This is a genomic window from Arsukibacterium sp. UBA3155 (genome assembly GCA_002364615.1).
Lineage (GTDB): Bacteria > Pseudomonadota > Gammaproteobacteria > Enterobacterales > Alteromonadaceae > Alishewanella.
Genome location: DEYP01000023.1, coordinates 1 through 57,671 on the forward strand (window position 1 = coordinate 1; position 57,671 = coordinate 57,671).

At 49.9% G+C, this 57,671-nt stretch carries 50 protein-coding genes (1 of these 50 running past the window's edge); 22 read left to right on the top strand and 28 right to left on the bottom strand.

The features are described 5' to 3' along the window. Positions 1-324: 324 nt before the first annotated feature. From B2X65_RS10590 to uvrD, 3 genes are all read right to left on the bottom strand, one after another. Positions 325-1,086 carry a hypothetical protein gene (locus B2X65_RS10590; protein ID WP_290612496.1) on the bottom strand — a complete coding sequence of 254 codons (762 nt, stop codon included), beginning with the start codon at positions 1,084-1,086 and terminating at the stop codon, positions 325-327. A 131-nt stretch (positions 1,087-1,217) separates the two neighbouring features. Then, the gene (locus B2X65_RS10595) at positions 1,218-3,281 is read right to left on the bottom strand and encodes a GNAT family N-acetyltransferase (RefSeq protein WP_290612497.1); all 2,064 of its coding nucleotides are present in this window, start codon (positions 3,279-3,281) and stop codon (positions 1,218-1,220) included. Between the two features lies 1 nt (position 3,282). After that, positions 3,283-5,454, bottom strand: a complete 2,172-nt coding sequence (uvrD, locus tag B2X65_RS10600; RefSeq protein WP_290612498.1) for a DNA helicase II — start codon at positions 5,452-5,454, stop codon at positions 3,283-3,285. Positions 5,455-5,643: 189 nt separating this feature from the next. On the opposite strand from uvrD, the gene B2X65_RS10605 reads away from it, so the two are divergent. Both B2X65_RS10605 and B2X65_RS10610 read left to right on the top strand, forming a co-directional pair. Continuing rightward, positions 5,644-6,393 (top strand): hypothetical protein, encoded by a 750-nt coding sequence (locus tag B2X65_RS10605; RefSeq protein WP_290612499.1) that lies wholly within the window; start codon positions 5,644-5,646, stop codon positions 6,391-6,393. Between the two features lie 301 nt (positions 6,394-6,694). After that, positions 6,695-7,609, top strand: a complete 915-nt coding sequence (locus B2X65_RS10610) for a hypothetical protein (protein WP_290612500.1) — start codon at positions 6,695-6,697, stop codon at positions 7,607-7,609. 100 nt (positions 7,610-7,709) lie between these two features. On the opposite strand, the gene B2X65_RS10615 is transcribed toward B2X65_RS10610, so the two are convergent. The 7 genes from B2X65_RS10615 to lptM are packed head-to-tail and all read right to left on the bottom strand — an operon-like array spanning position 7,710 to position 14,335. Further along, positions 7,710-8,414, bottom strand: a complete 705-nt coding sequence (locus B2X65_RS10615) for an HAD-IA family hydrolase (RefSeq protein ID WP_290612501.1) — start codon at positions 8,412-8,414, stop codon at positions 7,710-7,712. After that, the gene (locus B2X65_RS10620) at positions 8,401-10,449 is read right to left on the bottom strand and encodes a M14 family zinc carboxypeptidase (RefSeq protein ID WP_290612502.1); all 2,049 of its coding nucleotides are present in this window, start codon (positions 10,447-10,449) and stop codon (positions 8,401-8,403) included. Before B2X65_RS10620 ends, B2X65_RS10615 begins: the two co-directional genes overlap by 14 nt. After that, positions 10,449-11,405 carry a tyrosine recombinase XerC gene (locus B2X65_RS10625; protein ID WP_290612503.1) on the bottom strand — a complete coding sequence of 319 codons (957 nt, stop codon included), beginning with the start codon at positions 11,403-11,405 and terminating at the stop codon, positions 10,449-10,451. The genes B2X65_RS10620 and B2X65_RS10625 overlap by 1 nt, the downstream gene beginning before the upstream one ends. Beyond that, positions 11,392-12,048 carry a DUF484 family protein gene (locus B2X65_RS10630; protein ID WP_290612504.1) on the bottom strand — a complete coding sequence of 219 codons (657 nt, stop codon included), beginning with the start codon at positions 12,046-12,048 and terminating at the stop codon, positions 11,392-11,394. Before B2X65_RS10630 ends, B2X65_RS10625 begins: the two co-directional genes overlap by 14 nt. After that, positions 12,045-12,875, bottom strand: coding sequence for a diaminopimelate epimerase (gene dapF / locus B2X65_RS10635; RefSeq protein ID WP_349678708.1), 831 nt, complete (start codon positions 12,873-12,875; stop codon positions 12,045-12,047). Before dapF ends, B2X65_RS10630 begins: the two co-directional genes overlap by 4 nt. A gap of 10 nt (positions 12,876-12,885) precedes the next feature. Further along, a complete protein-coding gene (gene lysA / locus B2X65_RS10640; RefSeq protein WP_290612505.1) occupies positions 12,886-14,145 on the bottom strand; it encodes a diaminopimelate decarboxylase in 1,260 nt (419 codons plus the stop codon). Beyond that, positions 14,132-14,335: an LPS translocon maturation chaperone LptM gene (gene lptM / locus B2X65_RS10645; protein ID WP_290612506.1), complete on the bottom strand. Its 204-nt coding sequence runs from the start codon at positions 14,333-14,335 to the stop codon at positions 14,132-14,134. The genes lysA and lptM overlap by 14 nt, the downstream gene beginning before the upstream one ends. A 72-nt stretch (positions 14,336-14,407) precedes the next feature. Here lptM and cyaY point away from each other — a divergent pair, with 72 nt between their 5' ends. The 11 genes from cyaY to B2X65_RS10700 all read left to right on the top strand — a co-directional run bounded on the left by cyaY (position 14,408) and on the right by B2X65_RS10700 (position 24,948). Then, the gene (cyaY, locus tag B2X65_RS10650; protein WP_290612507.1) at positions 14,408-14,743 is read left to right on the top strand and encodes an iron donor protein CyaY; all 336 of its coding nucleotides are present in this window, start codon (positions 14,408-14,410) and stop codon (positions 14,741-14,743) included. Next, a complete protein-coding gene (locus B2X65_RS10655; RefSeq protein WP_290612508.1) occupies positions 14,743-15,423 on the top strand; it encodes an alpha/beta hydrolase in 681 nt (226 codons plus the stop codon). The genes cyaY and B2X65_RS10655 overlap by 1 nt, the downstream gene beginning before the upstream one ends. A gap of 1 nt (position 15,424) precedes the next feature. Then, positions 15,425-16,357, top strand: coding sequence for a hydroxymethylbilane synthase (gene hemC, locus B2X65_RS10660; protein ID WP_290612509.1), 933 nt, complete (start codon positions 15,425-15,427; stop codon positions 16,355-16,357). Further along, positions 16,354-17,106, top strand: coding sequence for a uroporphyrinogen-III synthase (locus B2X65_RS10665; RefSeq protein WP_290612510.1), 753 nt, complete (start codon positions 16,354-16,356; stop codon positions 17,104-17,106). Before hemC ends, B2X65_RS10665 begins: the two co-directional genes overlap by 4 nt. Then, positions 17,103-18,233: a uroporphyrinogen-III C-methyltransferase gene (locus tag B2X65_RS10670; protein ID WP_290612511.1), complete on the top strand. Its 1,131-nt coding sequence runs from the start codon at positions 17,103-17,105 to the stop codon at positions 18,231-18,233. The genes B2X65_RS10665 and B2X65_RS10670 overlap by 4 nt, the downstream gene beginning before the upstream one ends. Next, positions 18,230-19,309, top strand: coding sequence for a heme biosynthesis HemY N-terminal domain-containing protein (locus tag B2X65_RS10675; RefSeq protein WP_290612512.1), 1,080 nt, complete (start codon positions 18,230-18,232; stop codon positions 19,307-19,309). Before B2X65_RS10670 ends, B2X65_RS10675 begins: the two co-directional genes overlap by 4 nt. Next, entirely contained in the window at positions 19,309-19,812 is a 504-nt protein-coding gene (locus B2X65_RS10680; RefSeq protein ID WP_290612513.1) for a DNA-deoxyinosine glycosylase, read from the top strand. Before B2X65_RS10675 ends, B2X65_RS10680 begins: the two co-directional genes overlap by 1 nt. 364 nt (positions 19,813-20,176) lie before the next feature. Next, positions 20,177-21,571, top strand: a complete 1,395-nt coding sequence (locus B2X65_RS10685) for a Type 1 glutamine amidotransferase-like domain-containing protein (protein WP_290612514.1) — start codon at positions 20,177-20,179, stop codon at positions 21,569-21,571. Between the two features lie 68 nt (positions 21,572-21,639). Then, positions 21,640-22,698, top strand: a complete 1,059-nt coding sequence (locus B2X65_RS10690; protein ID WP_290612515.1) for a cyanophycinase — start codon at positions 21,640-21,642, stop codon at positions 22,696-22,698. A gap of 99 nt (positions 22,699-22,797) precedes the next feature. After that, on the top strand, positions 22,798-23,526 hold the full coding sequence (locus B2X65_RS10695) for a cell envelope integrity protein TolA (RefSeq protein WP_290612516.1): 729 nt from the start codon (positions 22,798-22,800) through the stop codon (positions 23,524-23,526). 132 nt (positions 23,527-23,658) lie between these two features. Then, entirely contained in the window at positions 23,659-24,948 is a 1,290-nt protein-coding gene (locus B2X65_RS10700) for a TonB family protein (RefSeq protein WP_290612517.1), read from the top strand. A gap of 37 nt (positions 24,949-24,985) precedes the next feature. Here B2X65_RS10700 and B2X65_RS10705 read toward each other — a convergent pair whose 3' ends face one another. From B2X65_RS10705 to ubiD, 4 genes are all read right to left on the bottom strand, one after another. After that, on the bottom strand, positions 24,986-25,393 hold the full coding sequence (locus B2X65_RS10705; protein WP_349678709.1) for an acyl-CoA thioesterase: 408 nt from the start codon (positions 25,391-25,393) through the stop codon (positions 24,986-24,988). Positions 25,394-25,456: 63 nt separating this feature from the next. Further along, the gene (fre, locus tag B2X65_RS10710) at positions 25,457-26,182 is read right to left on the bottom strand and encodes an NAD(P)H-flavin reductase (protein WP_290612519.1); all 726 of its coding nucleotides are present in this window, start codon (positions 26,180-26,182) and stop codon (positions 25,457-25,459) included. A gap of 39 nt (positions 26,183-26,221) precedes the next feature. After that, a complete protein-coding gene (locus B2X65_RS10715; RefSeq protein WP_290612520.1) occupies positions 26,222-26,500 on the bottom strand; it encodes a 2Fe-2S iron-sulfur cluster-binding protein in 279 nt (92 codons plus the stop codon). Further along, on the bottom strand, positions 26,497-27,987 hold the full coding sequence (gene ubiD, locus B2X65_RS10720) for a 4-hydroxy-3-polyprenylbenzoate decarboxylase (RefSeq protein WP_290612521.1): 1,491 nt from the start codon (positions 27,985-27,987) through the stop codon (positions 26,497-26,499). The genes B2X65_RS10715 and ubiD overlap by 4 nt, the downstream gene beginning before the upstream one ends. Before the next feature lie 425 nt (positions 27,988-28,412). Between ubiD and B2X65_RS10725 the strand changes: the two genes are divergently transcribed. Next, positions 28,413-29,183: an EAL domain-containing protein gene (locus B2X65_RS10725; protein ID WP_290612522.1), complete on the top strand. Its 771-nt coding sequence runs from the start codon at positions 28,413-28,415 to the stop codon at positions 29,181-29,183. Between the two features lie 41 nt (positions 29,184-29,224). On the opposite strand, the gene B2X65_RS10730 is transcribed toward B2X65_RS10725, so the two are convergent. Further along, a complete protein-coding gene (locus B2X65_RS10730) occupies positions 29,225-31,726 on the bottom strand; it encodes a TonB-dependent receptor plug domain-containing protein (RefSeq protein ID WP_290612523.1) in 2,502 nt (833 codons plus the stop codon). Between the two features lie 214 nt (positions 31,727-31,940). On the opposite strand from B2X65_RS10730, the gene B2X65_RS10735 reads away from it, so the two are divergent. Beyond that, entirely contained in the window at positions 31,941-33,119 is a 1,179-nt protein-coding gene (locus B2X65_RS10735) for a cystathionine beta-lyase (RefSeq protein ID WP_290612524.1), read from the top strand. Between the two features lie 40 nt (positions 33,120-33,159). Here B2X65_RS10735 and B2X65_RS10740 read toward each other — a convergent pair whose 3' ends face one another. The 4 genes from B2X65_RS10740 to B2X65_RS10755 form a co-directional block, all read right to left on the bottom strand. Next, positions 33,160-33,600: a hypothetical protein gene (locus tag B2X65_RS10740; RefSeq protein WP_290612525.1), complete on the bottom strand. Its 441-nt coding sequence runs from the start codon at positions 33,598-33,600 to the stop codon at positions 33,160-33,162. A 1-nt stretch (position 33,601) separates the two neighbouring features. Beyond that, positions 33,602-34,501: a lipid kinase gene (locus B2X65_RS10745; protein ID WP_290612526.1), complete on the bottom strand. Its 900-nt coding sequence runs from the start codon at positions 34,499-34,501 to the stop codon at positions 33,602-33,604. A 62-nt stretch (positions 34,502-34,563) separates the two neighbouring features. Further along, a complete protein-coding gene (locus B2X65_RS10750; RefSeq protein WP_290612527.1) occupies positions 34,564-35,349 on the bottom strand; it encodes a DUF1206 domain-containing protein in 786 nt (261 codons plus the stop codon). A gap of 42 nt (positions 35,350-35,391) precedes the next feature. Further along, positions 35,392-36,090 (bottom strand): phosphatase PAP2 family protein, encoded by a 699-nt coding sequence (locus B2X65_RS10755; protein WP_290612528.1) that lies wholly within the window; start codon positions 36,088-36,090, stop codon positions 35,392-35,394. A gap of 191 nt (positions 36,091-36,281) precedes the next feature. On the opposite strand from B2X65_RS10755, the gene B2X65_RS10760 reads away from it, so the two are divergent. Further along, complete coding sequence (locus B2X65_RS10760) at positions 36,282-37,124, top strand: ion transporter (RefSeq protein ID WP_290612529.1); 843 nt, start codon at positions 36,282-36,284, stop codon at positions 37,122-37,124. Here the strand turns inward: B2X65_RS10760 and B2X65_RS10765 are convergent. Beyond that, positions 37,111-37,827 (bottom strand): VC0807 family protein, encoded by a 717-nt coding sequence (locus tag B2X65_RS10765; protein WP_290612530.1) that lies wholly within the window; start codon positions 37,825-37,827, stop codon positions 37,111-37,113. The genes B2X65_RS10760 and B2X65_RS10765 overlap by 14 nt on opposite strands. A gap of 164 nt (positions 37,828-37,991) precedes the next feature. Here B2X65_RS10765 and B2X65_RS10770 point away from each other — a divergent pair, with 164 nt between their 5' ends. Then, positions 37,992-39,419, top strand: a complete 1,428-nt coding sequence (locus tag B2X65_RS10770) for a diguanylate cyclase (RefSeq protein ID WP_290612531.1) — start codon at positions 37,992-37,994, stop codon at positions 39,417-39,419. A gap of 30 nt (positions 39,420-39,449) precedes the next feature. Here the strand turns inward: B2X65_RS10770 and B2X65_RS10775 are convergent, their stop codons facing one another. The 3 genes from B2X65_RS10775 to B2X65_RS10785 are packed head-to-tail and all read right to left on the bottom strand — an operon-like array spanning position 39,450 to position 41,155. Further along, positions 39,450-39,941 (bottom strand): CC0125/CC1285 family lipoprotein, encoded by a 492-nt coding sequence (locus tag B2X65_RS10775; protein ID WP_290612532.1) that lies wholly within the window; start codon positions 39,939-39,941, stop codon positions 39,450-39,452. A 15-nt stretch (positions 39,942-39,956) separates the two neighbouring features. Beyond that, positions 39,957-40,673, bottom strand: coding sequence for a hypothetical protein (locus B2X65_RS10780; RefSeq protein ID WP_290612533.1), 717 nt, complete (start codon positions 40,671-40,673; stop codon positions 39,957-39,959). Next, positions 40,670-41,155: an RNA polymerase sigma factor gene (locus B2X65_RS10785; RefSeq protein ID WP_290612534.1), complete on the bottom strand. Its 486-nt coding sequence runs from the start codon at positions 41,153-41,155 to the stop codon at positions 40,670-40,672. The genes B2X65_RS10780 and B2X65_RS10785 overlap by 4 nt, the downstream gene beginning before the upstream one ends. Positions 41,156-41,279: 124 nt before the next feature. Here B2X65_RS10785 and B2X65_RS10790 point away from each other — a divergent pair, with 124 nt between their 5' ends. Next, the gene (locus B2X65_RS10790) at positions 41,280-42,671 is read left to right on the top strand and encodes a S8 family serine peptidase (RefSeq protein WP_290612535.1); all 1,392 of its coding nucleotides are present in this window, start codon (positions 41,280-41,282) and stop codon (positions 42,669-42,671) included. Here the strand turns inward: B2X65_RS10790 and B2X65_RS10795 are convergent. After that, positions 42,654-43,553: a surface lipoprotein assembly modifier gene (locus B2X65_RS10795; protein WP_290612536.1), complete on the bottom strand. Its 900-nt coding sequence runs from the start codon at positions 43,551-43,553 to the stop codon at positions 42,654-42,656. The genes B2X65_RS10790 and B2X65_RS10795 overlap by 18 nt on opposite strands. A gap of 52 nt (positions 43,554-43,605) precedes the next feature. Continuing rightward, the gene (locus tag B2X65_RS10800; RefSeq protein ID WP_290612537.1) at positions 43,606-44,346 is read right to left on the bottom strand and encodes a hypothetical protein; all 741 of its coding nucleotides are present in this window, start codon (positions 44,344-44,346) and stop codon (positions 43,606-43,608) included. Between the two features lie 206 nt (positions 44,347-44,552). Between B2X65_RS10800 and ppc the strand changes: the two genes are divergently transcribed. Together ppc and B2X65_RS10810 are read left to right on the top strand one after the other, a co-directional pair. Next, the gene (gene ppc, locus B2X65_RS10805; RefSeq protein ID WP_290612538.1) at positions 44,553-47,183 is read left to right on the top strand and encodes a phosphoenolpyruvate carboxylase; all 2,631 of its coding nucleotides are present in this window, start codon (positions 44,553-44,555) and stop codon (positions 47,181-47,183) included. Positions 47,184-47,247: 64 nt separating this feature from the next. Beyond that, positions 47,248-48,618 (top strand): mechanosensitive ion channel family protein, encoded by a 1,371-nt coding sequence (locus tag B2X65_RS10810; protein WP_290612539.1) that lies wholly within the window; start codon positions 47,248-47,250, stop codon positions 48,616-48,618. On the opposite strand, the gene msrA is transcribed toward B2X65_RS10810, so the two are convergent. Further along, positions 48,615-49,907 carry a peptide-methionine (S)-S-oxide reductase MsrA gene (gene msrA / locus B2X65_RS10815; RefSeq protein WP_290612540.1) on the bottom strand — a complete coding sequence of 431 codons (1,293 nt, stop codon included), beginning with the start codon at positions 49,905-49,907 and terminating at the stop codon, positions 48,615-48,617. The two genes, B2X65_RS10810 and msrA, sit on opposite strands and share 4 nt — an antisense overlap. A gap of 279 nt (positions 49,908-50,186) precedes the next feature. Here msrA and B2X65_RS10820 point away from each other — a divergent pair, with 279 nt between their 5' ends. Next, on the top strand, positions 50,187-51,911 hold the full coding sequence (locus B2X65_RS10820) for an Ig-like domain-containing protein (protein ID WP_290612541.1): 1,725 nt from the start codon (positions 50,187-50,189) through the stop codon (positions 51,909-51,911). Here the strand turns inward: B2X65_RS10820 and ltaE are convergent. Both ltaE and B2X65_RS10830 read right to left on the bottom strand, forming a co-directional pair. Next, the gene (ltaE, locus tag B2X65_RS10825) at positions 51,908-52,984 is read right to left on the bottom strand and encodes a low-specificity L-threonine aldolase (RefSeq protein WP_290612542.1); all 1,077 of its coding nucleotides are present in this window, start codon (positions 52,982-52,984) and stop codon (positions 51,908-51,910) included. The genes B2X65_RS10820 and ltaE overlap by 4 nt on opposite strands. Positions 52,985-53,160: 176 nt before the next feature. Continuing rightward, a complete protein-coding gene (locus tag B2X65_RS10830; protein ID WP_290612543.1) occupies positions 53,161-55,410 on the bottom strand; it encodes a TonB-dependent receptor in 2,250 nt (749 codons plus the stop codon). Positions 55,411-55,606: 196 nt separating this feature from the next. On the opposite strand from B2X65_RS10830, the gene B2X65_RS10835 reads away from it, so the two are divergent. Further along, positions 55,607-57,671: the 5' portion of a protein-disulfide reductase DsbD family protein gene (locus B2X65_RS10835; RefSeq protein ID WP_290612544.1), read on the top strand. Its footprint extends 44 nt past the window's final position; only the first 2,065 of its 2,109 coding nucleotides appear in the window; its start codon is at positions 55,607-55,609; its stop codon lies beyond the right edge, outside the window.

A 57,671-nucleotide genomic window follows, 5' to 3' on the forward strand; every position in this document is an offset into this window, starting at 1 on the left:
TGGCATTGCGAAACACTTCCCTGTGTTTCGCCCTTCGGGCCGTCGCTATGCAACGTCCAAAACTGCTCCCGGCAGTTTTGTCGCCATGCGAGAGTAGTACAGTGATGCCGAGGCAAGCTTAGGAATCTTCAGCTGGTCCCGCACGGGCGAGGCTCAGGAAGCGTCGAGCAATGTAGTATACCGCTGGGAGGCCAGCCCCGTGGTAGGCCAGCCCTCTTGCAAGCGAGCCCCGCCTGCCCCTAATAAAGCAAAAAAGCCCACTCGCAGAGTGGGCTTTTCAATAGCTAAGCATAGGTTTGATGAAACGCAGGAGATTTACAAAATTTATCTGCGCTGCAAATTGCCCTGAATATCAAAATGCCATTCCGGTTTGCCGAGCAAATTCAGATAAGTTTTAGCGTTGGCTTCACTAAATACCTGAATAAACTGGTTATGCTGGTCGAGCAATAACAACCAGTTTTTAGGACTTGCTGCAAACTGCTGGTCTGTCAGATAGCTTTGCATTCCCATATATCTTGATGGAATGTTACGCCAACCCTGATCGACCTTATAAATGTAACGCCCCTTATACTCCGGGTGTAAAAAATTGGCTTGTTCCAGCGTACTTAGACTATTACGATCAACAATGCTGACCATTGCAACTGCCTTGCTGCGCTCAAGCAGCTCAGCCGCCTGTTTAACTTTAAGTTGCTGGTTCTGTTTACGCTGGCTTTCAGGGCTCTGTTTGCTGACTTTAACAGGAGTGGCAATTTCTAACGCGAATAACTCCAGTTCATACCTATCTAATATTCGCTGGTAACCGGCATGATTCGTACAGTCAGTCAGCGTGATATCATCTGGTACGCGCTGCTGAAATTTAGGGTTAGCGTTGACATAACTGATAAATTGCTCGACATCGAGCTGTAGCTGAAGCTGCAACAAGCTATGAAGACGCGTGTTATCAGGCTGCTTGACCATGTATTGCTCAGGGTCCTGCTCATTACACTGGCGGTAAAATTGCTCAAGAGATGTGCTGTAAGCATAACTGTTTACCGCATACTGCAACGTACGCAATTCTGTCTGGCTGTAACCTGCTGTGCTGCTCATAGCCAGGCTTAATAATAAAGGTGCAATCATCGTCATAGAAGGGTTGAACTATCAGCATTAAATGAAAAAATCGCCGAACATTAGCACTTTTCTCAGCGTTAAAACAGTGTTAGTGGCAGGACCAGTTTCAACTAATCGCAAATACCCTGGCGCATAACATTAATACATGCTGCTTTACCTGCCAGGTTAAACCGCTGGCTGATCTGCTGCCAGCTTTGCTTTTGCCATAAGCGTGCTGCCAAAACGCTGGCCGAAGCAACATCGGTTCGCTGAAAATTAAGATTAAACCAGTTTAATAACACACCAGCGACCAGCTCGTAAGGGCGCTGGCCAGCAGTAAATAGTTGCAGCTGGGTCATCTCGGTTTCGCTCATTGCGCGGCCAGCTGGTTTAATTAATTTACGCAGTACTTTGAAATCCAGCGTTGCAGGATACTCTGGCAGGCAATGGTACAGCTGCTCTCCAAACGCGTCGGATAACATTTCAGCAATGTCCTTATTCGCTAAAAGAGGTTGTATCATCAGCAGTGACGGTTCACTGCTGGCGTTGTCGGCAAAATGGCTAAGCCTGATCGGAATATAGTGTGCCTGCTGCCAGAATGCCAACAGCGTCGGGCTTACCCCATAGCTGGTACCCAGCCAGTTAACACCTTGATGTTTCAAGCTGCTGGCCAGCTCCGCTAACAATAGACTGCCAAGTCCCTGGCGTTGCAGGCTTTGCTCAACGGTAATTCGCATTACCCGAACCAAGCGCTCAGTGGCAAGATGTGGTTGTGCTAAATGAAACGCCAGGCTTTGTGCCAGTAAATGACCCTGTACCCGTCGTTTTCCCTGATAAATTTGCTGGCAAAGTTCTGGCTCCAACTCGCCCTCATGGCTGAGTAAAGCGCAGGCTAACAGCTGCTCATGTTGATAGATCGCAAACACACTAAGCTTAGGGTTATCAAGCAATGCGGCCAGATCTTTTATCTGAGTCTGGTAATGGGCCTGGCTAAGCAGGTGAAATACTGCCGCCAGTTGCACAGGTGCTGCCAGCCAGTCTTCGGCCTGAAACTGTCGCAATTGCACCGGCTCATCTGGCTGATAGCGTGGCGCTATTAAAGGCTGTCGCAGCAAGAAGCTTTGAAAAATAAGCTGCTCCAGCGGATCATGCTGCTGATAACGAACCGGCTCTGTCAGCTGTAACCGTTTCCACCCGGGTTGGGTTTGTTCAAGATAGTGTTGAAAACGCAACTGAAAGCCACGCCCGGTGCCTTCATAACCATGTTCGGTAGTGGCAAACACAACTCTGCTGTAGTTGTCGGCAAGTTGTTTTAAAACGGTGGTGGGCAGGGCAGCAGCTTCATCTACAAGCAGTAGATCTAAATCTGGTTTTTCTGACAATAACTGGTCAACCGGAATAAAGTACAAGCCCGGCGTATCTGACACTTGCTGCTGATAATGGTTGATTGCGGTATTGGCAGCATGTGGACTGGCGGCGGTGATGGCCAGTCGTTTTTTTCCTTGCTTTACCAGTAACGCTGCAGCCAGCCCCAGCGCAGCAGACTTACCGCGGCCCCGGTCTGCAACCAGCACCAGTGGCCGCTTACGATGGCCGGACACCACTTTTACTATTGCCGCTACGGCGTGCTGTTGCCCGTTGCTGGCATAAGGTGCTGCAACAGCGCTCGGCGCGATATAATCGGGTAAGGTGAGCTGCCTGCGGGTATCGAGCTTATTATCGTGCAGAATAAGGTTTAACAAGGGGCCGTTTGCCAGTTGCGCTAACCAGAAGCGGGTAAATTGACCCTGATAATGTTGCGGGTTTAATGGATAAGGCAATAATGCACTGTGGCCCGGGTTTGGCTGCTGGCACCACTGTGTATCGGGTGGCGCCAATAATAGCCACAAGCCACCTGCTTTTAAGCAACCGGCGCTGGCAGCAATAAGATCGGCATTAAATCCATTAAAGGCGTTAATGATCAGCATATCGCATTCGCTGCCAAGTAGCTGATAATTATGGCCGGCTTGCAAAGCCGTGCTGTTAACCGGGGCGTGGTCGCCCAGCCAATACAGTTTTTCTGGCTGTAATTGCGCCACTAAGGCCAGAACCTGCTGCAACAGTGGCCCCGCATCGCCTTGCAGCAATACCGGCAACCGACAATGTCGAGTTGCTGCTTGCGTCAGTAGCGGCTGCAAATAGTCAGCTAACGGCATTTTAGCCAACAGCCTGCAGTCTGGCATAGGCTGTCATCAGCCATTTACTACCAAGCTGATCAAAATTAACCTGAATGCGCGATTGCGGGCCAACCCCCTCATAATTAAGAACTGTGCCTTCACCAAACTTTTCATGCAGCACCCGCTGGCCTAAATTAAAACCGGTATTTTCAAATGCGACATGGCTGGCGGCGCTACCAAAACGGTTAGACTGCGCAGGCCGGCTAACCTGGGTGGTTAAACGAATTTCTTCCAGGTATTCCGCCGGGATCTCCCGGATAAACCGTGACGCTTTATGGTATTGCTCCTGACCATATAAACGGCGACTTTCAGCATGGCATAAATACAGCTTTTGCATGGCGCGCGTCATACCGACATAACATAGCCGGCGTTCCTCCTCAAGCCTCGTCGGGTCATCACCACTTTGCTGGCTGGGGAACATGCCTTCTTCTAAACCACAAATAAACACCAGCGGGAACTCGAGGCCTTTGGCACTGTGCAAGGTCATCAGTTGCACCGCGTCTGAGTGCTCTTCCGCCTGATAATCGCCCGCTTCCAGCGCAGCCTGGGATAAAAACGCGGCCAGCGGCGTCATATCCTCAACGGTATTGCTGTTAAAGTTCTGGCAGGCGGTTACTAACTCGTTTAAGTTTTCTATCCGGGTTTGCGCTTTCTCGCCCTTTTCAGCCTGATACATGGCATACAAACCGGATTGTTTAATAATATGCTCGGCCTGTTCAAACAGGGGTAAGTCGGTCAGCTCCTGTTCCAGGCGGTCAACTAATTGCATAAACTGCTCTATGGCATTAGCCGCGCGGCCACTAAGTTGCTTTTGTTGTAACATCTGCTGCAATGCTTGCCACAGGGTTTGCTGTTCACTGCGGGCATGCAGCCGAACTTTGTTCATGGTGGTATCACCAATGCCACGGGCCGGAGTGTTAATAATCCGCTCCATCGCCGCATCGTCCTGGCGGTTGCTGATCAGCCGTAAGTAAGCCAGCGCATCTTTAATTTCCTGGCGCTCATAGAAGCGAAGTCCACCATAGATGCGATAGTGCAGGCCTTCCTGAATTAAGGCTTCTTCTAATACCCGTGACTGGGCATTATTCCGGTATAAAATCGCGCTCTCGGTTAAGCTGCCGCCCTGGTTATGCCAGCTGCGAATGCGGCTGACAATAAAGCGCGCTTCGTCCAGTTCGTTAAAGGCGGTATACAGTGAAATGGCTTCGCCTTCGCTATCTTCCGTCCATAAGTCTTTACCCAGCCGGCCGCTGTTATTGGCGATAACCGCATTAGCGGCTTTTAAAATAGTGGCAGTTGAGCGGTAGTTTTGTTCCAGCCGAATGGTTTCAGCACCATCGAAATCACGTAAAAATTGCTGAATATTTTCTACCCTTGCCCCACGCCAGCCATAAATAGATTGATCATCATCGCCAACTATCATTACCTTGGCCGCCGTACCAGCCAGCAAGCGCAACCAGTTATACTGAATAGCATTGGTATCCTGAAACTCGTCTACCAGAATATGGCGGAACCGTTGCTGATAATGACCCCGCACATCGGCGTGGTTTTTCAGTAGCTCAAAGCTGCGTAGCAGTATTTCGGCGAAGTCCACAAGGCCTGCGCGATCACACATTTCCTGATACGCCGCATAAATTTTAACCATTTGCTGCAGGCTGAAATCGCCGCCGGCGTCAATCATACCCGGGCGCTGACCATCGTCTTTGCGGCCATTAATAAACCATTGTATTTGTTTAGCCGGCCAGTGTTTCTCATCCAGGTTTAACGCTTTTAATACCCGCTTCACCAGGCGGTACTGATCGTCTGAGTCGATGATCTGAAAACCCTGCGGCAAACCAGCCTGTTGATAATGCGCCCGTAACATGCGGTGCGACAAGCCATGAAAGGTACCCATCCACAGGTTATTCAAGCTTACGCCAATAGTGCTTTCTATCCGGCCGCGCATTTCCTGTGCCGCTTTATTGGTAAACGTCACCGCCAATAAGCTGTAGGGTGCGACGGTCTCCACCTGCATTAACCAGGCTAAACGATGCACCAGAACCCGGGTTTTACCACTACCGGCACCGGCTAAAATCAGCATATGCTGCGCCGGAGCCGCCACCGCGTCACGTTGTTTATCGTTTAAACCATCCAGCAGGTTGGATACATCCATCAGCACATCTCAGTAAACCATTTGCGGCCATTATAACAGCCCTGCGGTAAGCGCCAAGTAAAGCGATAGAATTAGTGGATAAATAACCAGTATCTTGGCTAGTTATTTCATTGTCTCTGAACAAAAAGCTGGTATTTATTTCAGGGACTGGTTATCTTTTGCTTAAAAAATAAGCGCAAAGACGACAGCATGCCGTATAAATTAATTTTTAGTCTTGCAGGTATGGTGGCTTTAGCGGTGGTTTTGCTGTCGCTGGCGATCGGCGGTGAAAACCAACCGGTAACCGGTACGGCGCACAAACAAATTAGCGTTGAACTACCGCTTGATATGACACTTAACCGGTTTGCCGATACAGTGCCTGCCAGTTGCCGGCAAAGTAGTGAGTTATTGGCTATCGAGCATACTTTCGATACCACCAGACTGAGTCAATTAAATGTGGCAATGCAAACATTGCATAACAAAACTGCCGATTCTTTCTGGCAACCGCTGGCTGATGTATTTAAACCTAAGTCGATTTGGCTTAACCCTGCCGATTTCACGGTTGGCTACTCTGGGCATGCAGTTGAGGTGAATCGACAGGTTAAACGTATTGTTGTGAACTACCCTGAGCGGGATAACAACAGCAGCGTTTATTTGAGTTATGACCTGCTGATATCAGCTGCGGGCAAGGTAGACGTTATTGCCAATAAATTAGCTGAAAAACACAGTCTGACTATTCCGGTTGAGCTAATTAAAGATAAAACCTTCATTGGTGTAACTAAGCCACTCCATGGCGGTCGAGTTTCGGATTGCGCAGTAACACTACTACCATTTTTGTTGCCGGAACTTAGCTGGCGCACTGCGCTAGTGCCTGATAAGTCTTATTGCCTGCTCCATGGTTTGCACGATACTAAGGCCGTTATCGATTTTTATATCAACTGTCCTCAGTTACCAGGGTAATTAACTGCTGCACATCAGTCAGCCGGATATGCGGCAATACGTTTACCGGTTGCTGATCTCTGTTCTGGGCAGGCTCTAAAACTACGTTTTGAGATTTCAGAACTCACAAGCATTTTCTAAAACCCATATAACTAATAAATAGTTGACCTAAGAAAATGGGGGGGGGTATTATTATTTATCAATAATTACTTTTAATTAACATTCTGCTCGATTTTAAGTGTCAGTAGTCCATGTTTGGTTATAAGAAAGGATTTAATCTACAAATATCTATTAATCAGAAATACGTCAAGGAACGAAGAAAATGAATTATTTGAGACAATATTTAATTGCTTTAATTTTATTCGGTATTACAGCGATTAGTCAGGATGCTAAGGCTGCAACCGACCCGTGTTTTTACTCAAAAAATCAGTCTGCCAGTAATTGTCGGCATTATGCCTATGATAGCCTCGAGGTGTACTTCCGCGATGCTGATAATCTGGAGCAAAAAGTCATTGCTAAAAGAGTAAAGTCAAAAAGCACTCAGCAGTTGCTTCATGTCAACTATGATTTTCAAGCTGTTTGTAATGGCACCTGTATTGATCAGAACACATTGGCTGGTGAAATATTATGGGCATTTCGCAATGCAATAGTTGAAAACAGACTATATGTTAAAGAAATAATAGATATACACTGCGACCCGACAATGGAAGTGTGCTGTGATGATACTGGTTGTAATCAAATCTATGGTGTAAATGACACGCAAGACAAAAGCCATACATCAAAGCCGAAAGCTGGTGTTAAATCAGAGCCTATAACCCTGGCAGGAAAGAAGAGTAAGAAGGTTGACCGGGCCATTCAAAACACCGAAGCAATAACAAACATTATGGATAATGTAGTCCGCAATAGCAGAAACCCGGCTGATTTTACAGAAAAATGTACGACGGAAGTGTTTGTTGATATGCCAGCTTTCAGTTACTCACCTTTGGGTACCGGTAATTATAAGGTCTGTAAATTAGAAACTAGCGGCTATTGTGAACCGATTGAAGGTTATTTAACAGAGTATGAAAACAGTGGATTTGCAGAGTTTAAACATACCCAAGGGCAAATATTCAACGAGCAATTACGCTCTTTTGTGAGTGAGTTTTTCATGCAGCAGCGTGGAATGTTTTGTAATCAAAACATGTCTTGCGATGCGATAGGTAATTGTACTGTCAGAATGACCTGTCAAAGATATTGAAGGAAATGTTATCCTTTTTCATAAATAATTAGCCAAAAATAGTCAGGGTTAATTGGTGTTATAAAGGAGTACTATTTGATAGGTAAATTTAAAAAACTCACTAATGTGGAAGGAAGTTAATTAACTGCTGCACATCAGTCAGCCGGATATGCGGCAAGGTGCTTACCGCTTGCTGATGGTGATCGAGCCAGGCAGCCTGGCAGCCGGCGGCTAAGGCGCCCATTACATCGGCGCGGTGACTATCACCAATATGCAGAATTTGCGAAGGAGCCAGCTTCAGTCGCTGTGCTGCCGCCTGAAACATATCCGGATAGGGTTTCATTTTTCCGGCGGGCCCGGCCTGCAGGCTGAATTCAAATAGCTCGCCTAAGCCCATTTTATTAATACAGGCATTGCCATTAGTAATAGCAATTAGCCGGTACTGTGTCGAAAGGGCAGTGAGTAAATCATTCACCTCGGCAGTTAAACTGATTTTAGTGCGGGCATCTAAAAAAGCATCATAGCCTTGCTGAGCAACCACTTTGGCTTCATCAGTGGCGATACCCAGTTCCAGCAAACCGGCTTCAATGCCAAGCAGGCGCCAGCGGCCGATATCGTGCCGAAGTTCCGGTTCAATTTTCGCCAGCTTTAAGCGATGTTGCCACCAGAAATCACTATCTTTACCCTTACTCGCCGGTGCATGTTTAAGCAACGCGTCAAGCATCGCCTGCTCTGCTGCAGCGATCACCGGTTTGTTGTCATATAAGGTGTCATCTAAATCAAAAGATAGCGCTTTAATAGGGCTGAGCGCTTTATAAATATGCATTGGACTTCTCACAAACTCTGCGGATAAACAGCAACAATAACAGGCTGAAAAAGCCGCTGATACTGCCGCTACTACTGCCTTCTAAGGTATTGGCTGACGGGGGAGTCGGCTGTGGCGGAGCGCTGACTGTAATTGTTTTACTGATGCTGGCGCTTAACGTATTGCTGTCGGTGATGGTTAACCTAACCTGATAACTGCCGGCACTGGCAAACTGATGGGTTGTTGCCGCGCCGCTTAAGGTGCTGCCATCGGAAAGTTGCCACTGATAACCGGTTATTTCTGAATCAGTGCTGCTGGCACTACCATCAAAACTGCAGCTAAGGGCACTACACTGACTGCTAAAATCGGCCACGGGACTGCGCAGCTCACCTACTGTGATAAATACCGCACTTACTGCACCGAGATTACCTGCGCTGTCCTCTGCTTGCACATATAACAGCTGTTCACCGGCCGGCCAGTCGTTAGTCAGTAGCTGGGCCTGCATATTTTTAACAGAGCCGTTATCGTTACTATTAATGGTTTCCGCTGTGGCTAACTCAACACTGGCGCTGTGCCAGGGCGGTGCATGCCGGTAGACCCGGGCGGCAACAACGGCCTGGCTTTGCTCACTGCCATTGCTTTGATTAAAGAGTTGATCGTCGGCGTTAAAGTTCAGGGTCAGGATGTCACCCGCCTGAATATAGGCATGGCTGGCACCGTTAGCATTAAGCCCGGCAATGTCGGGCCCGGACGGCAGCTGATAAGGCGCCTTGCTAACTTTTGCAGCATACTGCAGCAGCGGTAAATTGGCCGGCAGCAATGAATTGGTAAAAAAGCCGCAGCCTTGAAAAAAGCCGGTGCCAAGCTCCAAAGTTATGGCTGCAACGCCACGCTCACCATAACTGACGCTGTCACTGGTGCCATCGGTCGGGTATAAGCCAATGCTCTGGCTGGGGAAGTAATTATTAAACCAAGCCAGCTTGCGGCCGAGAGTGCGCAGCTGGCTGGCATTAGGTGCAGGATTGTTAGTGTGTCCCCAGGGCCAGAGGATCAACTCGCCAGCACTGTGTAAGTCGAGGTGCAGCCCCATGGTGTCTGCTGGCGCCGGGTCCTGAAAGCTGCTGCCACGACGATCGCTATACAGCTGGCGAATATAGTTCTCTACTGCCTGAGTTTCCGGCTCAGAGCCTGCTTCTGGCCCGCGGTAAATGGTAGAGCAGGCCTCGCCACTGGAGCCATTGCTGCTGATATTCCAGCTGTAGCTGAAATTGCGGTTTAAATCGACACCGGGCTCATCCTGCGGGCAGTGAGTAAGATTAGCATTTTTGCGCCACAACTGGCCCTGTTCGGCGTATTTGCGACCATCCGGGTTCATCTGAAACAGTAAATGAATCTCGGTGAAATTCAGCAGCCAATGGGCATCAGCCTGCTGCTGATAATTCTGCAGCAGCTGTCTGGCAAAGTGCAGGTTAAGCTCCGCCGTAACATATTCGCGGGCATGCATGGCACTTTGCACAAATAAGATTGGTTTGGTATCAGCCGGGTTAGCAACCGGTTCGCGCCGACCCAGCCGCAATACCATCAATGGGTAGCCGCCGTCGCCCTGAGTATGCTGCCACGAGCTGCCAATACTGAACCACTGGGCAATTTCAGGGTAGTCAGCGGCCAGTTGGGCGGCTTGCTGGTAGGTGCCTTCAACGGTGTGGTAGCAAGGATAGCCGGCAATAGTATCGCTACTTACACTGCTGGTTGCAGTAGTTTGACTAGCTGCGCTGAGCTCCGGATAAGCATCGGCTGGCAGGGGTTGCCAGCTCAGGCCGTAGTTTCTCAGTGCTGCCAGTTCTGTTCCAGGCAGCCGCACATCTAAAGTTAGCGCTGCGCGGTCAGTTGCCAGAATATAAGGGTGTAGGCTGATACTTGCCTGCGCATACTGCGCCATGTCGCTGACGTGCAAGCGAACATGCTGGTATGTCGGGTCTGTTGTTGCCGTATGGCTACTGGCCAGCAATGGCCATAGCAGTACAACAAATAAAGCGAAACCATACAATTTGCTCATTACGGCTTTTTCCGGGCTCTCGGGTGGGCGTTATCATACACCGCTGCCAAATGCTGAAAATCAAGATGGGTGTATACCTGAGTAGTACTAAGATTAGCATGACCCAGTAAGTCCTGCACCGCACGCAAATCACCGCTTGATTGCAGCACATGACTGGCAAACGAGTGGCGCAGCATATGCGGGTGTAATTGCTGGCCAAGGCCTTGTTGTTTGGCCCAGTGATTTACCCGCTGCCTGACCTGACGGGCCGACATACGTAGCTGCTGTTTACTTAAAAACAGCGCATTGTGATCAGCCTCTGGTGTAGCGGCACCCAGTAACAGATGGCGCTGGCTTAGCCAGTGTTGTAAGGCCGTTATGGCCAGCGAGCCAATGGGAATTTGCCGCTCTTTACTGCCCTTGCCACGCACCCGGATTAACTTCTCGCGCCAGTCGATATCGTTAATATTACTGCCAACGAGTTCTGCCAGTCGCAGGCCGGAAGAATAAAACAATTCGAGCATGGCCTTATCACGACAGGCAAGCACGTCACTGCTGCTATCGAAACTAAGTAAATGCTGTAGCGCGTCTATATCAAGGTTTTTCGGTAGTTTTGGCTTTGGCTTGGGCACGGTCAGGTATTGCGCCGGGTTGTCCGACACGAGCTGTTGTTGCTGCAGGTAACGATAAAGACCGCGCAGCGCTGCAACAACCAGCGCCAGGCTGCGGGCACTTAAGCCGCGACGCCGGCCATTTGCCAGATAGGTTTGCAGGCTGCTTTCAGTTTGGCTGTACCAGCTAAACGCTGTGGGGTCATCGGTTATGGTCTGGCTGGCAACTTCAGCCTGGCTGTTTGCCACCAGGCTTAGCTGTTGCTGGTAGGTTTGTAGGGTACGGCTGGCATAACCGCGCTCAAAGCGCAGGTAGCTAAGGTAGGCGTCAATATCGGTTTGCCACCGCGGCTCAGCTTTGGTCATTACCGGGTAACACCTGTACCAGCAGTTTGGCCAGGTGCCGGATAAACAACCGGTCCATTGCCGGCTGAAAATGGTCGTCCTGTTCACTGCCAAAAGCCAGCAGCGCCAACCCGGGGCCACTGCCAATTTGTACCAACGCTACTGAATGAATGGCGTCGCCAAACAATGGCTGCTGCTCTTCTTTGTTTAAACGGCCCAGATATACATTGTCGCTGCTTAAACGGCGCGACAACAGCAACTGATACTTGCTAATGGCGCTGCTGTCGGGTTGCAGACACACCAGACGACACGCGTGAACCTGCGGCATGCTCTTGGCAAACTGCTGCAGTGCCTGTTCTGCCGCTTCCAGCGAAGGTTTATGCAATAAGCTTAAGTGCAGGGTGTTCAGCGCATGAAAAATATGTTCATTCTGACGGGCAACGGACATTAAGCGGGTAATGTCATCTTCCAGGGCGGCAATTTTGCTTCGTTGCATTTCCAGCTGACGTTCTACCAGCGACACGCTACCGCGTTGCTGATGCGGTAAACGCATCTGTTGTAACAACTGCGGATGGTGCTGAAAAAACGTGGGATGATCCTGTAAGTAGTCAAGCACCACACTGGCGGCGATTGCCTCTTTATCCTTTGCAAGGGTGTCGTTCATAACGAAAGTTGTCCATCGAATACGTGTTCAGCCGGGCCGGTCATTTTAACCATCTGGCCCGGGCCATTCCAGCGAATGTGTAAGCTACCACCGGGCAAGTCGACCTGCACCTGTGGCCCGAGTTTCTTCTGCAGCTGGCCAACTACCACTGCCGCGCAGGCACCGGTGCCGCAGGCCAGTGTTTCACCGGTACCGCGCTCCCATACCCGCAATTTAATGTGCGAGGGCGAAATTACCTGCATAAAGCCGATATTGGCTTTTTGTGGAAAACGTTCGTGTACTTCCAATAGCGGCCCTAACTCTGCCACGTTGGCACTGGCAATATCGTCTACCTCAAGCACGGCGTGCGGGTTGCCCATTGACGCCACACCGCAAAGTACCGTGTGTTCGTCGGCCCGCATAATATAGGTGGCTTCCTGTTTCTGGGCTTTGAACGGCACCATTGCCGGGTCGAGCTGTGGAATACCCATGTTCACCGTTACCTGGCCGTCCTGTTCAACATACAGGGTAATTCTGGCCGATTTGGTACTTACCTGAATTTTACTTTTATTGGTCAGGCCGCGGTGGCGCACAAACTTAGCAAAACAGCGGGCACCATTGCCGCATTGCTCTACTTCACTGCCATCGGCATTGAAAATACGGTAATGAAAATCCAGTTCCGGATCATAAGGCGGCTCTACCATCAGTAACTGGTCGAAGCCGATACCAAAATTACGATCGGCCAGTTGGCGGATTTGCTCTTTGGTCAGAAAAATGTTCTGGCTGACGCTGTCGACCATCATAAAGTCGTTGCCCAGGCCCTGCATTTTCGAGAAATTAATGATCATTGGCGCCTTATTACTGTTCAGTTAGCAGCTGCTCGCCGCGCCATAAATCCTGCCATTGTTCGCGGGCCCGGATAAGGTGGCTGCGATTGCCCACCACCATAACTTCGGCCACCCGCGGCCGGCTGTTGTAGTTCGAACTCATGGTAAAGCCATAAGCACCGGCGGAGCGCACGGCCAGCAAATCACCCTGGGCAATGGCCAGCATTCGATCTTTACCCAGAAAATCGCCGGTTTCACATACCGGGCCTACCACATCGTACAAATGTGGCGTGGCAGCACTTTTCGGGTTTACCGGCACAATATTCTGCCAGGCGCTGTACAGTGCCGGCCGGATTAAATCGTTCATGGCGGCATCAACGATGGCAAAGTTCTTTTCCTGACCTGGCTTTAAGTATTCTACCCGTGTTAATAAGATACCCGCATTGGCCATAATGGCCCGGCCGGGTTCCATGATCAGTTCCAGCTCAGGGTACTGTTGTAACCGTTCCACCACTTTGCTGATGTAGGCATAGGGTTCAGGTGGGGTCTCTTTATCGTAGGTGACACCAAGACCACCACCGATATCGATATGGCTAAGCACAATGCCATCTTGTTTAAGCGCATCAATTAAACTCAGTAGTTTTTCCAGCGCTTCTAAAAACGGTTGGGTTTCAGTAAGCTGCGAGCCGATATGGCAATCTACCCCTACCAGCTTAACGTGGCTCATCTGGCTGGCTGACCGGTATATTGCCGGTGCAGTTAAAATATCAATACCAAATTTATTGGCTTTTAAACCGGTTGAAATATAAGGGTGGGTTTTGGCATCAATATCCGGGTTAACCCTTAGCGACACCGGGGCCTTAACATTTAAACTGCTGGCGACCTGTTGCAGGCGCTCAAGCTCAGCCTCAGACTCAACATTAAAACACTTTATTCCCAGTTGCAGCGCAAATCGCATGTCGTCAACGGTTTTTGCAACGCCGGAAAACACCACTTTCGCCGGGTCGCCGCCGGCGGTAATAACCCGGCGCAGTTCGCCACCGGAGACGATATCAAAACCACTACCCAGTTTACTCAGTACATTTAACACCGCCAGATTGCTGTTAGCTTTAACCGCATAACATACCAGGCTGTGCGGATGCGCCGATGCAGCACTGGCAAAGGCCTGATAATGGCGCTCGATAGTCGCTTTTGAATAGACATAGCAAGGGGTGCCAAACTCGGTTGCCAGCGCATTTAAATCGACCTGTTCGGCATACAGGCAATCGTGCTGGTAATTAAAATGGTCCACGGATCTGCTCCTCGCTGGAAGGTTCACTCGGATTGGGCTGACCAGGCTTTTCTGGCGCTGGCTCTGCCACTTCGGGTGCAGCTTGTGGTAAGGTAAGAGGCCCTTTTTGACCACAGGCAGTAAGCATAATGCTGCCCAGCATTAAGCAGGCAGGCAAAAGAAACTGGGATAAAGTGCGCTTCGTTTGCATGGTTTCTATTTCTTTAACGGCTTGACGCTCTATAATCGCATCCTTAGCGATAAAAGCAAACAGGTGACGCAGATGAATGACTTAGAATATGAAGAACTAACCGATAATACCCTGTTAGCGGTAGAAGAGGCGATTGAGCAACTCGATCTTGATTTAGACTATGAATCAAACGGCGGGCTGTTATCAGTAACCTTTCCTGATCAAAGCAAAATTATTATTAACAAACAACCGCCATTGCAGCAGCTGTGGGTGGCGACAAAATTTAATGGCCATCATTTCGAATGGAAAAACGGCCAGTGGATTGATAACCGCACCGGCAGTGAGTTCTGGCAACTGTTATCCGATGCAGCCTCTAAGCAGGCTGGCACTGCGGTGGTGCTAACGGCACAACAACCTGGAACTGAATAATGGCGTTACTTTCTTTTGTTGATGTAAAACCAACCGGCCCGGTTAAGGCTGCAGTAATTTGGTTGCATGGCCTGGGCGATTCGGGCCACGGTTTTGCGCCGATAGTGCCAGAACTGCGCTTGCCCGCCGATGCTGGCATCCGGTTTTTATTCCCACATGCGCCCGAGCAGCCGGTAACGATAAATGGCGGCATGCGGATGCGGTCCTGGTACGATATTAAAACCATGGATTTAGCCCATCGGGCTGATGAAGACGGTGTGCGGCAGTCTGCCGCAGCTGTGCAAAAACTACTGGATAAACTGATTGCTGATGGTTTAAGCAGCGAGCAAATTGTACTGGCTGGCTTTAGTCAGGGCGGGGTAATTGCATTGCACTTACTGGCCCGCCTGCCCTATAAGCTGGCCGGTGTAATGGCATTATCAACCTACATGTGTGCTGTAGAAAAACTCGGGTCAGAGGCATTAACCATTAACAAGGCTACGCCGGTGTTTTTTGGTCATGGTAGCCAGGACCCCATGGTACCAATGGCAGCAGGGCAACAGGCATTTCACGCCTTAAAAAGTGCCGGCTTTAGCGTAAGCTGGCACGATTACCGGATGGAGCACAGCGTCTGTGCCCAGGAAGTTGCTGATATCAGCAGCTTTTTGCAACGCCGTTTAATGCAGGCAAAGGACGATTAACATGAGCCAGGTTGTACGTATAGCCACCCGTAAAAGCGCGCTGGCGCTGTGGCAGGCCGAATTTGTTAAAGCAGAGCTTATCCGCCATCATCCGGCACTGCAGGTAGAGTTGGTGCCGATGTCGACCCAGGGCGATAAAATTCTCGACACCCCGCTGGCGAAAATTGGCGGTAAAGGGTTGTTTGTTAAAGAGCTGGAAACCGCCATTCTGGATGGCCGGGCCGATATTGCCGTACACAGCATTAAAGATGTGCCGGTGGCTTTTCCTGACGGCCTGGTGCTGCAAACCATTTGTCAGCGTGAGGACCCGCGCGATGCGTTTGTATCAAACCAGTTTCAGCAGCTAGAGCAGTTACCTCATGGTGCGGTAGTGGGCACCTCTAGTTTGCGTCGACAATGCCAGTTAAAAGCGTTGCGGCCCGATTTAACCGTGCGCGATTTGCGGGGCAATGTTAACACCCGGCTGGCCAAACTGGATAACGGCGAGTTTGCCGCTATTATTCTGGCTGCCGCGGGTTTAATCAGGCTCGGTTTCGCCGATCGGATTGCCAGCTATATTGAACCAGAGCAAAGTTTACCGGCGAATGGCCAGGGTGCGGTCGGTATTGAATGCCGTAGTAGCGATAACGCGATCCAGCAACTGTTAGCGCCGCTGGAGCACCAGGCTACGCGCTATTGTGTGCTGGCCGAGCGGGCAATGAACCGCCGTTTGCAGGGGGGGTGTCAGGTACCCATCGGCGCCTTTGCTACCCTTAATGGTGAGCAGTTGCATTTACGCGGCCTGGTCGGTTCACTGGATGGCGGTCAGATTATCCGGGCTGAAACAACGGGTGACGCGGCACAAGCAGAGCAGCTGGGCCTGGCTGTGGCGGAGCAGCTACTGGCCCAGGGGGCGGGGGTTATTTTACAGCAGGTGTATCAGGCAAACGCATGATGATCGCCACGCCTTTTTTGATCACCCGGCCAGCAGGTAAGGCCGATAACTTGCTGGCTAGTCTGGACGAGAGAGGCATTGCTTATAGTTATCAGCCACTCATTACAACCCAGCAAGTGGTATTAAAAGCCAAAGACCATGCATTACTGGAACACGCAGAGCTGCTTATTTTTGTCAGTGTCAGTGCGGTACACGCGCTGGAGCAGCAAATCCAGCCGGAGCAACTAAGTGGCCATTTGTTTGCTGTTGGTAGCACCACAGCCAGCGTGTTGCAGCGCTGGAGTGGGCGTGAAGTAATAGTCCCGCACGATCAGCGTAGTGAAGGATTGCTGGCGCTACCACAGTTACAGCAAGTCAAGGGCAGACAAATTGTGGTGGTGCGTGGCAACAGTGGCCGGGAGCTGATTAAGCAGCAATTAATAGCCCGGGGTGCTACCGTTAAGTATGTGCAAAGTTATAACCGGCTACCACTTCCGCTGGACGGGGCCCAGCTGTGGCAGGTGTGGCAGCAACAGCAAGTACGTTGTATTGTAGCCACCAGTAACGAAATTTTGCAGCAGTTGTTTGCCATTATTCCAGAGGGCGGTGTCGCCTGGCTGCAGCAACGGCACTGGTTGCTGGTAAGCCCGCGAATGCAGGAGCAGGCACTGGCTCTGGGTATCAATCCCCAGCAGATAAGCTTGGCAGAAAATGCTAATGATCAGGCGTTGCTGCAGCAAATTATTCAGCTTAAGAAGGAAATATTATGAGTGAACAGGCAGAGTTAACCCCGGCTGAAGAATCAGATGCACCGCTGGAGCAACTAAAACAGCAGCTTGCTGAACAAGAGCAGCGGCCGCCTCGTGGCGGTCGCGCGTTGGCGGCGTTGGCATTGCTATGCTCGTTGTTGATGGCAGCAGCCCTGGTGTGGGCTGTATATTGGTTATGGCCACAGTGGCAACAACTGCAAAGTCAGCAACAGCAGCTGCAACAAGCGCAGCAGGAGATTAGCAGGAACAGTGCTGAACTGCTAAGCAATAACGAGAGCCAGTTACAGCAAAGCCTGAGTCGTCAGCAGCAGAGCGTGAGCGAGTTGACGCAGCAAATAACGGCACAGCAACAACGCCAGCAACAGCAATTGCAGCAGCAAATGCAAGGCGTACGTGAACTGGTGCAGCAAAGCGACGGTGCGCCACCAAGGCACTGGGCACTGGCTGAAATTCAGTTTTTGTTAAAACGGGCGGATTACAGTCTTTGGTTAAATCGGGATATTAACACTGCCAGGCTGTTGCTGCAGCGTGCCAGGCAGCAGCTTGCTGAACTGGATGATGCGTCGCTGATTAATGTGCGTCAAGCCATCGCCGATGATTTAGCGGCGCTGGCCACCATACAAACCCCCGATCTGAGTGCCGTGCATGTCGAGCTGGCGCAAATGCGTAAAACCAGTATGCATTTACCGTTAAAGCAGCAGCATACTGAGCTCAGTGTTACCGTCGCCGAGCCAGAGGGGGAGCTGAAAAACTGGCGCAGCACCTTAAGCTATTACTGGCACAGCAGCTTGCAAAAGTTATTTTCCGCCCGGCTGGCCACACCAGAAGATTATTTCAGCTTAACGGCAGAGCAACAGCTGATGGTAAGGGTTGCTCTGAACCAGCAATTGCTGCTGGCACAACTGGCGGTATTGCAGGGAGAGCCCGCGGTGTATCGCAGCGCATTGCAACAAGCCAGCGATCAGTTGCAGCGTCATTTTCAGGCAGCCGAACCGGCCGTGCAACAACTGAGTGAACAATTGCTGGCGCTGGCGGCCATGCATATCAGCGAGCAACAACTGCCAACACTGCAAAGTAGTGCTCAGCTGCAGGACTACCTGCAAAGCCTGGCGGAGACCGACCTATGATCAAAGCCATTATACTGATCGTTGTGCTGGCGCTGGCCATGTTTTTAGGGCCGGTGGTAACCAATAACCCGGGTTATCTGAAACTGGTGCTGGCCGGCTATGTTATTGAAATGACCGCACTGGGCTTTGTAATCGTGTTAACGGTTACTCTGCTGGCAATTATGCTGGTAGTAAAGTTGTTAAAGTACCTGTTGCGGATCCAGCACGGCTCATTTAATTTTTTCCGCTCACGGCGGCAGAAAAAAGCGCAGCAGGCCTTTGCTAATGGCTTACATGCTTACGCGAGGCGCCAATGGCCAAAGGCTGCCAGCGAGCTTCAGCTAGCGCTGCAAGCGGGAGGCTTTAGCGATGAAAAGCGTTTCCTGGCAGCTTATGCGGCGTTTTATGCCGGTGATTACCAACAAGCTAACACACTGCTAGCCGAACTGGCTGCAGATGACCCAAACCGCCAATACCTTGAGGCCGATATGTTATTGCACCAGGGTCAGACTCGTCAGGCAGTGGTGATCCTCGAGGCCTTGTTGCAGCAGCCGCCGGTTGATGCAGCGCTCGGCCAGTTATACTTGCGCGCACTACAGCAGGCGGGCCTCTGGCAACCGTTGCTGAGCGCTGCAGGGCGTGCTGCTACAGAGCATTGGTTTGATAAACACAGCTGGCAACTACAACGTTTTGCTATTTACCCTCAAGCCGTTCGGCATTTAGCAGGCGAGGCTGGCTTTGACCAACAGCAGGATTACTGGCAAGCCTTACCTGCAAAAGAGCGCAAGTCGGCAGCCGCGGCTGTTGGCTTAGCCTGGGCTGAAGCGAATGCCGGGCACCCTGACGCAGCAGAAAAGCGCCTGGTGGCGGCGTTGTCGCTGACCGATGTGGCACCGGCATGGCCACATTTACGGCAGATAACGCTTGGCCGTTCGGTGTTAAGATTACGCAAGCAGGTTCAGCACTGGCTGCGCGATAACCCCAGCAATGGCTATCTGTATGCTGTTTTGGCGTATCTGGCCGAGCAGGAAGGTGAACCGCAACAGGCGCAGCAAGCCTGGCAAAAAGCCCGGCAGTACCAGCCCGAACTGCGTTAATGGCAGAGGGGATATCCTGCCTGGCGGCGGTGGCGCGACCCGATGCCAGATTGTTAATTCTGGGTAGCATGCCAGGCGAAAAGTCGCTGCAACAGCAGCAATATTATGCCCATCCCCGCAACGCGTTCTGGCCAGTGATGTCCAGCTTACTTGAGCTTGAATCCGGGCTAAGTTATGCCGCGCGGCTGCAGGCTTTGCTGAACCGGCAGATAGCACTATGGGATGTGCTTGGTTATTGCCAGCGCAAGGGTAGTCTGGATAGTGCCATCAGTGCCGAGCAGCCAAACGACTTTGCTGAATTTATGCAGCGACATAGCAAGGTGACTGCTATCGCTTTTAACGGTGCTAAAGCCTGGCAAAGTTTCCGGCGTTATGTTCTCAAAACTCAGCACTTACCTGAAACACTACAGCTTATTCCGCTGCCCTCCACCAGCCCGGCCCACGCCAGTCTTAGCTTTGCCGGTAAGTTACAACAGTGGCAGCAACTTACTCCCTATCTATAAACGCAAATACCTGTGCCAGCTATCTCTCTGGTTTTTTACATCAATCCAAATGTTTTCTTGACAGATCTGTAAATCAGCACAATATTGAATAGTAATTAAACCGTCATCATGCTGTGTTATGAACCCACGCTTATGAAAAAACTATTATGCAGAGCCAGTAAATTACTGAGGTCGGTTGCCAAACCGACTAATCTGCATAGCAATTTGCATGAGTGCTCCACCGACTATCACCTGTCTGAGTGGTTCGACGAATAGACCCCACCCTCTGAGTAAGCTCCAAAATCTTTTGCAAGGCGTTTTGCCGTGCGAAGAAACCTGGCCTGTTGGCCATTTCCTATAACAAAACTACATGCAGGAAGTAAAAATGAAAGCACTAAGTCTGTTAGGCGTCGTTGCGCTATTGCTTTGTGGCAATGCGCAGGCCTGTTTAATCCAGGAAAGCGAAAATAATAATAATGAAAGTGCTGCCGATGGCCCGCTGTGCAGTGATGTCGCCGTGCAGGGCGCCATTGGCAGCCGCACCGATCAGGACTGGTTTTACTTTGACACCAGTTCTGCCGGTAATATTTCGGTAAGCCTTAGCCATGCCAATAATGACGATTTTGATTGGTTCTTATACCGCGCCAGTGGCAGTTACATTGCCTCTGGCCAAAGCAGTGCTAATCCGGAAACAGGTACCTATGTTGACTCTCCAGCCGGCGCCCATTTTATTAAAGTGAGCCGCTACAGCGGTACCGGTAGTTACCAGTTAACCGTTAATTTTAGCGGAGCGGGTGGTGGAACCACGGATCCTGAGCCAGAGCCTGAACCGGAAAATTGCAATTACGGCAGTCGTCCGGCAAAGCCCGGTGGCTTATCAGCAACCTTGCTGGGCAGTAGTACCGATGTTTGTATCAGTTTATTCAACCCGGCATTGTTATTGATGGGCGGAGGTGCTGATGTGGATGCGGCCTTCGTCAACCGGATTAAACCCCATATAAACGGCGGCAATGTGGTGGTACTGCGTACCTCTGGTACGGCAGCTTATAACGACTATTTACAGGGTTTAACTGACGCGGCTTCAGTAGAAACCTTAATTATAAATACCCGGACCAAAGCCAACAGTGACTATGTCGACTGGGCAATTCGCAGTGCCGAGTTTGTCTTTATTGCCGGTGGTGACCAAGCTGATTATCTGAACCAGTGGCAGGGTACCAGGGTGCAGAATGCGCTAATGCACGTTTATAACAAAGGTGGTGCTTTGGGTGGTACGTCGGCGGGTAACCATGTATTGGGCGAGTTTATCTATGATCCGGATGGGGTTCTGGGTGCAATAAGCTCTGAAGCTGTTACCGATTTTTGCCATGAAACGGTTAATATCAGCAGCAACTTTCTTGGTTTGCCGCTCTTGGATGGCATTATTACCGATACCCATTTTAAACAGCGTGATCGGATGGGCCGCTCGGCAGTATTTCAGGCCAAATTGGGAAGTTCAAGCCGGGTAGTGGCGGTATCAGAGGCAACTTCGCTGTTTGTCACGGCAGACGGTAACAGTGTGGTTGATGGTAGCCACGAGGTATACGTTTTGCGCGCCGACAGTCAGACCCAGTATCAGCAAGCCAGTTGTGGCCAGCCTGTAATTATTAACAACTTACTGCGTTATAAGCTGTTACCCGGTCAGAGCTACAACCTGCTGAACAATAGCAGCAGTGTCAGCCCAACGCGGCTGAGCATCGATGGTCGTAGTGGTAGTTTCTACAATCCGGCTAATCCTTATTAAGCCAGCTTTAGTAGAGAAATACAGCTTGCTATCCTGAGGTGGCAAGCTGATTAAAAGGTTAAGCAAAGATGAAATATTATATGATGTCACTACTGTTATTGTTAGCCGGTTGCAGCCAGCAAGGTTCAGGCACAGACGCTGTCCCAGCGCTGGGCGCATTAGCGAATGCAGAACAATGTGGCTTTGGGCCGCGGCCAGCAAAACCGGGAGTATTGCAGCGATATGCCGTTGGCTACAACGAAGATGTTTGTGTGCCGCTGGTACCCGCTGATGCTGGTATTATTCTGATGGGCGGCAGTACTGACGTAGACAGCATTTTTAGCGACAAAGTACGCCCTTATATCCAGGGTGGCAACGTACTGGTGTTACGCACTCAGGGCGCTGCCGGCTATAACGATTATTTCTTACACTTACTGCAGGCCGCTTCGGTGGAAACGTTGCTGGTTGATAGCAGAGATAAAGCCAATAGCGACTATGTGCGATGGGCAGTACAAAGTGCCGAGTTTATCTGGTTTGCTGGAGGGGATCAGTCTACTTATATTTCAAATTGGCAAAATACTGCGTTGCAACAGGCACTGCATGCTGCTTATCAGCGCGGCGCCATTATTGGTGGCACTTCGGCGGGCAATACCATTCTCAGTAGTATTATTTATAATCCTGATGGCGTTGGCAGTGCGGTGTCACAAGAGGTGGTACAAGATTTTTGTGATACCAATATTGCGTTCAGCCCCGATTTTTTAAACGCGCCAATGCTGGGTAATACCCTTGCCGATACCCATTTTAAACAACGCGACAGAATGGGCCGGCTTATGGTGTTTCTTGGTCACCACCAGCAACATCTGCTAACGGGTATTGGCGTGTCAGAGCGCACAGCGTTATGGGTAGAACGTAATGGCCATACTGAAGTTTTCGGCGAACATGAGGTCTACATAGTACGCTCTGATCAACAAACGATGTTCCGGCAAACGGAATGTGCAAAACCGGTAATTATTGATGATATGTTGTACTACACATTGCGCGCCGGCAACCATTATCACCTGTTTAACCATACCAGCTCGGTGCCGCCGAGCAGGCTGAGTATTAATGGCAATAACAGTGTCTTTTATAGCCCGGCTAATCCTTATTAACTAATAGAAAACTGTCGCTAAGTTAATACCGCAACGAAACTAATTGCTGCCATCAGGGTCTGAGACTGACCTAACAGTTTCACCCCTGGGCAGCAATTTTTGGCAGCTGTTACACACCCTTTACAGCGCTTGATCAGTGAATATGGCAACGCGGTTTTGCTGGCCGTTTTACTGCATATCGTCATTCTGGCGTTGCTGCTAACATCAAAATTCAGCGAGCCTGCTGCGTCGCCGGTCGCTGAGCCCATAATATCTTTCCTGTATCAGCCGCAGCCCGCTGCAAAACAGTCCCCTGAAGCCACTCTGCCGGACAATCCATTGACGGATGAGCAAAGAATAGCCGATGAATTGATCGAGCAGACTATTGTCAGAGATGGTAGCGCAGGAAGCTCGCGGCCAGAATTAAATCCGCCCACGATAACGCCAGATGTCGCTGGCCACATTACCCGTTCAGCTGATGACCAAACGTTAGTTCAAGGAAAAGGCCTGGCGCAACGAGCACTGAACCAAGTCGCAAAACCAGACTACGCAGCAATCGATCGCGCTGCATCGGCCAGCTATCAGCAGTTTTTACAAAGACAACAACCGCGGCTAACGGTGGATAAAAAGCACTGGCCGGTTAGTGAGAACCCGGCACAACAGGTAATTGCCCAGCTGGATGACGGTCGGCAGATTGTTCGTATCAGAAAAGGGGTTTGCGTTGTGGGCGACCCAATGCTGGATGGTTTTGAAGCGCTGATGGCGGCAAAAAAAATGCCATGCGGCGATGAAATAAAAACCAGTGAACTGCTAAAGCAGGCATTAGACAAACATATCAAAAAGCTGTGAACACCTGCTAGCCAGCATTGATGAATGTCTTTGTAATCGGTCCTGACATCACTTATATTGCTTGTAAACGGGCGGTAAATTGTCTTGGAGCAAAAAATGGTAAGAGTATGGTTGGCTATTGTTGGCGTTTTGATGACTAGCCCACTGCGGGCAGACTGGTTACAGGCAGTGAAAGCTCACCAAACTCAGAATTACGCGTTGGCGAAAGTACAATTCACCCAATTAATCCCATATGGAAATAAAGATGCCGCCTTTAATCTCGCTACGATGCATTTGTACGGCGAGGGTATCGCTGTTGACTACAGTATGGCATTAGCTTACTTCAAACTTGGCGCGGCACTGGGACATACAAATACAGTAGAAGTCATAGCACAATTGCAGCAAAACCTGGACGATACACAGTTAGCCAGAGCAGATCAGGAATTAGTAAAGTTACAACACGTTGCCAGGTGGTGGCTATTGCCACATAGCAGCAATATTGATGCAGTTTTATCACCGTCGCCCATTAAACGAGAAGCACCGCTTTACCCTTTAAATGCCTACCGCACTGGTGCAATTGGCTACGTTACACTGCGTTTTCTCGTCGATGAGCAAGGCGTCGTGAAAACTGCGAAGGTTATGGATGCATTCCCGGAAAAGACGTTTGACCAAAGTGCGTTGCGTGCATTAAAAACCTGGCGGTATGAGGCAACGGGTGCAAAGCAAATACTCACCACTCGACTTGACTATTCGCTTAACGAGGAGTTGAACATTGATGCGGTAGAGTTACTCATAGAACAGCATCAACTTTGGCGTGGCGCGTTATTGGGATCGGCCCAGCATCAGTTTTTACTTGGAAGTTTGTTGCAACTGTTAGATACCCAAAAAGTAAAGCTAAGCGTTATCGATAATGACATGCCGGTCAGCGCCAAGCTTGATTTGTCAGCATTCAGGACAATGAGCCAGGTAACAGCGGATTTTTCCGGTTTTGTCGGCAATGCAGAAGTGCGGGTTGCAGAAGATGGCACCATCATTGAGCTGCTAAGAACTGACTTTTCAGATGAAAATAAGCTGCAAACGCTGATTGGCTTAAAGTTAACGGGAACATTGGAGTCGGATGTTTATCGTCTCAACAGGTCAGCTGAACGGCAGACAGAGTCTGTACTTGTTATGCCAATAATGACAATACCACCCAGTTTAACCGCTCGGTTCTGGTGGGACAAAGCTGCCAGAAACGGCAGTAAGGCTGCGCAACGGATTGTGGCGCCTCACGACCAACGCTGGGAACATATTTTGGTTGAGGAGCAAGATGCTGAAGCGATGGCATGGGCAGGCAGTAGGATGCTACTTGAAGGCGATCGCGAGGCGGGACTCGCGTTACTTGAAGCGGCAATTGCTAAACAATACACACCTGCGCTGGAGCTAAAAAGACTGCTTATGTAACATCGCTTAAAATAGCGGCACGCAGCCGCTATTTTAGTTATTCCTGCAGATGTTGCTCCAGCCGCTGTTTTAATTCGCCGTCAATAACCACCGGCTTACCGGTTTTTTGATCCAGGCAAACAATGGTCACCTGGGCATCAGCGGCAATGGCATCTTTGCCGGCAATCCGCACTTCCTGTGTAACCACGGCGCTTTTGCCACCAATTTTGCTAAAGCGAGTAAATACTTGCAAGGTGTCGCCCATAGTGGCCGCTACCCGGTAATTAATATTAATGTTAACAATTATCCACGCCAGGTTATGTCTGGCAAACCACTCGATATCGCCACTGTCTTCCAGATAGCCCCAACGAGCTTCTTCCAGAAATTCCAGATAACGCGCATTGTTTACATGCTGATAAATGTCTAAATGATAACCGCGTACTTTTATTAAGGTTTGGTGAGTCATATCCGGGCTCTGTCTGTGTTTCGGGTGCAATTATTGTGGCATATCGCCACTGGCCAAACCAGTCTAAATATAAGCAAAAGCATCAGCAAACATATACTCGCGATGAGCGCCTTGTTCTGTGAAGGCATCGCGGGCTATTCCGGCCATGGCAAAAGGGCCGGCAATATAAATATCGTAGGCCTCCAATGACACAAAGTCTGCTAGTACGGCTTCATGTACCAGACCGGTGCGGCCCTGCCAGTCAGCAGAGGGTTGCTGTACTACCGGGATAAAGCGGAACTGTTTACTGCTACTGGCCCACTGCTGCAGCTGTTGCTGGTAATATAAAGCGTCTTCTGAGCGAACACCCCAGTACAAATATACCGGCTGGCTGGTGTTGGCTGCACGTAACGCCTGGGCAATGGCATAAACGTAGGAAAAACCAGTGCCTCCTGCCAGTAATATCACCGGTCGTTTGCTATTTTCACGAAGCTGCGCCTGGCCCAGACCAATTTCTGCCATTACCGGTAAGCCCGCCTGAAATTGCTGCTCAATATGGGTCAGGGCTGCGCTTGACCAGGTATCACCTGCCGGTGTGCCAATATGCAATTCCAGCAGGTTGCTGCTGGCAATGCTGGCAATCGAAAAAGGGCGTTTATCGGCAGCACTTAACACCAGTTGCAAATAGTGGCCGGCACGGTAATCAACCGCCTGCTCAGGGCTTAACACGACTTTGCTGATACCTGAGGTCAGCGCTGCTACCGAATGTATCTTGCAGGCAATAGCAGAGGTGTTGGCAGTGTTGGTCATAAAACTCTCATGTTCTGGTGGCGTATTGGTTAACGGTAATTAGCCACTGATAAAAGGGTGGTGCAATACTACATCGCTTACCGGGTATGCCAGGCAACAATAAGTAAACTGCTGTTGTTTGTCTACTTCAGTCAGTGGTTGTGGCTCGTTGTAGCGCACTTTACCGCTTTTTAACTTGCAGACGCAGCTGGTGCAAACGCCCTGGCGACAGCGGTTTGGAAAATCTATACCACTGCGTAGTGCCGCGCCAAGAATGGTTTCGCCGTCCTGTACGGCAAAGCTAAGCTTTGCAGGAACCACTGTTACGGTAAAACTCACAGCGTAGTGTCCTTTGAGGGCAACACAATGCCCAGGCTGTCCCAGATGGAATCTACCCGTTGTTTAGTCTGCGAGTCCATAACAATGGGTTCGCCCCATTCGCGCGTGGTTTCGCCCGGCCATTTGTTGGTGGCATCCATCCCCATTTTTGATCCAAGGCCGGACACTGGCGAGGCAAAATCCAAATAGTCAATCGGCGTATTTTCTATCAGGGTGGTGTCTCGGGCCGGGTCCATCCGTGTGGTAATGGCCCAGATAACATCCTGCCAGTCGCGGGCGTTAATATCGTCATCGCAGACAATCACAAACTTGGTATACATAAACTGGCGTAAATAAGACCAGACGCCCATCATTACCCGTTTGGCATGGCCAGGGTACTGCTTTTTCATGGTAACTACTGCCAACCGGTATGAGCAACCCTCAGGGGGCAGGTAAAAGTCGGTTATTTCCGGAAACTGTTTTTGCAGTATCGGCACAAACACTTCATTTAATGCCACGCCCAGAATAGCCGGTTCATCTGGCGGCCGGCCAGTATAAGTGCTGTGATAAATCGGGTCTTTTCGCATGGTAATGTGGGTCACGGTAAATACCGGAAAGCTGTCTACTTCGTTGTAATAACCGGTATGGTCACCATAAGGGCCTTCTGGTGCCATTTCACCCGGTGCAATATAGCCTTCCAGTACTATTTCGGCACTGGCCGGCACCTGCAAATCGTTGCTGATACATTTAACCACTTCGGTATTATCACCGCGCAGCAAGCCGGCGAAACCGTATTCTGACAAGGTATCCGGTACGGGCGTCACAGCGCCAAGAATAGTCGCCGGATCGGCACCTAATGCGACAGACACCGGATAGTTTTCTCCCGGATTGGCTTTTTGAAACTCATAGAAATCCAGTGCACCACCGCGATGCGATAACCAGCGCATAATCAGTTTGTTTTTGGCCAGCACTTGCTGGCGGTAGATGCCTAAATTTTGCCGCGCTTTGTGCGGCCCTTTAGTGACGGTTAAGCCCCAGGTAATTAAGGGTGCCGCATCGCCCGGCCAACAGGTCATTACCGGCAGCTGGCTTAAATCAACCTGATCACCACTTAGCACTATTTGCTGGCAGGGCGCTTTTTTTACCTGTTTCGGTGACATATTCAGCACTTGTTTGAATAACGGCAGCTTACTAAACGCGTCTTTCAGGCCTTTTGGTGGCTCGGGCTCTTTTAAAAAAGCCAGCAGCTTTCCCACTTCCCGAAGTGCAGAGACATTTTCCTGGCCCATACCCAGTGCCACCCGTTGCGGCGTGCCAAACAGGTTGGCCAGTACCGGCATACTGTAGCCTTTGGGGTTTTCAAATAAAATAGCCGGGCCGCCTGCTCGCAGGGTGCGATCGGCAATTTCGGTCATTTCCAGTACCGGGTCTACTTCTGCGGTTACCCGCACCAGTTCACCGCGCTGTTCTAACTGACTGATAAAATCACGTAGGTCTTTATATTTCATACTTGGCATCAGGCCCTGTAGGGTATTGCCGGCTATTATACAGCTCTGGCTTGCGCTTGCCAGTTTTGGCCTGCTATGCGGCTGGTTTGGCAAAGTAGCGGGCTTATCATAGCGGCAGGTTAGTCAACGCAGAGTGATACGATGGCCCAGCAGAAAGGGGTTATAAAATTTCAATTTAATTATGCAGCAACAGCGCATTTTTGCTATGCCAGGCCATGAAAATGGCGTCGTAGCTTTTAGGCCTTCAGCAGAGCAAGCCGCTCAGTGTTCAATTTGAGTTTATGCTTTGGCTCTTGGTCTTGGTCTTGGTCTTGGTCTTGGTCTTGATGTTGCGGCAGATTGACGTTTTTACCGATCTTTAGTTGGTAATAACGCTGAAAAATCGCTAAAGTTTATCTGGGTTTTTTTAAGATTTAAGGTTGTTGATGGATTTTCCTGCTCAAATTAAACAACAAACCTGCAGCGACTGTTTAAGTGGTCAGTCGTTAGGTTTTCAGATCCGCATGGCATTTCAGCCGATAATCGATTGGAAGTATCAGGTTATCTGTGGCTATGAAGCCTTGGTGCGAGGCCCACAAGGTCAGGGGGCTGGCTGGGTGTTTGAGCACATTAACGACGATAACAAGTATTATTTTGACCAGGCTTGCCGGGTAAAAGCAATTGAAACGGCCGCTAAGTTAGGCTGCAGCACTTATTTGAATATCAATTTTTTACCCAATGCGGTCTACAATCCGGAAACCTGTATTAAAGCGACCATTGAAGCGGCAGATTTATACGGGTTCGATTTAACCAAATTGGTATTTGAAGTGACTGAAGGTGAACAAATTCCGGATAAAGATCATTTAAACCGGATTTTCCGCAGTTATGCAAAGCGTGGTTTTAAAACCGCCATTGATGACTACGGTGCGGGTTACGCCACGCTCGACTGGCTGGTTGAGCTTAAGCCTCATATCTTAAAACTGGATATGGAACTGATCCGCAATATTCAGAGCAACCCGGCTAAACAGTTTATTATTGAACAAACCATTGCCCAGTGTGAGTTACAAGGCACCCTGGTACTGGCCGAAGGGGTAGAAACCAAGGTGGAGCTGGATTGCTTATTGGGCCTGGGTATTCGTTATTATCAGGGCTACTATTTTGCAAGGCCGGAACTGGAACGGCTAATTACCACCGCTGAGCTTAACGGTCTGAAATAACCAAGGCGCAAAGCGCCTTGGTTTTTGCTTAAACCCCCTCGTTAAAAATCGTAACTTACCCGTCCATACACCAGCCGGCCAGAGCGGCCATAGGGTGAATAGTTAGAAAACGGCGTGTTGCCGGTACCGTTTAAATTAATGGGAAAGGCATCCGGGTATTCGTCTAACAGGTTATCGGCGCCAAATGCCAATTTCATATTATCGGTTAGCTGATAGCGTGCTTCCACATCAATTAAGGTTGCTGCATCCAGGGTAAAATCATTGGCGGGGTTGGCGTTAGGCGTTAACACCTCACCGTAGCGGGTTGCCCGGAAAGTGGCACCAAAGCGGTCTAAACTCCAGTTAACATGCGCACCTAACTTGTTTTTTGGGTTACCTTTTTCAAAGGTCAGCACATTCACCCTGCCAAACAGTTCCGGCGCCGGATCAAGCGCCGACAACTCGGCTGTTTCTGGTGTGCTGGTAACATCAGTACTGTTAACGTTTGCCACCAAAGTTAAGTCAAAGCGGCCCATATCTGCAGTAAAAACCGGATAATTGGCAACAATATCAATGCCCTGCGTTTCGGTATCGACGCCATTGATAAAGAAGCGACCGCCACCAATACCAATTAACCCCAGTGACTCCAGATAGGCACGCACGTTAGGCTGGGTCAGGTTTTCTGATAACACTATTCTGTCGTCAATATTAATCTGATAGCCATCAATGGTTAAGGTTAAATCTCCAAGCCGGAATACCGCACCGAGCGAAAGATTAATGGACTCTTCAGCATCCAGCGGGCTTGAACCTAACGCTATAGCCGCCGGATCGTTAACCGGGAAGGTCGTAATATCGAACGGGATACCACCAATAAAGTTTGTCGACGTACTGGTAAAATATTGTTGTTGCAATGATGGTGCCCTGAATCCGTTCTGGACGCTGCCACGCAAACCAACGCTGTCACTGACATCGTAACGCAGTGCCAGTTTGCCGGTAACATTGTTACCAAAATCAGAATAGTCCTCTGCCCTCAAGGCTACCGAACCCAGCAGGTTATCTGTAACGTTGGCTTCTAAGTCAACATATACGCCGATTGCCCGCCGGCTCTCGTCAACGGCATTGGCAGGCCTGAAACCCGGAAATACCTGAGCGCCAGACTGGGTTGGATTGCCGTTAGGCAACAACACGCCGCCATTACGATAGGAGTCAGGTTCACCGGCGAAGATAGAGTAGCCTTCGCGCCGAATTTCAATACCAGTGGCCAGGTTAACTGGCGATGCAAAACTGGCAACATCAAAAGAGGTTACACCCGATAGGTTAAACACCCACTGGTCGTAATCAAAACCACCGGCATCAAACTCGGTTTTGCTGCTGGGGCCAATGGAGCGGTTTACGGTGTTTTCGATGGTAAAGGCCATTTCATTCATGCCGTAAACCACAGAGGCATCCATACTCCACTCGGCCAGCTCCCATTCATAACCAACGGCAAAACTGGTGTCGGTTACCTCAGGTGCAATAATGGGTAAAAAGCCGTCCGGGTGAACTTCAATCACATTGCGGTCATCCTGGGCCCGCCGGTAAAAGCCGCCAGAGCGGGCTGAGCGATCCTGAAAGCTGGCCCAGCCATAAAGTTTGCCATCGTCTAACATCATGCCGGCGTTGGTAAACAAGGTAAATTGCTGCAGTTCCGGCTCGCCGTACCAGGCGTTAAAACGTTCAATTGTTTGCTCGCGGGGATCATACTCGCCGTCAATTAATGGGTATTGCTGGCGGTAATCGTAACCGCCGCGCTCGGTGCGCTCTGCATCTTTAATTTCTGCAGCCAGGGTAAGGTAACCATTGTTCGGCAGGGCAAAGCCTTTCCAGCCTGATAGATTGAGAGTTTCACCATCATTGACACTGCGTTTTATCTCGCCAGGTGCACTCCAGGTGGCGTTGGCTGGTGGCGGGGTAGTGGGCACTGTATATTCTGAATCCCGATAACCATAAGACAAACTAACACTGCCGCCTTCGCTGGCGTCACGCAGCCTAACGTTAATTACCCCGGCAATAGCATCCGAGCCGTATTGAGCTGAAGCGCCATCGCGAAGAACTTCAACACTGCGAATGGCAGCGGTAGGTATGGTATTCAAATCGACTGCCGAGCTGCCGCGGCCCACGGTGCCGTTAACATTTACCAGTGAAGCGGCATGGCGCCTTTTGGAATTAACCAGCACCAGCGATTGGTCCGGGCCAAGGCCACGTAAGGTGGCGGGACGAATGGTATCAGTACCATCTGCCAGGCCAGGGCGTGGAAAATTAAACGATGGCAACGCCACAGATAATACCTGATTCAGCTCGGTAGAACCGGAACGCTCCAGTGTTTCCACGCTAACAATATCAATCGGTACTGCAGTATCATCCACCGAGCGTCCGGCTACCCGGGTGCCGGTAACCACAATTTGTTCAATTTTTTGTTCGTCAGCGTTTGGGTTGCTGTTTTCCTGCGCCTGCGCCAGCATGGCGGGGCTAAGTAAAGCAGTACTGATCGCCAGTACCAGAGGGTGTAGTGCAGCACTGCGCATAGTTAACTCCTTGTTGTTATCTTTAAACCGTAGGTGGCGGCAGAACGCTTGTCAAACTTCTGCAAACTTTGTTTTTATGATGCAATACTGTTGTTAACAGCGAAGCGATCAGCAGGCTGTGTTTTAGTATCGTGATCTTTTAGTAAAAACAGGTTAGCATGCTACAGACATCCAGATGTCTTATCTATCCAACTAAGGTCGCAGTGGGGTAAAAATGCATAAAAACACTAAACTTATCGATGCCGGCCGGGCAAAAAAATATACCGGCTATGCGGTAAATCCGCCGGTTGTGCGGGCGTCTACTATTGTTTTCGATACCTTCAGCGAACTGAAACAAGCCACCTTGCAACGCGGCAACCGGGTGCCTTTTTATGGCCGGCGTGGCACCGATACCCATTTTGCCTTGCAAGAGGCGATTTGCGAGCTCGAAGGCGGGGCAGGTTGTGCGTTGTACCCTTGTGGTGCCGCCGCGGTAAGCGGTGCCTTGCTGGCTTTTTTAAAAAGCGGGGATCATCTGCTGATGGTCGATAGCGTATACGAACCCACCCGGGCATTGTGTGATAAGTTGCTCAAAGGCTACGGTATCGAAACCAGCTATTATGATCCGCAAATTGGCAGTGCTATCGAAGGTTTAATTAAAGCCAACACCAAAGTTATTTTTCTGGAGTCTCCAGGCTCTCTTACTTTTGACATACAGGACATACCGGCCATTTGCGCGGTGGCGCAGCAGCGCGATTTAGTCACTATTTTAGACAATACCTGGGCGTCGCCCATTTTATGCCAGCCGTTTCAGTTGGGAGTAGATATCTCCATTCAGGCAGCCACTAAGTATATAGTGGGTCATTCCGATGTCATGCTGGGAACTGCCAGTGCGAATGAAAAACATTGGCCTCAGTTGCGTGAACACAGTTATTTAATGGGTTATTGCGCCTCAGCCGATGATGCCTACACCGCACTGCGCGGGTTGCGCACCTTAGCGGTACGCCTGCAGCAGCACGAGCAAAGCGCCCTGACTATTGCTAACTGGCTTACACAACGGCCAGAGGTTGAGGCGGTTTTACATCCGGCACTGCCCAGCCATCCGGGCCATGCTATTTTTCAGCGTGATTTCTGCGGCAGCAATGGCTTGTTTTCCTTTGTGTTAAAACAGGGCAATCAACAGCAGGTAGCGGCATTTATTGAGGGCATGCAGCATTTCAAAATGGGCTTTTCATGGGGCGGCTATGAAAGCTTAGTAACGGCGACCATGGCGTTGCAAAAGCTACGTACGGCCAGCACCTGGCCATACCAGGGGCCGCTTATCAGATTACATATCGGGCTGGAGCATGTCGATGATTTATTGGCAGATTTAACAGCTGCGTTTGTCAGGTTTAACGAAGCGGCATTAGCTTAGCAGCAAACTAGACCGAGGTTAGCGTGCCAGCAGTGGTGCATTAACTTTTTAACGCATGAAGTTGTTTTTTTGTGTTTTGGACATGCTTAGCCAAGGCGTTGAGCAATGATTTGAAGTCTGCCGACTGTTCTGCCAAAGAGCTTTGGTTCAATACCTCAGCAAGTTCTTGTTCTTTATCCAGGCATCTGTCCAAAATCGAATTTGTTGAGTCACTTGAAAATAATTTCGTAATTTCTCCACCAAGTTGCTGCATAAATTCTTTATCGGGATCGGGTTTGGCCGGTAATTCACCTAATTGTCTTACGACATTTTCAAATGGTTCGATGTAGGTTGCTCGTTCGTTGGCAATTTCATCAAGGCTGTTTTGCAGATTTTGCTCAGCTAACAACTCCGCCATTGCACGATAATAATCTCGTGTTTCGATAACGAGTTTCAGCATTTTCAGGCTGTCAGCCTGATTGTCAGAACGTATTATTGACATATTAAACCTTGTTTGTGTTTGGCATGGGAATATCACCTGCAATAACTTCAATGGCCTGAGGCAACACTACCAGGGTTGCAGGTGTTTTTGTTTTAAACTCACCATCAGCTTCAACGTGTATCGGTTTGGAGGTTCGGATCCTGAATTCCTTTGCTGTTCTGCAAACAACCCGCTCTGCCTTTTTTAGTTTGCCAGTTCGAAGGCTTGGGCCCAACAGTAATAATTGCCACCAGGGTTGTGCTTTAATGCAAAATAAATTTAACTGCTCATCCAGTAACGTCGACTCGTTATCAACGATATTGCCGCCACCATAGTAGCGACTGCTCCCTACAGCCAGATGAATCGCCTTGGCAGAGTAGCTCCAGCCTTCAGTTTCAATATTTACGCTGAAACTTCTGTTACGTTTTATCGCTCTGAATAATGCGCCCAGATAAGCAAACACGCCAAAATATTTTTTCTTATCAGGAGTCAGCTCATGGGTTACATCTACACCTAATCCGATATGCGCCACATTAATAAAAAGTTTGTCGTTCACTTTTGCCAGATTAATGCGCTCTCGCTTTGCATTAATAATAACCTGTGCTGCACCTGCAAGCTCCTGCGGTACGCCAAGCGAACGTGCCAAGTCGTTGGCGGTTCCCAACGGTAAAATAGCCAGTGTGCGCTGATTCGAGTAAATAGAGTGTAGCGCGGAGCTAATGGTTCCATCTCCTCCGGCAATAATAACGATACCATTTTGTTGCTGGTAATCGGCAATTTTTGCAAGCATCTGAGATTCACTCTCAGAGATATAAACCGTTAATTCAATGCCTGAGGCCCGGAGTAATTCGATGGCTACTTCCAGTTCCTTAGCCTGGCCGTTACGGCTGTGCGGGTTAACAATTAACAATGCGTGCTGCAACGATATATTCCTTCTTTAATGAAGCGGCACCAAAAAATCAGTTGTGCTTTAAGTGTCTTAAGTTAGGTATCAATTCGACGGTACAGAGACTCGATAAAGCTGTAGATACCAAATGCAAACAAGCCTATTGAAACAATAAGAATTAACCAGCTGCCGTAAGGCGCAGTACTAAGCCACTCAAACGCTTCGCTAATACCTTTGTCCTCATTGCTGCCTGCAACGAAAGTTGAACGCAGAATAATCCAGCCAATAATGCACCACACGATGCCTCTGGAAATCAGGCCGAAGCGACAGATTGGAACGAGCCAATTTTTTTTATCGGCTGGGAACTCAATGTATTTTTTAAAGCCGGATTTGAAGCCTTTAACGAGATGAGCAATACCTACAATGATGACTACGATGCCAATTATTGCAAACAGTACGGTAACTATATCTGAGCTAAGGTATTCAGAAGCTGTCGCTGAAGCAGATTGTCCTGACGAGTCGTCAGTCTCGTGAAGTAACAGCTTAACAACCCAAAACGCTAAAACGCTATGAGATATTGCACTGCTAACAAGACCACTTCTTATAGCCAGCCCTTTAGCAGAGTGGCCATGATTGTCAGTATCGGTTATGCCCTGTAAAAAGCGCCAGACAATATAACCAAACAAGCCAATAACCAAAATGAGCAATAAAAACTCACCAAAAGGTTGTTCTTTAATGTTTAAAATAGCACCTTTGCTACCGGTTTTTTCTCCCTGCCAGCCCATGGCAGAAAGAAAAGCCAGCAGACCAATTGTCAGATAAATTAGGCCCCGGGCGGCATAGCCCATCTTGGCCCAGGGTTTGGGGTGTGTAAGTTTAAACATTTTAGCGTCCTTTATTAGTAAGCTATTTATATTCGTTAACCATTAGTGTGGGTCAGCCTCCAAAGGTAGCCTGGTTATGTGGCGCGCCAGAAAAGAGCAGGCTACTGCCCATACCGAGCCTGCAGCCCAGCCTGCAACAACGTCAGTTGGCCAGTGTACGCCCAGGTAAACCCGGCTGAACCCAATTAACAGCGTTAGAAAAACTGAGCTGATAATGATAAGGGCTTTAACTCTTTTTCTTGGTTGCGATTGGGCCAGTAGCGCGCCCATGGTGAGATACGCACTTGCTGCTAACATAGAATGCCCACTTGGGAAGCTTGAGGTATAAACCAGTGTTGCGTGCGCTACCAGATCAGGTCGGGGTCGATCAAAGCCACTTTTTAATAGCAGGCTAGCCACTAAAGCGCCGCCTGTTGCCAGCAACACCACCAGGGCTAATTTACCTTTATGGGTGAGCAATAAAAAAAACATTACCCAGATACTGATGAGTGATAACACGGCATTGCCACCCAGTGCGGTTATGTCCTGGCCTATCTGTTCCAGCCAGGGAGGGCCAAGGGTATCTTCAAGGTTGTCAGCGTCTCGCATCAGCAGCAGTATGGTTTCATCCAGAGTATAACCGTCACCCGCTGTGACTTCAGTGGCAATAGTCATAAAAAGCCAGAGTGACACTGTTACCAGAGCCAGCAACATCCAAAATGATTTTTCCCGCTTTCCCAACCAGGCTAAATTATCTCTCACCGCAAATACCCCTCTGAATTATTTTGCTCCAACAATTGTAGGTTAATGGCTTTCGCCGATTGCGATTTTCTGGTTAAGCTTATGTAACCTTTTCCAGTGCGGCAAGTTTTGTACCCTCTGCAAACAATGAATTTTTTGGCAACGCTTACGCACTCACATACAATAGCGCCAGTTTAATTTTGAGGTGCGGTATGAGTAGTAACAGTTTGCCCGGAGTAAGCCCTTTTCGGCATAAAGTAGGCCATTTTTTGCAGCGTAGCAGTGTGCAGCGCAGTTTGCTGGCGCTAATTTTACTGAATGCTGTATTACTTGGGCTGGAAACCTCTAACGCCATTATGCAGGCGGTCGGTCCGGCGCTGTTGTTGTTTGATAAAATAATTCTGGCCGTTTTTGTATTGGAAATTGGCCTGCGTATTTATGTACACCGGTTAGCATTTTTTAAAGATGGCTGGAGTATCTTCGACTTTATTGTAGTGGGTATTGCCTTAGTGCCGGCCAGTGGCCCTTTTGCGGTGTTACGGGCGCTGCGGGTGCTTCGGGTATTGCGAGTGCTGACCTTCGTGCCCTCTATGCGCAAAATAGTTGGCGCGTTAATTAAATCACTCAACGGCATGTTGTCGATTGCCATGGTGCTGGCGCTGATTTACTACGTAGCGGCGGTTATGGTAACCAAGTTATTTGGTGAAGCCTTTCCAGAGTGGTTCGGCAGCCTTGGAGCGTCTTTATATACCCTGTTTCAGATTATGACGCTGGAAAGCTGGTCGATGGGTATCGCCCGGCCTGTTATTGCAGAGTTTCCTTATGCCTGGGCATTCTTTGTGCCTTTTATACTTATCGCTACCTTCACCATGCTAAACCTGTTTATCGCGGTTATTGTTAATGCCGTGCAAAGCATGCATGACGAAGAGCATAAAGAAGAGCATGATGCCGATCAGGCCACGCAGCAGCAACTCCTGCTGCAGATGCAACTGTTGCAGCAGGAATTAGCGGCGCTCAGATCTGATATAAAGGCAACTAAACCTACTGCAGAATAAAGTCTTCTAACGATTGTCTGGTCAGTTTACCAATCTGGCTGAACATATAAATAATGGCGCCCATCAGCATTACCATGACCGGCAGTACGATAACCGGATAGCTGAGCCAGGTCATCCGGCCCAGCTCTTCGGCATACGCCGTAGTGCCGGGCTGGCTTACTACGATGGCTTTTGCCAGCACATAATTGAGGGTGGCCGACACAAAAAAGGCCGCGGCAACAATATAGCCAGCGCGTGCTACCCGTTGCTCAAACAATTCGCGGTTACTCTGCTTAGCTAACGCCTGATAAAGCTTTTCGGTATCAAGTAACTCGGGGTTAATCAGCAACTTTTTTACCAGCGGGAAAGGTGTGTACTGGCTAACCAGCACCACAATACCGATAATAGCCGGGATCATTGCCTCTTTTATTGCAATATAAGAAGGGTCCAGTTGCAACAGGCTGATGCCACCGGTAAGCATGACGCTGATAATGCCCAGGATCGAATAAAAGTTTACCTTGCCCAGTTTAACCAGCTCCCACAGGCCAAACAGTAGCGGAAAAGCCAATGCGATGACCACACCCCATACCGGCCCCAGCGTGTCTTCACTGCTAAAGCGGCTGAGAATAACAGCCGGTACCACAATATTAAAAATCATGTTACTTAAAAAACCGGATTTTTTCTGCTTAACCGGGCGGGGTGAGCTACTTGCTGGTGTGGTCATGAAACGGATTCCGGATAGTTGGCTGGCCGCAGTAAGGTATACAGCACTACTGCAGTGTGCGCTTAGGTTAGCGAAAAGATAACATTGGTTCCGAGCTGACAGCCAGAGTTTTTTGTACTACACCTTAAGTCTAGTCAGTTGCATGACGCCGCCAGGTTGCAACAGTGGATCATTTAAAGCATAACCACACAGAGTTAACCAACATTGATTTTGCCCGGCTGATAGATACAGCAGGGATCGGCGTTATTGTGCATCAGTGGGACACTACTGTGGTGTATGCCAATCCAACCGCGTTAACCATGCTTAATTTAAGCTACGAGCAGTTAATTGGGTCAGTGGCGGTAGATCCACAGTGGCATCTTATCGATGAGCATCATAAACAATTACATGTATCAGAATTTCCGGTTAATAAGGTAAAAGCCTCAGAGTCTTCATTGTATGGCGAAGTGGTAGGCGTGCTTGATTTTAAACATGACGACACCAACTGGTTTAAAGTGAATGCGGTAATAGAGAAGTCGTCTGAATCGGGCATGGCATTTATTGTTGTCACCTTGTACGCCCTGGAAAATATCGGTAGCTTATTTTCGTTTGAACAGATTGTACAAAGTGCTGACGATATTATTATCGTTACGGAGGCGGATGATATTGAAGAACCATCAGGCCCCAAAATTGTTTATGTGAATAATGCGTTTGAACGTCTTACCGGTTACAGCGCAAAAGAAGTGATTGGCGATACACCAAGGTTATTGCAGGGAAAGTTTACCGACAAAGCAGCCAGGGAACGAATTAAAACCTCGCTGGACAAAAAACAGGCTGTGCGTGAAACATTATTGAATTATACGAAAAGCGGTCAGCCGTACTTTATCGATATGAATATTATTCCGTTGAAAAACCGCAATGGTGACATTACCCATTTTGCTGCGATTGAGCGTGACGTCACGGAGCAGACTTTTTACGCGGAACAGCTGGAAAAACGTAATCGCGATTTAAAACAGTTAAAAGAGAATCTGCAAGATGTTGTCCGGCAGCGCACCGTTGACTTGATTGCCGCAAACAGAAAGTTGCAACGTCATGCTTATTACGACGTGTTAACGGATGTGCCTAATCGTCGTTATTTTCTGGAAATGAGTAATTCTTTCTTAAGCCTGACCCGCCGAAAAGGGCAAAGCCTGGCGGTAGCTATGATTGATGTTGATGATTTTAAAAGCATTAATGATAAATTTGGCCATGCCGCAGGTGATGCGTCACTGCACCTTCTGGCCTGCTGTATGAAAGAGTTTTTTCGGGCAGAAGATATTATTGGCCGTTTGGGGGGCGAGGAGTTTGGTTTAACCATGCTGTTTGATAACCCTGCTAAGGTGGTTAACACCCTGCAACGATTCCAGCAAAAACTGGCGGAGCAATTTCGGCAGGAAAAACAATCTGCAGATAGTGTTACGTTGCAGCCTTTTACCGTAAGCATAGGAGTATGTGTTATTGAGGCTGAGCAAACCGGTGAATTAGATACGTTATTAAAGTGCGCTGATGAGGCGCTTTATCAGGTAAAGCATCAGGGGAAAAATGCCGTCATCTTGTATGACGGCACGCAATAGCGCCACGACTGCCCTGCGACAATATTTTATTTACCTTGCCGGGTAGCTGTTGCCGCCGTCTGGCATTACCCCTTTGCCCATGCGGATTTCCAGCACGGCTTCAACCTGTTCTTTGCCGCCGGCCGCTATGCCTACTTCATAATTTGGCTGTTGCACCGTGCGACTACTACACCCGAGCAGGCCGCAATCCCGGACAGTGGTGGTTTGATAACCGGCACCCAGCCGGTTAGCGCTATCCTGTTGACGCTCAGTCATGGTTTCTTTGTCGACAACAATAAACCAGTCATAACCTTGCGCTGCCGTCAGCTCGGTAGCCCGGCGCATCGCATAGGCTTTGGCTTCATCGCTGTTATCACCACGGGCTTTGTAGCTTACCCGGTAGAAATTAGCGCTGATTTGCTGCTCTTTGTAACCAAAACCGTTGCCGTTAGCTGGCCGGTAATCTGGTTGGCTGCTACACGCCGTTAACAGCAGCGCCGTTAACAGCATAAAAAAGCTGATGAGTTTATTAAGTTGCTTCATGTTTCACCTCAGTAATTAATAAGCGTTATTCTTGGTTAAATAGTCCTGCTCCGCGGCCAAACTTAGTGGTGGGCTGGCCATTAGCTCATCTAAAATGCTGTCTAACGCCTGCGGGCCTGATGCGGTTTGATAATTACCGGCATCGGCTTGACGGGCAGTAGCTAAGCTTGCCTGCAGCGCCCATTCCCCTTGTTGCCGACAAGCAATATTTTCAGTATTCAGCGCCTTGTCTTGCAGGCTGTACTGGCGGCAGAAATCACCATCCTGGCTGATAAAACTCAGCCGTGGGGTCAGTTGTTGCTCGTCAACGTTATAGGTTTTACCGCTGGCTGCACTATTTAACAGTTGGGCGACAGTGTGGCCAACGGTTGTGGGGGAGCTTTGCTGCTGACCGCCAATCTGCGCTGCACCATAACCGGCAAAAACGGCAATACAGGCAACGGCGGCGGCATGTTGTTGCAACTGCTGTTGCGCCCGGCGCCACCAGGGAAATGCTACAACATCGCTGCCGGTTGCGGGTTCTGTTTCCAGCAGTTGCAATACGCTTGCGGGCATGGGTTTGTGATCAATTTGCTGGTAGTGCTGTTCTACCATGCTGTCTACCATGGCGATCTCAGCCAGCCGCTCAGTTAGCTGCTCATTGTTAACAAGCTGCTGTCTTATCAGCTCCATTTGCTGCTCGGGCAGGGCGGCATCTAAAAAAGCAGATAACATTTCATCGGTAATTTTCATGCCAGACTTCCTTTTTGTTGCAGAGCGCTAACCATCGCGATCCGGGCGCGGGCTAGCCGGCTCATAATAGTGCCTGCCGGGATCGCCAGTATAGTGGCGGCTTCGGCGTAGCTTAACCCTTGTACTGCGACGAGCGACAATACTTCACGTTGTTCGTCGGGCAAGGTGTTCATTGCGGTATTGACTTCAGCCAGCTGAATGTCATTCAGCATATCCTGTTCGCCATCAGTAAAGTTTTCCTGTTGCAATTCGGGTTTAGTGGCAGCCTGCTGCCGGACTTTTTGGGCCCGGTAGTCGTCTATCCACAGGTTACGACATATTTTAAAAGCCCACTGCGGTAGCGGTATGCCGGCAGCGGGCGGTGAATCGAGCAGCCGCAGCACGGTGTTTTGCAATAAATCATCGGCATCGGCCATACTGCCGGTTAACGAATAAGCAAAGCGGCGCAAGGCGGGTAATAGTAGTTTTAGTTCTGCTTTCATGGTTAGGTTATACTCCTGTTTACCCTGATAACGGCTCAGCAGCGAAAGTTATTCCAGCATAGAGGGAATATTTTTACCAGCCAGCCGTTTAATGTTGTACCACTGGGGTTAAGTTGCAGGGAATATGATGAAAAAGCATCTGTTATTAGTTACGGTTTTGCTGGGTATGCCCCAGCAAGGCTTCAGTAAGGTAATGGCGCCTGATGTACTACCTGGTGCACTACCTGAAATTGTGCCGCAGGTTACTGAGCGGGTGCAGCGTAATACCGGGCAGTTGCGGCAACAGCTGATACAGCAGCAACAATTGGCGCAGCATTTAGCCAAGCAGGCGGCGTTGCCGGATCCGTTAACCGCACTGCCACAAACCCTGGATATCGTAAACCAACGCGGCGAGCTTAGCTGGCGTGAAGTTGAGGTAGAACTAGGGTTTCGCGCTATAGAGCGTGAATGGCTGTTACTGCTAAGTGGTAGCGAGTGGCAGCAATTGCTTGGCGACTGGCCACAGTTGCCCGACTTAGTGCAAAGCGAACATAAACTGCATGCCCTTGGCTTACTGCTGATCAAGATAAAAGTGCCTGCAGAACTGGATTCAGCTAAGGCATTAGATACTAAATTAACCAGCACGCTAACCACGTTGGCCGGGCGAAACCATTTATACCAGCCACAAAGCGCGCCACCCAATCAGTCACAAACAGCGCCAAGTGCGGGCAAAGATGCCTTAGCATACGGTAATGTTGCGATGTGCCAGCAGCCGGTAACCCTGGGTATGGTTGATACGGCTATTGCTCTGCAGCACCCGGCATTACAACAGAACGGACAGTTGAAAATTGAACAACGCAACTTCTTGCCTGCAGAAATAGCACAAAGTTATGGCCATGGTACCGCCGTTGCCGGGGTGCTGGCGGGTCAGCATGTTACTTCACCCTTGTTGCCAAAGCTAAGTCTTTATAGCGCCAGTGCTTTTTATTCCAGTAATCTTTATCAGCAATCGGCCACGCTGTCGCATATTGTGCAGGCATTAGATTGGCTGGCAAGCCAACAGGTGCGGGTGATTAATATGAGCCTGACCGGGCCTGATAACCCGGTGCTGGCGGCAGTGGTAAGGCAGTTAGCTGCGCAGCAGATAGTACTGGTGGCGGCAGCAGGCAATGGTGGCCCTGCGGCTGCGCCATTATTTCCGGCCGCTTATGCTGATGTGCTGGCGGTGACGGCGGTTGACCCGCAACTGCAACTGTATCGTTGGGCTAACCAGGGCGATTATATTGATTTTGCTGCATTGGGGGTAAATGTACCGGCGCTGCGCGCAGACGGCGATGTACTTAAGCAAAGTGGCACCTCTATCGCTACTCCAGTAGTCAGTGCCGCTGTGGCCTGCTTACGGGCACTGCAGCCGGAGCTTAGTCTGGTAAAAATTCGTCAGGCGTTAATAGCACAAGCCCGCGATTTAGGCGGGCCAGGTAAGGATACGCAGTTTGGATATGGCGTGATAGCTGCGCCACTAAAAGCCCAGCTGTAGCAGCAACGCGCTGCGGGTTTCGCGGTAATCTGCACTGTCTATGGTAGAGCTGAAATCACCATGTTCAACTTTACCTATGACTGCAAAACGCTGATTTAGACTGACTTGCCAGCTTGCCTCTACGACAGCCTGGGTATCAGCGCGCTCAGCAGTTTGATAGTCGCGTTGACTTACCCTGGCGCCAAGTTGTAGCTGCTGCTGATATTGCCAAAGCGTAAAACGATGGGAGAGTTTGGCTCTTGCCCCTGGCGCGGTATAACTAAATACATTATCGCGGCTGCTTTCATCTTCCCATACCAGGCCTATCGAAAAAAAATGCTGGCCAGACTCAGAAAACCAGAAGCTGTCAGCGCTGGCACTGAATGTGCTGGCGTCACGCTCATCATTGCGGGCAAACACTTTTTTGGCCATGGTCAGTGCCGGGCGGATAAACCAGGTGTCACTGCCACTTACCATTGTGTATAAGCTCGCCTGATTAAGCTTAAGAAACGCTGCGCTATCCAGCTGAGCGTTGGCATGATAAATATTGGCGCCAACACTATGCTGGCCCAGTTGGTAACTGGCATCGACATAAGCCAGCTGCAAACGGGTATCAAAGTCACTCGCCTGCCGATAAGCTTTATTTTGGATACTGTAACCGGCATCAAGTTTAAAGTTAGCGCTTGCCTGCCAGCTTGCTGCAAGTTCCGCTTCCAGTAACGTGGCACTGTCTGACTGGCCACTGGCCTGCTGTAGTGCACTGATGTTTACATTTGACTGATATTCACTGCCCAGCCGGGCTTTGCCGCTAAAACTAAGTGGATCAGCACCATGGCTTGACCCACTGCTGCAGATTGCCGCCAAGGCTGAGGTGATCAGTACGAATCGTTGGATAAGCGCCATAATTTTTCTCCTGCATAAAAATAAGCGCCGCATTGGCGGCGCTTATTAAGCCTTACAGTCCGGTTGATAAATTAATGGTGTTACGTACCGTGTTGGTAACCTGGGCATTTACTGCCTGAGTAACGCTTTGGGCAACTTCAGCGTTTGCGCTTTGTTGCAGCATTTGGCTGGCGTTGCCCATAATCTGCTGCTGAACGGCGCCGCTGGTGTCGGTTGTTAACGCAGCGGACAACTGGTTACTGGCTTGGGCAGCGACCGAGTTCAGGGCGCTGCTGGCATTGCCGCTCACAGCGCTGGCCAATTCAGTATTAGCATTGACTGCTGCAGACGTTACGCCAGTTAAGGTAGCAGTTGCGGCTACGGTTTCGTTGACCAGAGCTGAGCTGTCGGGTAATAACGTTGTGCTACTATTGCCCAGGTTGGCAACCAGGCCAGTGGTAGCTGCTGCCGTGCTGTTAATATTGCTGGCTAGCGAGGTTTCAGGCATGGTTGCTGATTCGCTGTCGTCTGACTCATTTTGGGCAGTGGTATCGACTTCAGCATCGGTTTCGCCGCTGTTGTCAGTTTCTGCCGAACCGGCCACCGGCGCAGGCGCCGAGCTCGCTTCTGCCTGGGCTTGCTGGTTGCTGCTGGCTGAACCGGATATTTGCACTGGGTTGCTTGCCATTTGCTGCTGACTAACGTTTAACTGAGCGTCGTTATTGCTTTGCGCGGCAATGCTAACATCGGCAGCGTGGCCAAAGGCTGACAAACACGCTAAGGCAAGTAAAGTAGGGGTTAAAATCTTTTTCATGGTCATGTTCCTCGATTTGTCGTGATTGACATAGCGATAACGGTGCAGCGAGTTGTTTTATTCCCGATGAAATAAAAAATAGTGCTAAATTCATTTTTGGTAATTTGGTCTGACCAATTACGTTGCTGCATTTGTAATCTATCAGTGTTGAGTACCAATAAAGAACAGGCTAGGGTAGTGCTATCTGTCACCATGGAGACACACTAATGGATCATTACGCGGCACTAAAAACCAATGTTGGCTTGCTGGGGACTCAGCTGGGTGACACTATTCGTAGCCAGCTTGGGGATGCTCTGCTGGAGCGGGTAGAGCAAATTCGAATGCTTTCTAAAGCGGCGCGTCAGGGAGAAGAATTACAAGCAGATAAATTAAAGCAGGTACTGCGCAGTTTAAGCGACGATGAATTACTGCCAGTCGCCCGGGCGTTTGCTCAGTTTTTAAACCTGGCGAATTTAGCTGAGCAGCACCATACCATCAGCCGGATTGGCCATGCCAGTATTGAAAAACCTGAGCCTTTGCAGGAGTTGTTCAGCTTGCTGGACGATAAAAAGCTGGACAACACCAAAGTAACCGAGGCGGTAGCCAACTTATCAATTGAGCTGGTGCTGACTGCCCACCCCACTGAAGTGTCGCGCCGCACGCTTATTCATAAACTGACCGAAATTGCTGCTTGTTTAACTAAACTGGAGCAGGATTTAACCGCTACAGAGCAGCAAAAAGTTGAACTAAGGCTCAGTGAGCTGATTGCCCAAGCCTGGCATACCAACGAAATTCGTGAACAGCGGCCGACACCGGTCGATGAAGCTAAATCGGGTTTTGCGGTGATTGAAAGCTCGTTATGGCAGGCGATACCGGATTTTCTACGGGAACTGGATCACAAGCTGCTGGACGCTACCGGCATAGGCCTGGCGCCAGATGCCGCGCCGGTGAAGTTTTCATCCTGGATGGGCGGTGACCGCGATGGTAACCCTTTTGTTACGGCCAAAGTCACCCGCCAGGTGTTGTTGTTAAGCCGTTGGAAAGCGGCCGACTTATTTGCTGCTGATTTAGATTTACTCAGCAGTGAATTATCAATGTCTCAGGCCAACGATGCGCTGCAAAAGGCAGCGGGCGACGCCAGTGAGCCTTACCGTCTGGTACTAAACCAATTGCAGGCAGGGTTGCTACGCAGCCGTGACTGGCTGACCGAAGCACTGAAACATGACCGGCTGCAGCGGCCAGAAAATTTAATCTGGCACAATCAGCAATTACTCGAACCTTTACAACTTTGCTACCAGTCTTTGCTGGACTGCGGTATGGCCGTGATTGCCAATGGCCGGTTGCTAGACACTATTCGCCGGGCTTACGCCTTTGGTTTAACTCTGCTAAAGCTGGATATCCGCCAGGATGCCGGCCGCCATGCTCAGGTATTTGCTGAATTAACCCAGCATCTTGGATTGGGCGACTACAGCGCCTGGGACGAAAACGCCCGTCAGGCTTTCTTGCTGACGGAACTGGCCAACCGCCGGCCATTATTTCCAAAACAATGGCAGCCGTCTGAAGATGTGCAGGAAGTGCTGGATACCTGCGATATCGTTGCCCGCCATGGCAGCGAAGCGCTAAGTACCTACGTCATCTCGATGGCTGGTAAGCCCTCTGATGTGCTGGCGGTGCAATTGCTGTTAAAAGAGGCCGGCAGTAGCTTCCCGATGCCGGTAGCGCCGTTATTTGAAACCCTGAGCGATTTACAAAACGCGCCAGATTGTATGCGGCGTCTGCTCAGTATCGATTGGTATCGGGGTTATATTAACGGCAAACAGGAAGTGATGATCGGTTACTCTGATTCGGCTAAAGACGCTGGCGTGTTTGCCGCGGCCTGGGCCCAGTACAGTGCCCAGGAAGCGTTGGTCGCTATTTGTCAGCAGGCCAAGGTGCAACTGACTTTGTTCCACGGGCGCGGCGGTACCATCGGCCGTGGCGGCGGCCCGGCTCATGCCGCTATTTTATCCCAGCCACCGGGCTCGCTGGCTGGCGGCTTGCGGGTTACCGAGCAGGGCGAGATGATTCGCTTTAAATTTGGCCTGCCAAAGTTAGCCGAGCGCAGTCTGGCGTTGTATGCCAGTGCCGTGCTGGAAGGCTTACTGCTGCCACCACCGGTACCGAAACAAAGCTGGCGCCAAATGATGCAGCAGCTGGCAGATGATTCGTGCGAGGCGTATCGGGCGGTGGTACGCCACAATAAAGACTTTGTTGGTTACTTCAGGGCAGCCACGCCGGAGCAGGAACTGGGCCAGTTGCCGCTCGGTAGCCGGCCGGCGAAACGCAACCCGACCGGTGGCGTGGAAAGCCTGCGGGCAATACCCTGGCAATTTGCCTGGTCGCAAAATCGCTTAATGTTGCCCGCCTGGCTCGGCGCGGGTTCCGCCTTAGCCAAAGTGGCAGAGCAGAACAACACCGCACTGCTAGATGAAATGCAGCAGCAATGGCCATTTTTTGCGACCCGAATGTCGATGTTGGAAATGGTGTTTTTGAAAGCGGATGTTGATATCGCGGCCTACTACGACAAGGTGCTGGTACCGGACGAGTTTAAACATTTAGGACAGGAGCTCAGAGCGCAATTGACCGCCGACCGACAATTGCTGTTAAAGCTTATTCACAGCGACACGTTAATGGCCAAAGAGAGCTGGATCCGTGAATCCATTATGTTGCGTAACACCTACGTCGACCCACTGCATATTTTGCAGGCAGAACTGTTACACCGCGTACGCCATCAGCCCGAGCGGGTAAACCCGATGATCAGCCGGGCGTTGATGGTCAGCATTGCTGGTATCGCGGCGGGAATGCGTAACTCCGGCTAAAATTGCGGCAATAGGAACCTGCTATAGTTAGCATACTGAAAAATAAGCTTAAGCTGGAGGATTAATGCGCCAATGGTTATCGCTGGCACTACTGATTGGGGTATTTGGTTGTCATGGGGCTTTCGCGCAGCAGGCAGACAGCGAGCAGCCTGATACAGAAATAAAAGTAGTTAATGCACCGCAGGATCAGGCAATTGCAGCGCGGCTTGGCGAGATAACTGCGGCCATTAACGGTCTGGAACAGGTTGATATTAGTGTCAGCGCCGGCGTTGTCACGCTGCAGGGAGAGATTGCCAGCGCCCAGCTGAGGAATGAGCTAACGACCATCGCCAGCCGGCTCGAAGGGGTAGTGCATGTGCAGAACCAGTTGCAGGAGCCGCTGGCGGTGCGCTCCCGTTTGGCACCAGCTGCCGAAAAATTCCGCGAGATGCTGGCTACCACAGTACAAATGTTGCCGTTGTTGTTGCTGGCGGTGTTGGCGGTTGTGCTGTTTTCATTGCTAGGGAGCTGGCTATCCAGGCGAAACGCTTTACTGCGCCGGATAGGGCTTAGCGAACTGGCCACTAACCTGGGTATGCGCTTTGTCAGGTTAATTGTGACCAGTATTGGCATTTTAATTGCGCTGGAGTTGCTGGATGCCACCGCGTTGGTTAGCGCCATGCTGGGGGTTGCCGGAGTTATTGGTATAGCATTGGGTTTTGCCTTTCGTAATATTGTCGAAAACTACCTGGCCGGCGTATTACTCAGCACCCGCAACCCCTTTGCTATCGGCGATTTTATTCAGGTTGATGAGATGACCGGCAAGGTGATACGCCTGACGTCGCGCGATACCGTGCTGATGACTCTGGATGGCAATCATTTACGCATCCCGAACAGCCAAATTATTACCTCGCCAATGACCAACTTTACCCGCAACCCACTGCGCCGCTTTGAGTTTAATGTCGGTGTATCGGTAGAACTGGACTTAGTGCGGGTGCGCGAGCTGGCCATCAGCACCTTAAGCAACATGCCAGGTATTTTGACCGAGCCCAGGCCGCGGGTGCTGGTATTGGAACTGGGTGACAGTGCGGTAACGGTCAGGGTAATGGCCTGGATTGATCAGCGGCAGACTGATTTTCTGAAAGCGCGCAGTGAAGCGATCCGGCTGGTGAAAACAGCCTTCGACCAGGCTGGTATTGAAATGCCTGAACCGATTTACCGGCTGCATATGGTTGATATGGCGGCTCAAAACAGCTCCTACACGCCTGACAACAGTACCGACGCGCCTGAAGCGACGTCAGCGGCAGCAGCAATTAGCGCGCCAGAGGTGGCGGTGGTGGATGTCAGTGCCGACACCGCAATTGAGCAACAGCTGAATGACGAGCTGAAACAATCGGCTGAGGAGAACCTGCTGCCGGCAGCCGATAAAAAAGCTGTCGGTAAACCAGCAAGTTAACCGGCTTCTGGGCGTGGTACAAAGTCCAGTACCGTGGCATTAATGCAATAGCGCGGTCTGCCATTAGGGCCATCATCAAATACATGGCCTAAGTGGATGCCGGACACTTTGGCGCGAATTTCCGTGCGCCGCATACCAAAGCGATTATCCTGCTTTTTAATAACAGAACCTTTCACCGGTTTGGTAAAAGATAACCAGCCAGTACCTGAATCAAAGCGATCGCGGGTGTCAAACAATGCGGCACCACTTAACTTATCAACAAAAATGCCGTCTGGTGTGTTTTTGAAAATTTCATATTCTTTACAAAATTGCTGATCGGTGCCCTTGTCAAATGCCACATTAAAGGCCTCGCTGTCACCGAGCTTAAATTTACCTAACAACAGATAAAATTCTTCAGGCGCCAGATACCCTTTAAAAGCAAACACTTCACGACCATCTTGCAACAGCATAATGGTTGGGGTTGCGGTGGCTTCGGTTTTAATTGTTAAGCCCTGTAGCTGACGGGCAAACCGGAAGTGCATCGGAATATCGCCCTGATAGCTGCTGGCGACCTCTGCTTTAAACTTTTCGCAATACGGACAATAACTTTCTGAGTCAATGACCAGCACATGCTTTCCCTTTAGCATCGCCCTATTATCCACATCAGCGGAAAGTGCCTCTGCATCGCGGTTAAAACGGACTCCGGTAGAATGGTCAGGGCAATACCCGTTGGGGTTTTTAGCAATATAATCCTGGTGATATTGCTCTGCGGGGAAAAACTCGGTAAGTGGTTTTAACCGGGTGACAATCTGACCATAGCCGGCTGCGGTTAACAATGGTTGATACTGCTGCATTACCGCTTCAGCCCGGGCTTGCTGCTGCTCACTGTTGCTCAGAATAATGGAGCGGTACTGAGTACCAATATCATTGCCCTGACGGTTTAGCTGGGTAGGATCATGGCTTTCAAAGTAATGTTGCAACAGCGCTTCCAGGCTGATCAGCTGCGGGTCAAACGTTACTCTGACCACTTCAGCATGGTTATCCGGGTTGTTTTTATTACTACGTTTAGTAATTGCCCGGTACGTAGGCTTTACTCCGCTGCCGTCAGCATAGCCCGACACCGCATCAACGACGCCTGGCAGCTGTTCATAGCGCATCTCTGCACCCCAGAAGCAGCCCGAGCCAAGGACAATGCTGTCAAGTTTAGCAGCGGTTGGTTGTACAGCAGGTGTTTCCTGTGCCGGGGCACGAACAGAAGAAAACACCAGCAACGATAGTAGTAGGGCGACGAAAAAGCTCAGATATTTCATATCTTATTCCTGCGGTTGCTCGGGTTATATACACAGACCGGCTAACTGACCACTTACTTTCACTGTCAATTATTAAGGTTTGCCTGAACAGGTGGCGATGAATACATACGAGATTTAAGTCGGTGGCGATCAGCGTCAAATATTTTGTCGTTTTAATAGCAACTTCATGTTGCTCTTATGTAAAATTTGATGATAATGGCATGTCAAGTTTTGCCTGTAATGGTTACAGAATAATCTGATGCCAACTCACACAATGCATATAGCTGGGAGCCCAAGGGTATGAGCAACAAAATTAGCATCGTTAGCGGTATGTTATTGCTTTTGAGCGGTTATTTTGTAAAGGCCGGCGAGATTGTTGTTATTGATCAGCTGCCAGTTGATCTGGAAAACCCTGTTAGCCTGGCGTTAGATCAAAACAGCTTCGCACTACGTGAAATGAATGAAAGCCGACTGCAGTTGTGGAAGTTGTCCGATAGCGGCATTCCGCAACTGTCGGCAGAGCTGACCGAGGTATATGCCGGTTCAGCAGCTACAGTGCAAATGGTCGGGGCTTATGCTGATAATTGGTGGGTTGCGGGCCTGGAATGGGATTATTATGCCAGCGGTAACAGTAGTTTAATTCATATCAGCCAGATAAAAGCGGATAGCAGCAGAGTAAATATTAGTTTTGAAGCTCCGGCAGCATTGCCCTACAGTAACAATAGCTTCACACGCTGGCACTATGCGCCGGCCCTTGACGAGCTGTTTGGTGTTTTCGGGCTTCGGGATGCCGAGTTTGTGTATGTTCTTCGATGTACACAGGCACTGCAACTTGCCGCGGGCAACTGTGCTGTTACTGCATTGCCGTGGGGAAATTTTCTGGCATTAGACGATGGTTTTGTGTTGTGGCGCAGCGGCCAGAGTAATAATGGTTTTAGTTGGTATCAGTTTGATCAAAAAGAGCCAAACGGCATGCGGGAGCAACACTATGAGCTGGATATCAGTCGCATCAGCTATTGGCCGACTGCTGATCGGCTGCAGCTTCAAGTCAGTTCAGTCGAAAATGGCCAGATAAACTACAGCAATTATGATTTGTTTCTGCAAGGCCCGGCGCAGGGCGCGTTGATTAGCCGGATATTGCCCGGCGTTTACCCGTCGCAGCACTGCCGATATCTGAGCAGTTACCAGGCACTCTGCCAGGCTGCAGGTACTTTAATTTATGTCACCATGACTAACGGCAGCCTGACGCCTATAATCTTTGATTATCTGTCAGCACAGGCTGCTTTACCTTTTGGTGAAGTTGTCGCAGTACACGGCCATGATACCGTGGTGCAAATGGGCATAGGGCAGCTTACTGTTTATCGGTTACCGCTGCCACAACTGAGTGTTGCAAGCATACCATCTGGTTTCCATTTAACTTATGGCGACGTAGCAATGTTACGGTTAGCCGAGATACTGGAAGATATCGACCTGAATAATGTTGATATCAGGGTGGCGTGGGACCCGCAGTATCTGACGGTGCCAACTGTCATTTTAACCGAGCTGGCTTACGGTTTGTTTCAATTTGACACCAGTAAAGCGATAGCCCGTAATAACCCAACCGGCAGGCTACTGTTAGATATCACAGATAACGACTGGCAAAGTACCTTGTCGCTACCACTTAGTATTGCCAACATAAATGAAGCGCCGGTTGCATCGGCTACTGTTATTGATACCGAGCCGCTGGAAATAGGTGAGGTTTATGAGTTGGCGCTGCATGAGGTGTTTACAGATCCTGACGGCGACGGCCTGACATTCAGCAGCACGGCGTTACCTGCTGGTTTTGTGCTGCAATCGCCATTAATAAATGCAGCGCCACGAACGCCAGGGGCTTTCAGCTTTACCGTTACTGCCACTGATCCGGCCGGACTTACCGCCAGCATTCAGGTGAGGGGAACGATATTGCCAGAGAAAAGTTCCGGTGGCTCGATGCACGCGAGTTGGCTGCTGGGCTTGTTGCTGTTGTGGCGACGGTTTAAAGGTTAGCTACCGGCAAACTTCTGGATTAACAGTAGTGTGTTATTAATATCAACCCGGTTAATATCCAGATGACACACCCAGCGCAACCGCATTAACGTGCCTTGCGTGGCCTGATAGCGGCTGGCAGTCACTTTGACACCGTGTTGGGCCAGATAGGGCAGTAAGCGTTCGGCCAGCGCCGGACTTATGTCGGTAAATACGATATTGGTTTGCGGGGCAATCACTGTCAGTGATTGTAGTGCGGGCAACTGGCTGGCCAGTTGCGTCAAGCCGTCTGCCAGAGCACGGGCATTGGCATGATCCTCTGCCAGCCGCTCAATATTGTGTTTAAGGGCATACAGGCCAGCGGCGGTAAGCACGCCGGTCTGGCGCATACCACCGCCGAGCATTTTCCTGATGCGTGTCGCCCGTGCAATAAACTCTGCTGAGCCCAGCAGTAAAGAGCCAACCGGGCAGCCAAGGCCTTTAGATAAGCACAACGATAATGAGTCGTAGCCCTGACATAACTCGCGCGCCATTTGCCGGGGGCTTAACTGATGATCGGGTGCCAGAGCGACTGCGGCATTCATCAACCGGGCACCATCTATATGACATTTCAGACCTTTCTCTTTAGCAAGGTGTGCAACATCGCGCATGTAACTGAGCGGCAGCACCTTACCGCCAATAGTATTTTCAATGACGATTAAGCGGGTTCTGGCAAAGTGCGGGTCGTCCGGTTTTATTGCCGAGGCAATATCGCTCAGCGCCAGCGTGCCATCGCTTTGCAATTCCAGCGGCTGAGGCACAATAGAGCCCAGCACTGCCATGCCGCCGCCTTCCCATTTGTAGGTATGCCATTGCTGGCCAACAATGGCTTCATCACCCCGTTGGCAGTGGCTCATCATGGCTATTAAATTAGTCTGAGTACCGCTGGGGGCAAATAATGCCGCTTCAAAGCCCAGCAGTTCAGCGGCATAGCGCTGTAACTCAAGAGTGGTAGGGTCGTCATTAAATACATCATCGCCCAGGGCAGCATCATGCATTGCCTGGCGCATGGCGGCAGAAGGCTGGGTTACGGTATCGCTACGAAAGTCGGCCATGGGTTTTACTCTGTTAGGTCAGTTTAGGCAGGCTGCCAGATAAACGCAGGCTAAAACGCCAATGGGGTAAAAGCAATAACGATACGCCAGAAAGCGTTAACTACAGGAAATACAGAGTAGCGAAAATAAAAAACCGCCCGGTGAATGCCGGGCGGTTTTTATTAAGTGTAGAGTGCTTAGTAGAAGTTGATTCTGAAATCGACGCCCAGTACCCGTGGCTCGTTAACAAAGCCCGTCAGGTTATTGAAGTCGATTGCGCCTTTCAGGTTATCTTCATCGGTAATATTACGACCGAAAAAGCCGACTTCATAATTATGAGCGTAGTTGATATACGCCACTCTTAAGCCTGCCTCGAAGTTATTATCAGAGTTAAACTCTGCAGATTCATACAAGAACAGGTTGGTTTCACCCTGCAGCTGGTAATCGGCATAGATATAAATTTCGCCACTTTCGATTGGGAAGTCGTAACGGCCATTTAAGGTTAAGATGGTTTCCGGTGCTTGTGGGAACGGGTTACCATCAATAAATACCAGATTGTCACCGGCACTTGGGTCCAGTGGCGTACAGTAGGGTTGGAAGCTCTGATTTAGCGCACCACAGTAGGCTACTGTTAAGGTGTCGTCCTGCAGTTCAGTATTGTTGTAGCTAAAACCACCGCCAAGGGTGAAGTAAGGTGTGGCACGCCAGTCAAAGTCAATTTCAAAGCCGTAGCCTACGCCTTTGTTAGCGTTGATCAGCTGGTTGCCCTGCGTTTCACCACCAATGGCTGACAGCTGAATGTCATCTATGGTGTAGTAAAACAAGGCGCCGTTCAAGCGCAGGGTGTTATCCAGTAAGTCTGACTTTGCACCTACTTCAAAAGACAAGATAGTTTCTGAGTCAGCCACTGATGGTGGTGCTTCAAATGCTACATCACGGCCCTGAATAGATTGGGCACGGAAGCCGTCAGCTACGCGGGCAAAAAGGCTGGTGGTAGAAGTTAAGCGGTAGTTAGCACTTAACTCCCAGCTGATCTGATCGTCAGACACTTTAATCGGATCATACTGTTGAATACTGGCATCACCGGTTACCAGTGCAAAACCATTAACGTTTTGCTCGCCAACATAAAAGGTTTTTTCATCGTCGGTGTAGCGGATACCGGCAGTGATATCCAGCTGGTCATCAACTTTATAAGAGCTCTGGCCAAATACAGCCCAGCTGGTATTGCCGTGGAACACTTCAGTGGCGCCAAAGTAACCATCAATACTGTTTACGCCAAATGATGAATCGAAATAGAAACCACCCACCTGCCAACTTAAAGCATTGCGGGTGTCACTGGCTAAGCGAACTTCCTGCGTGAATTGCTCTAAATCTTTTAATTGGTCTTCGGTTACCGCCTGAAACAAGATAAAGCCAGGACCAGTCGGGTTGCCGCCGTCGATATCACCAATACCGCCGCCATCAGCTTTCTCGACAGCAGAAATAGTGGTTAAGGTCATATTCGGCAGTGCAAAGTCCATTTTCAATGAACCGCCCCAGGCATCGTAGCTTTGCGGGTTATTACGCCCTTCGTTATACGCGACCGAATCACGGTCATAATTTTCATTCAGCTCGTTGCTGCCGGGCGTTAAAATATTGGCACGGAATAAGCTGGAGGTACCGTCGTAATTACGGCTGTGCAAGTTTAATAAGGCATCAAAACCGGCACCTTCATATAAAAACTGCACCCGGCCGGCCTTTTCGTCATAGCCACCCATCACATCGCTCTCGCCGGTAAAGCTGTTGCTAACCCAGTCGTCGCGATGGTTTGACATTAATGAAAGCCGGGCAGAAAGTTCATCCGTTAAGCCGCCGCCGACAGCGCCTTCTACGTTCAGCATACCTAAGCTACCGATACTGCTTTTAAAGTACCCATCAAACTCCTGGCGCGGTTTTACCGTATCAAACTTAATAATACCGGCAGTGGTGTTACGGCCAAATAATGTGCCCTGCGGGCCACGGATAACTTCTACTGCCTGCATATCGAACAATGGAAAGCTTTTTAAAATCACATTTTCCATTACCACCTCGTCCATAATAATGGACACCGGCTGAGAGGCGGCTAAGTCAAAATCGGTATTACCTAAACCGCGAATATAAAAGCGTGGGGCAGCCCGGCCATTCGACGTTTCAGCATACAAACCAGGCACTTTAACGGCCAGGGCGGTGATATCATCGCCGCTTGAAAAAATCGCATTGAAACGATCCTGGCTCATGGTCGCTACCGAAATAGGCACTTCCTGAATACTCTGGCTGCGCTTCTGAGCGGTAATGGTAATGGTTTCAAGCTTATTATCTTTTTGCTCGCTGTCAGTTTCCTGTGTTTGTGCCATCGCAGCAAAACTTGCAACGCCAAACAAACCGGCGCAGATTGCCAGATTCAGAGCAGACTTTTTCATGCCTTTCATTAAGTTTAACCTTCATATCATCACTGGGGTGGGTTCAGGCAAGCCGGAGTGATCACGACTAGCCACAGAGTAAAGCGCTGCTAATATAGCATTTTGTCGTGAATTTTGCTGTTTTTGGCGTAATAAAACCACAATCAGCGCACTTTTTCTGAACTTAACTGGCTTAATAACGTAAAGCCAATAAAGAGGGAACACAATGATCCGATTACGTAGCGGCTTGCTGCTCATTGCCGTTTTGTTTTGCAGCAGCATGCTGGCCAGCTTTTCGTTACAGGCCAAAAGCAGTGGCTGGCAGCAAGCTAAGCATATCAAGGCAGAACTGGTAAGCGAGTATAGCGTGGTTACGCCAGGCCAGACCTTTGCCATGCTGTTGCATTTCGAGCCTGATCCTGGTTGGCATACCTATTGGCAAAACCCCGGAGACTCGGGCTTGCCCACCATTATCAGCTGGCAATTACCAGGAACTATGCAGGCTGGCGAAATACAGTGGCCGACGCCACAGGCGTTTGTTATTCCACCACTGGTGAATTACGGCTTTGCCGGCCAGACTCTGCTGCTTAGCGATCTGACACTGCCCGCTGATTACGCGCAGGATACGGTGACCATTCAAGCAGACGTCGACTGGTTGGTGTGCGAAGAAGTGTGCATTCCGGCTGATGCCAGCTTTGAGTTAACGCTGCCGGTCGCCAGCCAAAGTGAGCTAGCCGTTAGTCAGCAACCACTATTTAGCTCAGCACGAGCCTCGTTACCCATCACTACCGATATATTGGGTGACTATGCCATTAGCGGCGGTGCTTTTTCGGCGCAACTATCTGCAGCATTACCGCAGCCTCCTGTGGCATTTTTTGTCGCAGGTGGCGAGCTGGTTGATCATGCTGCCAGCCAGCAAATTATTACGCAAGAGGGCAGTGTACTGTTACAACAAGCACTGAATACTTATTTTACTGAAGCGCCCTTTGCGGTTGAGATAGTACTGGTTGATACAGCAGGCCAGGGTTATAGCGTGAGTTTTCAGCAACGCCAGCAAGACGCAGTACCGGGCGCCAGCACTGAAATTCTGGTCACTGGTGGTACCTTAAGCAGCACGCCACTTTGGTTAATCTTGTTAATGGCGGCCGGTGGTGGTCTCATTTTAAATTTAATGCCCTGTGTGTTTCCGGTATTGTCGTTAAAAGCGCTGAGTATTGCCGCCAACAGTCAGCAGCGGCAACAGCAACGCCGGGATGCCTTATTTTATACCGCCGGTGTGGTGCTAAGCTTTTTAGCCTTAGCAAGTCTGTTAATAGCCTTGCGTGCCGCAGGTAATGCCATTGGCTGGGGCTTTCAACTGCAAAGCCCGTTTCTGGTGGGATTGTTAGTCTATTTGTTGCTGGCACTGGGCTTAAGTTTATCCGGCCTGGTGCAATTTGGTTTGGGTTTAATGAATACCGGTGGCAGTTTGGCTGCAAAAAGTGGTAGCAAAGGCTCCTTCTTTACCGGTGTGCTGGCGGTAATTGTTGCCAGTCCCTGTACTGCACCATTTATGGGGACTGCGTTGGGTTACGCGGTAACGCAAAGTCCGCAGGTTGCATTATTCGTGTTTGCGGCCCTTGGCCTGGGTATGGCACTGCCGTTTTTATTACTGGCTTATATTCCAACATTGGCGCGGTTACTACCCAAACCTGGCGCCTGGATGGACACCTTAAAACAGCTTTTAGCCTGGCCATTATATTTAAGCGCGGTGTGGTTACTCTGGGTATTTGGCCGTCAGGCCGGTATTGATGCCATGGCATTGCTACTGGTGGGTATGGTGGCGCTAGCCGCCGCGTTATGGCTATGGGGCAGGGTGCAGTTGGGTGCAGGCTGGTTTAGCAAAGTCGCAGCGCTGGGGTTGTTATTATTGGCGCTAATTACCTTATGGCAGGGTGCCAAGTTGCAGGTTGCCGCGAGTAATGGCCAGCAAGCGGCTAGCCAGACCCATCACTGGCAAAGCTGGTCACCCGAAACGCTGGCTGAACTGAGGCAGCAGGACAAACCGGTACTGGTGAATATGACCGCCGACTGGTGCATTACCTGTCTGGTGAATGAGCGTATCGCCCTTAATACCGAGCGCAGCAAGTCGGCATTACGTGACTATAATGTCAGTTATTTAAAAGGTGACTGGACCCGCCGCGACAGTGATATTACTGCGTATTTACAACAGTATCAGCGCGATGGTGTGCCGCTATACGTGTTGTATTGGCCAGGTCAGCCGCCACAAGTGCTGCCACAAATTTTAACGC

Coding starts and splice junctions, on each gene's coding strand:
- B2X65_RS10800 (WP_290612537.1), bottom strand. CDS start 44,346: ATGAAAAAGATTTTAACCCCTACTTTACTTGCCTTAGCGTGTTTGTCA.
- uvrD (WP_290612498.1), bottom strand. CDS start 5,454: ATGGATGTATCCAACCTGCTGGATGGTTTAAACGATAAACAACGTGAC.
- B2X65_RS10795 (WP_290612536.1), bottom strand. CDS start 43,553: ATGGCGCTTATCCAACGATTCGTACTGATCACCTCAGCCTTGGCGGCA.
- B2X65_RS10725 (WP_290612522.1), top strand. CDS start 28,413: ATGGATTTTCCTGCTCAAATTAAACAACAAACCTGCAGCGACTGTTTA.
- B2X65_RS10615 (WP_290612501.1), bottom strand. CDS start 8,414: ATGCATATTTATAAAGCGCTCAGCCCTATTAAAGCGCTATCTTTTGAT.
- B2X65_RS10775 (WP_290612532.1), bottom strand. CDS start 39,941: ATGAAGCAACTTAATAAACTCATCAGCTTTTTTATGCTGTTAACGGCG.
- msrA (WP_290612540.1), bottom strand. CDS start 49,907: ATGAAATATCTGAGCTTTTTCGTCGCCCTACTACTATCGTTGCTGGTG.
- B2X65_RS10780 (WP_290612533.1), bottom strand. CDS start 40,673: ATGAAAATTACCGATGAAATGTTATCTGCTTTTTTAGATGCCGCCCTG.
- ppc (WP_290612538.1), top strand. CDS start 44,553: ATGGATCATTACGCGGCACTAAAAACCAATGTTGGCTTGCTGGGGACT.
- cyaY (WP_290612507.1), top strand. CDS start 14,408: ATGAATGACTTAGAATATGAAGAACTAACCGATAATACCCTGTTAGCG.
- B2X65_RS10820 (WP_290612541.1), top strand. CDS start 50,187: ATGAGCAACAAAATTAGCATCGTTAGCGGTATGTTATTGCTTTTGAGC.
- B2X65_RS10595 (WP_290612497.1), bottom strand. CDS start 3,281: ATGCCGTTAGCTGACTATTTGCAGCCGCTACTGACGCAAGCAGCAACT.
- ubiD (WP_290612521.1), bottom strand. CDS start 27,987: ATGAAATATAAAGACCTACGTGATTTTATCAGTCAGTTAGAACAGCGC.
- B2X65_RS10620 (WP_290612502.1), bottom strand. CDS start 10,449: ATGAGCAAATTGTATGGTTTCGCTTTATTTGTTGTACTGCTATGGCCA.
- B2X65_RS10760 (WP_290612529.1), top strand. CDS start 36,282: ATGAGTAGTAACAGTTTGCCCGGAGTAAGCCCTTTTCGGCATAAAGTA.
- B2X65_RS10830 (WP_290612543.1), bottom strand. CDS start 55,410: ATGAAAGGCATGAAAAAGTCTGCTCTGAATCTGGCAATCTGCGCCGGT.
- fre (WP_290612519.1), bottom strand. CDS start 26,182: ATGACCAACACTGCCAACACCTCTGCTATTGCCTGCAAGATACATTCG.
- B2X65_RS10685 (WP_290612514.1), top strand. CDS start 20,177: ATGAAAGCACTAAGTCTGTTAGGCGTCGTTGCGCTATTGCTTTGTGGC.
- B2X65_RS10785 (WP_290612534.1), bottom strand. CDS start 41,155: ATGAAAGCAGAACTAAAACTACTATTACCCGCCTTGCGCCGCTTTGCT.
- ltaE (WP_290612542.1), bottom strand. CDS start 52,984: ATGGCCGACTTTCGTAGCGATACCGTAACCCAGCCTTCTGCCGCCATG.
- B2X65_RS10735 (WP_290612524.1), top strand. CDS start 31,941: ATGCATAAAAACACTAAACTTATCGATGCCGGCCGGGCAAAAAAATAT.
- B2X65_RS10610 (WP_290612500.1), top strand. CDS start 6,695: ATGAATTATTTGAGACAATATTTAATTGCTTTAATTTTATTCGGTATT.
- B2X65_RS10605 (WP_290612499.1), top strand. CDS start 5,644: ATGCCGTATAAATTAATTTTTAGTCTTGCAGGTATGGTGGCTTTAGCG.
- B2X65_RS10700 (WP_290612517.1), top strand. CDS start 23,659: ATGACTAGCCCACTGCGGGCAGACTGGTTACAGGCAGTGAAAGCTCAC.
- B2X65_RS10765 (WP_290612530.1), bottom strand. CDS start 37,827: ATGACCACACCAGCAAGTAGCTCACCCCGCCCGGTTAAGCAGAAAAAA.
- B2X65_RS10750 (WP_290612527.1), bottom strand. CDS start 35,349: ATGTTTAAACTTACACACCCCAAACCCTGGGCCAAGATGGGCTATGCC.
- dapF (WP_349678708.1), bottom strand. CDS start 12,875: ATGATCATTAATTTCTCGAAAATGCAGGGCCTGGGCAACGACTTTATG.
- B2X65_RS10705 (WP_349678709.1), bottom strand. CDS start 25,393: ATGACTCACCAAACCTTAATAAAAGTACGCGGTTATCATTTAGACATT.
- hemC (WP_290612509.1), top strand. CDS start 15,425: ATGAGCCAGGTTGTACGTATAGCCACCCGTAAAAGCGCGCTGGCGCTG.
- B2X65_RS10625 (WP_290612503.1), bottom strand. CDS start 11,405: ATGACCAAAGCTGAGCCGCGGTGGCAAACCGATATTGACGCCTACCTT.
- B2X65_RS10790 (WP_290612535.1), top strand. CDS start 41,280: ATGATGAAAAAGCATCTGTTATTAGTTACGGTTTTGCTGGGTATGCCC.
- B2X65_RS10675 (WP_290612512.1), top strand. CDS start 18,230: ATGATCAAAGCCATTATACTGATCGTTGTGCTGGCGCTGGCCATGTTT.
- B2X65_RS10680 (WP_290612513.1), top strand. CDS start 19,309: ATGGCAGAGGGGATATCCTGCCTGGCGGCGGTGGCGCGACCCGATGCC.
- B2X65_RS10670 (WP_290612511.1), top strand. CDS start 17,103: ATGAGTGAACAGGCAGAGTTAACCCCGGCTGAAGAATCAGATGCACCG.
- B2X65_RS10630 (WP_290612504.1), bottom strand. CDS start 12,048: ATGAACGACACCCTTGCAAAGGATAAAGAGGCAATCGCCGCCAGTGTG.
- lptM (WP_290612506.1), bottom strand. CDS start 14,335: ATGCAAACGAAGCGCACTTTATCCCAGTTTCTTTTGCCTGCCTGCTTA.
- B2X65_RS10690 (WP_290612515.1), top strand. CDS start 21,640: ATGAAATATTATATGATGTCACTACTGTTATTGTTAGCCGGTTGCAGC.
- B2X65_RS10730 (WP_290612523.1), bottom strand. CDS start 31,726: ATGCGCAGTGCTGCACTACACCCTCTGGTACTGGCGATCAGTACTGCT.
- B2X65_RS10590 (WP_290612496.1), bottom strand. CDS start 1,086: ATGAGCAGCACAGCAGGTTACAGCCAGACAGAATTGCGTACGTTGCAG.
- B2X65_RS10810 (WP_290612539.1), top strand. CDS start 47,248: ATGCGCCAATGGTTATCGCTGGCACTACTGATTGGGGTATTTGGTTGT.
- B2X65_RS10740 (WP_290612525.1), bottom strand. CDS start 33,600: ATGTCAATAATACGTTCTGACAATCAGGCTGACAGCCTGAAAATGCTG.
- B2X65_RS10665 (WP_290612510.1), top strand. CDS start 16,354: ATGATGATCGCCACGCCTTTTTTGATCACCCGGCCAGCAGGTAAGGCC.
- B2X65_RS10655 (WP_290612508.1), top strand. CDS start 14,743: ATGGCGTTACTTTCTTTTGTTGATGTAAAACCAACCGGCCCGGTTAAG.